Source organism: Acidobacteriota bacterium (assembly GCA_016196035.1).
Taxonomy (GTDB): domain Bacteria; phylum Acidobacteriota; class Blastocatellia; order RBC074; family RBC074; genus JACPYM01.
This window is the reverse complement of sequence record JACPYM010000068.1, coordinates 1-57,671: the sequence shown is the minus strand read 5'-3', so window position 1 is coordinate 57,671 and position 57,671 is coordinate 1. Positions and strand designations below refer to the sequence as shown.

Here is a 57,671-nt window from a genome sequence, read left to right as displayed (position 1 = left end):
AGGAGGTTCTTGCATACGCGAGTTTGGGCGCGAGTTGGGGCATAAGAATCGTAAACTCGCAAGGCGCGCTCCGTGGGGTTACATGCGGGAACATTGCAGGCTATAGATCAACAATCTCGGCTTTGATCTCGGTCAGCGCCAATTCCACCGCTTCGATTTGCGCCAATTCACGCCAGGTGCCAAAGCGATAGACCTTGGGCCGCTGCAATTCCTTTAAGCCCGAAGGCCGGGTCAGCCAACTGGCTTCCTTGGGCAATAGCTCCAAACGCCTACGCGCTTCGGTGTATTGCGTGCTCGTGCCGGCCAGAATCAAGATTACCTGCGAGGTTGCTCCATTGTTTGGTTGGTTCATCATTGTTTGAGTATAACAAACAAACCCAACGAGAGTGGAACAGAAGCGTGGCAGAAGCGGGAAAGGTTCATAAATTTGGCGCGCCGGAGTTTTTCGGCCAGTGCCGCAGATGGTGCAACATTGCGGGTCGCTTCTGTGCTATGGTGTCCGCAGTTGAAATATAACCTCTTTGGTTGCGTAAATCAGTCCGTGCCTTCCTTAACAGACCGCCACGAGCTTTTCCTTCAATCTCAAAGTTTGGTCAATTCTTCAACGCGAGCTTGCTCTGCTGGGCTTCAACGGTGATGCGTCGTCAAGCGTGACTGGCGTTATTAGGCCCAGAGGGTTGGCGAGTAGTAACGGTAAGAAGCCACTCGTTGATGCGAGTGTCGAATGTCGTGAATAGGAACCGTTTCCGCCGCGCATTCGGCCGCTTCGATTACATTGAGAGGAAAATCAAATGTCAGTGAAATTATATGTCGGGAACCTGGCCTTCAATACGACGGAGCAGGATCTGCAAGATGAATTCAGCCAATACGGCCAAGTCAGCTCCGCGAGCCTCGTCACCGATCGTGACACGGGCCGTTCACGCGGCTTCGCCTTTGTCGAACTGGATTCCAAAGAAGCCGCGCAAGCGGCGATCCAAGGTCTGAATGGCAAGGAAGTCGGCGGCCGCGCCCTCACCGTCAACGAAGCCAAGCCCCGCGAAGATCGTGGCGGCGGCGGCGGACGTGGTGGTGGCGGCGGACGCGGTGGCGGTGGCTTTGGCGGCGGCGGTGGTGGTCGCCGTTACTAAGCGCAACCAGAGATAATCGCTAAGACAACCCAGGCCGACAGGGATTTTCGTGAAGACGAAAGACTCTGTCGGCCTGTGGCTTTTATTGAGCAGTGTTTTTGGAAGAGGATTAGCCACAGAGGCACGGAACCACAGAGGTAAGTCCGGACAGTTTGCTCTGGTGTGATTTCTCTCTGTGGCTCCGTGCCTCTGTGGCCAATGCCTTAGCGAATGGGTTTATCCCACACGACTTCTTTGCGCAGTCGCGGCTTCACGATTTTGCCATTGGGATTGCGCGGCAGCGAATCACTGTAAATCTTGAGGTATTGCGGGACTTTGAAATCGGCCAGCCGCGTGCGGGCGAACGTGATGATGTCTTCCGGTTCGGCTTGCATGCCGGGCCGCAGCGAGATGACCGCGCCGACTTTTTCGCCCATCACGACGTCGGGGACGCCGATGACCGCGACTTCAAACACGGCGGGATGCGCGGCCAAGGCGTTTTCGACTTCGACGCAATAAACGTTTTCGCCGCCGCGACAGATCATGTCTTTCTTGCGGTCTACGATTTGGATGAAGCCTTCCGGGCTGATGCGCGCCATGTCGCCCGTATGTAACCAGCTATCCACAAATGTCTCCGCCGTCGCTTCCGGCTTGTTCCAATAGCCTTTGACGACGTTCGCGCCACGAATGAGTAGTTCACCGATGCCCGTTTCGGCATCCGGCTCAAACAGGTCTACCTCCGTGATGGGAATTGGGAAACCGACCGATTCGGGTCGCTCACGCGCAAAATCGTGCGGCAAGAAGGTCGCCACCGAAGACGTTTCGGTCAAGCCGAAGCCGTTGCCGACGCGGGCGTTGGGAAAGGCTTCGATGATGCGGCCCACCAGTTCAGGGGCCATCGGCGCGCCGCCATACGACAGCCAGCGGATGGCTGTCGTATCAAATTCGGCAAAGTTGGGTTGATTGAGCGCGAGCCAATAAATCGCGGGCACGGTCGTGAGTTGGTTGATGTGCTCGTCGCCGATGGCGCGCAGGAAGGCTTGGACATCGAACGCGGGCAGGATGACGACCGCGCCGCCCGTACCGAGCGTAGGCAGAAACTGCGCGTTGCAGGCCGTGACGTGAAAGAGCGGGATGCTGATGAGCGTGCGGATGCTGCCATCGCGCGGCAGCGGCACGATACGGAAACGCGATTCGACAATCGAAAGAAAGTTCTCGTGCGTGGTCAGCGCGCCTTTGGGAAAGCCGGTCGTGCCACTGGTGTAAAAGATCGCGGCTACGCCATCACGCTTTAATCCTTCGATCACAAAGGGCGCACCGTCGGGCAATGCCGCGCCGGGCAGGAATGAGAAACGCGCGCCGGAATCGGCGATAACGTAGGCGGCCTCGGCTGCGGTAAAGCGCGTGTTGACCGGCACCGCCAGCGCGCCCGCCATTTGAATGCCGATAAAAGCCAGACACCACTGCAAGCCGTTGCCGAGTTGAATCGCCACGCGGTCGCCGGGTGCGATGCCATGAGCGCGCAAACCGCCTGCGATGTGCGCGGCGGCGTCCCAAACCTGGGCGTAGGTCATGCGCGGGCCGCCGGCTTCGACGATGGCTTCGGCGTTGGGCGCGCGGTCAACGCTGCGGCGAAACATTGCGACCAGCGAATCCGGCAGGTTGTCGTAACGCAGGATGCCTTGCTCATCGCGGGTAATGCCGGTGTAGTCAAAGGGACGAATCATTGGCGGTGTTCCTCAAAAAAATGTGCCGCAGCCTGCGGGCGCTTGAACGTTGTGATTTCGGCCAGCAAGCTTGGCGTAAAGGCTCGCCGCAGGCTGGCAGCCTACGGTACAGTGTGCGCCGCTGCCCCTGCATTCTTGATACACAAGCTGGATTTTGCAAAGGAGTTTTGCCTGTCGCGCTGCGACGCACTGAAACAATAAAAAGCCCCGCCGCAGATCAACGCGCTTTTCGCTGATCCGCAAACACCTGCGTTAATCTGCGGCGAGAACTTGCTGAGGAAACAGATGACCAAACCACTCGCAGGAATTCGCGTGCTCGATTTTGGCCGCTACATCGCCGGGCCGTATTGCGCCGCCTTGCTGGCGGATATGGGCGCGGATGTCATTCGCATCGAGCGCCGCGACGGAGGCGAAGACCGCCAGCTCGCGCCGCTCAGCGAAACGGGCGATGGCGCATTGTTTATGAATATGAACCGCAACAAACGCGGTCTGACGCTCGATCCGGCCCATCCGCACAGCGGCGAAATCAAACGCCGCCTGCTGGCCAGCGCCGATGTCGTCGTCGCCAATTTGCCGGTGGACGTGTTGCAAAAGCTCGGCCTTGATTACGAGTCACTCACGGCGAGCAAGCCGGACATCATCCTGACGATGATCTCGACGTTCGGTTCGACCGGGCCTTATGCCAGGCGGGCGGGCTTCGACACGATTGCCCAGGCGATGTCGGGCGCGATGAGTTTGACGGGTTTTCCCGGCGCGCCCGTGCGCAGCGTCGTCGCGTTTGAAGATTTCGGCACCGCCTTGCACGCCGCCTTCGGCACGATGGTCGCGCTGTTTGAACGGCAACGCACCGGCCAGGGGCAAGTCGTCGAGGGCGCGCTGCTCGCAACGGGCGTCATGCTGATGCAATCCTTGCTGGCCGAACGCCACGTCACCGGCATCGTGCGCGAGCAACGCGGCAACGCGGGTTTGCACGCCGCGCCCACCGACACCTACCGCACGCGCGATGGCTGGATCGTGGTGCAGGCGATTGGCCAACCGATGTTTGAACGCTGGGCCAGGTTGGTGGGCCGCGCCGATTTGATTGCCGATCCGCGCTGTGCCGATGATCTGGCGCGTGGCGACAACTATCACTTGATTACCGCCGTGATGGCCGCCTGGACGGCGGCGCGCACGACCGCCGAAGCCTTGCAACAACTCGAAGCCGTGCGGCTGCCCGCCGGGCCGGTTTATGCCTTGCAGGAGGTGCTCAACGATCCGCAGGTGCAGGCGCGCGAGTTGTTGCAATACGTTGATTATCCGGGCAGCCCCGCTGCCGTCCCGTTGGCCAATACGCCCGTGCGACTCTCGGCGACGCCCGGCGAAATACGCCGCCGTGCGCCGTTGCTGGGCGAACACACGCACGAGGTATTGCGCGAATTGAATTTTAGCGAGGCGGAGATTGAAGCCTTTCAAACTGGCCACGTAATTTGATTTAGCCTTACCGCATACTGCCGACGTTTATGCTGGCTGGGACTTTTCCCCCAACTGCGGGCGAGAATCCGCTGACAGCTTGCCTTGCCGCTCGAGTTTCCGGGCGAATCCACGAAAACATTCGCGGCATCGGGATTGCCCCTCCTGCTGGCTGAATTTGATAACAGAGTGAGTTGGATTTCGTTTTCAGGAGTGTTACCGGGGGGAGCACTCCTGTATTAGAGCGGGTTGCAATTGCATATACGGGATGGTTGCGCCGGGACAGTACCGCGCGCGTCAGCAAGCGGAGACGACGTGTTTATGCCGCTGGGCCTGACTGGATGTGCCGCTTGCTGACGCGCGCGGTACTGTCCCAAGCCGCGCTTTTTTCCCGTACACCAAAGTGCAACCCGCTCTAAGCGACTAAGGTAATTGTCGCTGGCATGTTGGGAGGCAGTTCGGCCAATGAGATGGTTCTTCTTGTCTCCCACATTCTTTAGAGGTGTACGGATGAAGGTCTTATTGGCAATTGACGGCTCGCCGTGCAGCGAAGCCGCCGTGCAAGCTGTTGCGCAACGCCTTTGGCCCGCAGGCAGCGAAGTGCGCATCATCTCTGCCTACTCGGCGCGTTTCCCGGTGGCGGCTGAGCCTATGTTTGCTGTGCTCTCTGAGCGCCAAGCGGCGGTCGAGTATGAGCAGCGGCGTGCGCATCTGATCGTTGAGCGTGCGGCTGGTGTCTTGCGCGCGAACCTCGCGGAGAAATCATTGGCCATTACTGCGGCAGAGATCGAAGGCGCGCCGCGCCGCATGATTGTGGATGAGGCCAAACGCTGGGGTGCGGATTTAATTGTGCTTGGCTCGCATGGCTATGGAGCGTTGGGGCGGCTGTTGCTCGGCGCCGTTTCGCAAGCTGTGGCCGCGCACGCGTCATGTTCAGTACTGATTGTGCGGAACCGGCCAGCATCCCAAAAGCCAGCACCCCAAAAGGAAGAAGAGCGAAAGGAGTAGGCTATGTCTGAACAAAATCATCCGCGCGCGCGTCAGCATTTGGGGATGCTGCTGCATAAATTGACCAAAGAACTGCCCGCGCCACTGGCCGGATTTACGCAGTTGCACAAAGGTGCCATGTCCGCTGGCGCTTTGAGTAAGCAAACGAAAGAATTGATTGCGCTGGGCATTGCAATTTCTACGAACTGCGATGGCTGCATCGCCTGGCACGTCCACGATGCTTTGCGCGCTGGGGCCGCCCGTCCCGAAATTCTCGAAACCATCGGCGTAGCGCTGATGATGGGCGGCGGCCCGGCGGCAATTTATGGCTGCGAGGCGTTGGAAGCCTTGGAACAATTCGAGACCCAATTGGCTGAAGAACGAGCGGCGCAAGGTATGGAAACTTGAGCGCCTTGTCATCACCCACATTTTCCGGATTTAGCGGTCTTTGTTTTTGGCCCTGAAAGGGCCGTGGATATTAGCCGGTGGTGAAACCACTGGGAACGAGTGGCATAACATTGCACCCCAGCAGGGGTGCCGGACGTAGCGTCAGGTCACAAAATCCACTGCCGGTCATGTCTCGTCCCGCGCCCCTGCCGGGGCGCAAAGGCAATAACCACAGGCCTCCGGTGGTTTCACCACCGGCTAATATCCGCCGCGCCTCCGGCGCATAAGAGAGCAAATGTGGGTAATGACAAGCCGCGCGCCTTACCGTAGCCGCCAGTGCAAGCCGATCCGGGTTTCACCAATACAATCTTCAGCAGCAACGCAACCCTGTTGAGAATCCGCACTTCAGCCTGCCCAACTGCTCAAAAACACCAATTCTACCGCGGCACATGCATTGCCTCTTTGCCATAACAATAAACGCATCTGTTGGGTGCGCAAATAACACGAGGGTTTCAAAAAAACACTTTAGGAGAAGTGGGCCAATGGCCCGCAGGGAGACGTGTATGAAACGCATGGTCTTTGCATTGATAAGTTCATTGTTAGTCGGGATCGCCGCTTGGCTGGTTATTTGGCCCGAGGCTAGTCGGGCCGATGCGCTACAGCAAGGGCGCACGTATTCAACCAACGCAGATTTCGCGGAGGGCGTGCTGGTCGGTGTCGAATCCGCCACCGTGCCCAATCAATTGCAGCTTTCGCGCGAAGGCGGCATCCCACCTTACATTTGGGTGCCCAATCAAAACGAAGGTTCGATTTCAAAAGTGGACACGCGCACGGGCCGCGAGGCGGGCCGCTATCGCACCGGCGGCGGCACGAGTTCCAATCCCTCGCGCACGACGGTGGATTTGCAGGGCAATTGCTGGGTCGGCAATCGCAATTACGCCAGCGTGGTCGAAGTGGCGCTGGCCGAGGCCGATTGCGTAGACCGCAATGGCAATAGCGTGATCGAGACTTCGCGCGACACCAACGGCGACGGCGACATCACGGGCGCGGAATTGCTCGATTGGGGCAAGGATGAATGCGTCTTGCGCGAAGTCATCGTGGCGGCAGGCAAGGAAGGCACGTTTACGCCGGGCGCGTTCACTAACTATTCGGCGTATGGCGATGAAGGTACGCGGGCCATGGCGATTGATGCCAACGGCAACATTTGGGCGGGTGTTTATCGCGACCGCAAGTATTTCAACATCGCCAGCGCGAATGGCGCGATTGTGCGCACGATTGATGTCGCGCCGCAATCGCACTACCCATACGGCGCGGCGATTGATCGTTATGGCACGCTCTGGTCGGCGGATGTCGCCACGGGGTTCGTGCTCAGAATCAATCCGGCCACGGGCGCGCTCACCAAGATTGCCACCAACCATCAGGTTTACGGGCTGGGCATTGACAAGCTCGATCACCTCTTCGCCACCGGCTGGGAAAGCTCAAAAATCTCGCGCATCAACGTCGTGAACAATCAGGTCGAATGGACGAAAGACCTGGAATACCGTTCGCGCGGCGTGGTGGTATCAGACGACAACGACATTTGGATTGCCAACAGCAATTCCAATCGCGTGCATCGCTGGGCGAACGACGGCACGCCGAAAACCGCGATCAATACCGGCTCCGGCGAAAGCTCTGGCGTGGCGATAGATCAGAACGGCAAGATTTGGGTCGTCAATCGCAGCGACGCGACCATCCGGCGCATTGACCCGGCCACCAACACGGTTGATCTGTCGAAGACGCTGAACGGCACGAGCGGCCATTACGGTTACAGCGACATGACCGGCAAGGTCGCGCGCACCGTCACCTCGCGCACCGGCACGTGGACGGTCGTTTACGATGCGGGCGCGGCCAGCACGACGTGGGGCACGTTGCGCTGGAACGGCAGCGAACCCGCCGGGACTTCCATCAAGGCGCGTGTGCGCAGTTCAGCCAATCAACAAAGCTGGTCGAATTGGGAACAAGTCACCAACGGCGCGGCCTTCAACGCGATTCCGGCCAATCGTTACTTGCAGATCGAAGTCACGTTGCAACTCACGACGGGTGAGACCTCGCCTGTGTTATACGACCTGACCGTTTCGCCCGGCGGTGGCGGTGGCGGCACGTGCACTTACGCCGTAACGCCAACGACACAAGCCTTCAGTGTGGCGGGAGGCACAGGCACGATCAGCGTCGCCACCAGCGCCGAATGCGGCTGGACGGCGACGCGCAGTGTGGCCTGGATGAGCGTGACGGCGGGCAACAGCGGCACGGGCAGCGGGACGGTCACATACACTGTGCAAGCGAACACCAGCCCCAGCAGCCGCGTTGGCGGTTTGCTGGTCGCGGGTCATTACGTCTTGATTACCCAAGCAGGTTCACTGGGCAATTGTCCGGTGACGCCGCTGACTATTCCACAAACCGTCAACGCCACGCTCAGCACGACGGATTGCCGTTCGGTTATTGACGAGAACGCCTATGCCGATTTGTATTCCTTCAGTGGCCAGGCCGGCCAACGCATCGCCATCGCACATACCACGACGGCCTTTGACGCTTATCTGGTGTTAATCGCCGAAAACGGTTCGATCATTGGTTCCAATGATGACAGCGATAGCAGCACGACCAGTTCGCGCATTCCGGCGGGCAGCGGCTATTACGTGTTGCCGTATACGGGCACGTACATCATCGAAGCCAGTTCCTTTAACGCCAATGAAACCGGCAGCTATGTGTTGAGCCTGACCGCCGCGAGTGGCGGCCCGGCGTGTAGCTATGACGTTGCGCCCACGCTAGCCGCGTTCAATGCGGTGGGCGGGGATGGCAATGTGACGCTGACTGCGGCAACCGGTTGTGAATGGACAGCCAATTCTCTTTCTTCATGGATCAGGGTCAATAGCGGCGCGAGCAGCAGCGGCAACGGGACGGTCAATTACACCGTGAGCGGCAACACTAGCCAGGGCTTCCGCCTCGGCAGACTCGTCATCGGTGGTAAGTTTGTCACCGTCGTGCAAGGCGGCACGGGCGGCAATTGCCCAATTACGCCGGTGGGCGTGCCTTCGACAACGAATGCCGCGTGGGCCGTGGGCGATTGCGCCTCGGGCGCGGGCGGCTTCAGCGACTTGTATTCCTTCAGCGGCCAAGCCGGGCAGCAGGTGTCCATTGAAACCGTCACCCAAACTACCACGACTGGCTTGTACCTATATGGGCCGACCGGCTCGTTCGTGGTGGGATATGAAGGGAACGGCACGCAGCGCATCCCGCCGGGCACGGGCTTTTACGTGCTGCCTTACACCGGCACTTATCTGATCGAAGCCAACGCGGGGACGCCGGGCAATTACACACTGAACCTCAACGTGCCTTCCGTCACGCCGTCGTGTCCGACGGTGAGCGGCTTAACGCCGTCCAGCGGCGCGGTAGGCAGCACGGTGACGATCACAGGCAACAACTTCACGGGTGTGACGGCAGTGCGTTTCGCCAACAATGTCAGCGCGCAATTCACCGTCAACAGCAATACACAAATCACCGCGACCGTGCCCAGCGGCGCGGTGACCGGCGTTATTACGCTCAGCAAGACCGGTTGCGCCGATGTGCAAACATCTCCGTTCACCGTGACGACGGCAGGCCCCTGCATTGATGTTGTCATTGCCTCCAATCTCACCGCAGGCGCGGGCACGACGCTGACCGCGCCGATTGCGGCTTCCGATACGACCGGCAAAAGCGTCATCGCCTATGACGCGACGCTCACCTATGACCCGGCGGTCTTACGCTTGCAGAATCCGCCGACCGACAAGACAGGCACACTGAGCAGTAATTTCACCATCACGACCAACATCCCTGCCGCCGGGCAATTGCGCATTTCGGGCTTCGGCTCGACGGCGCTCACCGGTGCGGGGGTGCTACTCAACGTCAAATTCGATGTGCTGGGGGCGGCCAATGCGTGCAGCAATCTGAGCTTCACCAGTTTCCGCTTTAACGAAGGTACGCCCTGTTCGACCACGACGAATGGGCGCGCCTGTGTGACCGGCGGCGGCACGCTCAGCGGCGCGGTCAGTTATTGCATCACGCCCAAACCCGTGCCCGGCGTCGCCGTCAATGTCACAGGTTCGGCGACGACTTCGGCCACCACCAACACCAGCGGCAGTTACACGCTGCCCAATCTGAACAGCGGCAATTACACGCTGACGCCCGCCAAATCGGGCGATGTGAATGGCCTCGCCTCGTTTGATGCGGCGCTCGTGGCGCAACACGTCGTCGGTATCAACACGCTCAACACGTGCCAGCAACTCGCCGGTGACACCAGCAACAACGGCGAACTGTCTTCGTTCGACGCCGCGCTGATTGCGCAATACGTCGTCGGCATCAACAACGCGGCCAGCATTGCGGGCACCTGGAAGTTCGTGCCGCCGACGCGCGGCTACACCAATCTGAGCAGCAACCAGACGAACCAGAATTTCGATGCCGTGCTGGTCGGCGATGTGTCGGGCAACTGGGCAGCCGGGGCGACGGCTTTTGACGAACTGGCGCGCACCAGCAGTCCGGCGCAACAAGTCAGCATTGCATTGCCAAACCTCAACGCGACGACCGGCACGAGCGTGACCATCCCGATCACCGTGGGCGACCTGAGCGGCAAGGGCGTGATCGCTTACGACTTCGATTTGGTCTTCGATCAAAACGTGTTGCAGGCGCAAAGCACGCCTTACGATGCGGCCAATACGCTGAGCAGTACGTTGACGATCACCGCCAATCCGCAACCGGGGCGCTTGCGCGTCTCGGCTTTTGGCACACAACCACTGACGGGTGCGGGCACGCTGCTCAATTTGAAATTCAACGTGACCGGCGCGGGCGGCACGAGCACGGCGCTGACCTGGCAACGCTGCCTGCTCAACGAGACGGTGCAAACCAATCTAACCAATGGGCGCGTGAATGTCGGCTATGCCGTCGCGTGTGTTTCAGCGGCCAGCTTCGTCGGCACGGCCTTGGCCGGCGAATCCATCGTGGCGGGATTCGGCCAAGGTCTGGCGATCAGAACGGAAGCGGCGGCGACGGTGCCGTTGCCGACAAGTTTGGCGGGCACGACCGTGCGCGTGCGTGACAGCGCCGGGATTGAGCGTCTCGCGCCACTCTTCTTCGTTTCGTCAGGCCAAGTAAATTACCAGGTGCCGCCCGGCACGGCGGCGGGCGCGGCGACGCTCATCATCAACAGCGGTGACGGCGCGGTCTCGACGGGCACGATGCAAATCGCGCGCGTGATGCCTGGCTTGTTCGCCGCCAATTCCAACGGCATGGGCGTCGCGGCGGCGCTGGTCTTGCGCGTCAAAGCCGATGGCTCGCAGGTTTACGAATTGGTGGCGACGTATGACGCTGCGCAACAACGTTTCGTGCCGCTGCCGCTGTCGTTGGGGCCGGCAGGCGAGCAGCTTTACCTGATTCTGTTTGGCACGGGTGCGCGCAATTACAGCGGCTTGGCGAATGTGCAAGCGCGCGTGGGCGGCACCACCGCCGAGGTCGGTTATATCGGGCCGGTCGAAGGCTTGATTGGGTTGGATCAACTCAACGTCGGGCCGTTGCCGCGCAGTCTGGCTGGGCGTGGCGAGGTGAGCATTGCGGTGCAAGTGGATGGGCAGACAGCCAACGTTGTGACGGTCAGTGTGCGCTAAAAAGATTGAGGGGGAGTGCTGTGGCAAGCCGTTGCGTTTGCCCAATGCTCCTCCGGTTTGTTTAAGAGGAGGGAGTTATGAAACGCCGAGTATTTTTCAGTTTGTTCTTCAGCCTCGCCGCAGTGCTGTGGCTGGCGAAGCTGCCAATTTCACGGGCGCAGCAAAGCAATGCGCCAGACAGCCCGCAAGTGGCGGGCACGATCCTTCGCACGTTGGTTTATCACGAACTCACCACCACTCAGCGAGGCGTGGTGCGCGAATACCCGCTCATCAGCGGCGACGGCAATTCAATCCTTTACCTGACGATTGGCGATCCGGCGCGCGTTTACGTCACCAGCTTTGACGGCACGAATACGCGCGAGATTGCGTCGTTCCCTGACAGGCCGGAGAAAACGGACATCAGTTATGACGGCGCAAGCGTGCTGACGGTGCGCGGCGGCGGTACCAATTTCGGCAGCGATGTGCGTGTGTATAAAACGGGCAGCGGGCCGGTGACGGTGTGGGATAAGGCCGGTATTGAATACCCCAACATACGCCTGGCACCCGATGGCAACCGGGTCTTCTTTCAATTGCGTGGCGACGTCGGCGAATTCCGGCAGGGCCTCTATGTGGTGGACGCCACCGGCGGCACGCCACAGCGCATCGCTTCGCCGGAGCAAGTCGCGGGTGTGATCGGCCTCCCCGCTGGCGACGTTGAGTTCTTCACGTCGGGCACGCCGGGGCTGGACGTTTCGCTGGACGGCGCGCGCGTCGTCTTCGTCGTGCGGGCGCAAGGAATGTTACGGGTGATGGCGGGCCAGTATGCGGGCGGCGCGCTGCAAGGGTTGCACCAGATTCTGGAAACGATCGGCAACTATGGCGTGCAATACGTCACCATCAGCGCCGACGGCTCGAAGGTGGGCTACGACATTACGCAGCCCACCGGCGGTAATTATGAAGTGGGCGTGATCAATTTCGACAACGTCAACGGCCAGGGGAAACAGGTCATCGTCACCAGCAATCAGATCACTCCGCCGCAGGACTTCCCCAACACCGGACACGCTTCCTATCGCATCTTTCTGAATCGCGATGGCTCGACGCTGCTGCTCGGTGCCACCAGCTATTTGTATGACACGCCGACGCGGCGCGTGCTGCAATTGGGCGTCGGCCTCGGAGCCTTGAGCGGCGATCCGCCGCACGTGGTTTACGACGGCCTGTATATTCCTTCGATGAATGCCGCCGCGACACGCTTTAGCTATCTCGTAAAGGATGCGAACAACTTTGAGCAACTGGCGGCGTGCGAGATCACCACGGCGTTGGGCAGCGCGCCGAACTTGAGCAATCCCACGATTGACCCGCCGTTCCTGCTCACGAATGGCCGTTCGACCGCCACGCTGACAGTCAAAGCGACCGCCAGCACGGGCATCAACCGCGTCTCTGCCGCCATCCTGCGCAATGGTCTGGATGAATATTTGATCGGTGACGTAGGCCCGGCGAAACCCGTGCTGTTGCCGATGGGCGGCGATGTCTATTCCAACAGCAACGTCAGGGATCGAGGGAACAACACGCCGCCAGGCCCGCGCGTGGTGCGCTATCTGGCCGAGACCAAGACCGGCGACAACAAACGGCACGCCACCGCGATTGATGCCGAATCGCTGACCCTCACCGAACAAACGCCGCTGATTGATGTCGCACCCACGCTGCTGGAATTCGGCGATGTCACTGTCAATCAGAGCAAAGACCTGCCCTTGACGGTGCGCAACATCGGCGGCGTGCAACTGACCATTAATTCGCTGGCAATTGACAATGCGCGCTTCAGCACGCCTGGCACGACCACACCAATTACCATCAATGCAGGCGCGACGCAGATGATTACGGTACGTTTCTCACCCACGGCTACGGGGCAACAACGCGGCACGCTCACCATGAACAGCAGCGATCCCGCACGCCCCACCGTCACCGTGGCGCTGGCGGGCAATGGCGTCAGCACGGGCGGCACTGTGATGATTCTCGATCATACGATGACTGGCGGGCCGGTGCCCGGCGCGTGCGTCAAACCAACCGTCAAAACCAGCTTCACGACGACCGACACCGAAGCCATTCAGTGGACGTTCGCCTCCGGCGTGGCGGTCAACGATGCGATTCGCTGGGAATGGGTGCATCCCAACGGCACGATCTATCGCACGTTCAACTACACGCTGGCACAAGCGGCCCAGGGGCAAGCCTGTTTCTGGGATGCAATCCAAATCGCCGGGCAGCAAGCGGCGACCCTGCCCGGTAATTGGCTGGTGCGCGTCTTCATCAAAGGCACGCAGGTGCTGACTGAGAATTTCACCATTACCCAAGGCGGCGGCAATTGTCCGACCGTCAGCAGCATCAGTCCGACCAGCGGTGGCGTCGGCGCCAATGTCATGATTAACGGCACGAACCTGAGTGGGTTGAGCGGCGTGAAATTCGCCAACAATGTCGCTGCCTCGTTTGTTCCGATGAGCGATACCTTCATCATCGCCACCGTCCCGAATGGCGCTGTGACCGGCCCGATCACGCTCAGCAAACCCAATTGTGCGGACGTGAATACGCCGACATTCACCGTAACAGGCGGTATTGCTTGTCCAACAGTCACTGGCATCAACCCCACCAGCGGCGCGGCTGGCTCGACCGTCACGATTACCGGCACGAATTTCAGCGGCACTAACCTGGTCGTATTTGCCAATGAGGCTGTCGCTACGTTCACGGTGAACAGCGACACGCAAATCACCGCGACTGTGCCCAATAGCGCGGTGACAGGGCCGATCACCATCATCAAGTCCGGTTGCAACGAAGTGCGCACTGCGACTTTCACTGTGACACAACCGTCTGGCCGCATCGTGCGCGTCGTGTGCGGTTCGGCCTCGCTAGGCGGCACATTGACTGTGCCGGTCGAGCTGGTTGCGCAAGGCAATGAAAACGCGCTCGGTTTTTCGCTGACCTTCGATCCGGCGGTGCTTGGCAATCCGCAAGCGGCGAAAGGCAGCGATGCCGCGAGCAGTGTGCTCAATACCAACTCCAATCAAGTCGCACAAGGCCGTTATGGCATCGCGCTCGCCTTGCCGACGAGCCAGAGCTTTGCGGCAGGTGTGCGTCAAATTGCTGTTGTTACCTTCACCGTCTCGGCGACGACCTCGGCGACTTCGACGACGATTGGCTTCACCGATACGCCGATCTTGCGGCGCGTTTCCGATGCCAACGCGCAAATCCTGACGGCGACATATCAATCCGACACCTGCGCGACCATCGCGATCTTGCGCGGTTACGAAGCCGATGTGACGCCGCGTCCCAGCGGCAAAAACGACGGCACGGTTTCGATCAACGATTGGGTGATGGTCGGACGCTTTGCGGCGGCGCTCGACACACCGGCGGCGGGCAGCGAATTCCAACGCGCTGACTGTGCGCCGCGCAATGTCAAAGGCGACGGCGTCGTCGCCGTAGATGATTGGGTGCAGGCCGGTCGTTATTACGCGGCACTGGATGCCGTGCAAACCGTCGGTGGGCCGAGCGCGCCAACGTCAACGGCCAGTGGTCAGTGGTCAGTGATTAGGGCGCGCCTGCCTGTGTCTGGGCCGCTGGCCCGCGCGATACAGCAACAACAGCGCACTCTGCGCGTCGTCAATACCACCTTTGTGCGTGGACAACTCAATGCCTTGAGCGTCGAGTTGCTAGCCCAAGGCGATGAGAACGCGGCCGGCTTCAGCCTGCAATTCGACCCGAACGTGTTGAGTTACGTTTCGGCGGAAACCGGCAGCAGCGCGAGCAACGCGCTGTTGATTCTCAATACCAGCCAGACGGCGGCTGGGCGGTTGGGCATCGCGCTGGCGCTGTCAGCGGGCGAACGCTTTGCCGCCGGAACCCGCGCGCTGGTGACGGTGCGTTTCAATGCGGCCAGTACAGGGATAACCGCGAGCACGGCCATCAGCTTTGGCGATCAGCCCATTCGCCGCCAGATGGCCGATGTGAATGCCAATTCGCTGACCGGCACGTACACGAATGGAACGATCAACCTGGCGAATGCGGTGGCCTGCGTTTCGGCGGCCAGTTTTGCGGCGGAGCGACTGGCGAGCGAATCCATCATCGCCGCGTTCGGCACGGGGATGGCGACGACGACGCAATCTGCGTCCAGTGTGCCGTTGCCGACTACGCTGGCGGGCACGACGGTCAGAGTCCGCGATAGTGTGGGCGTGGAACGCCTCGCGCCGCTGTTCTTTGTCTCGGCGAATCAAATCAATTATCAACTGCCGCAGGGCACTGCGGTCGGCGCGGCAACGCTCACCATCGCCAGCGGCGACGGCACGGTCTCGACGGGTACGATGCAAATCGCGCGCATCGTGCCGGGCCTCTTCGCCGCCAATGCCAACGGACAAGGCGTTGCGGCGGCGCTGGCTTTGCGCGTCAAAACCGATGGTTCGCAAGTCTACGAACTCGTGTCGAGCTATGACACAGCATTACAGCGTTACGTGCCGCTGCCGCTCACGTTAGGGCCGGCAGGCGAACAGCTTTACTTGATCCTGTTCGGCACCGGCGCGCGCAATTTCAGCAGCCTGTCCGCTGCGTCGGCAAAAGTCGGCGGCACAGATACGCAAGTGGCGTTTATCGGCGCGGTCGAAGGACTGGTCGGTTTGGATCAACTCAACGTCGGGCCGTTGCCGCGCACGCTGGCTGGACGCGGCGAGGTAAACATTTCGTTGCAGGTGGATGGGCAAGCGGCCAACGTCGTGACGGTGAGTATGCGCTGACTCAGGCAAGGGAGTCAGGCTAGCAGGCGCGCTTGTCTGACTCCCTGTCGTTGACGGGCCGTTGGCAAACACCCTTCAGGTTTCAATCAAATCGTTCTTTCTCAGAAAGCAGGGGAGTTATGAAACGCATCACGATCTTTATCATTACTACGATCGGCTTTTGTTTCTTCTTACAAGCTGCAAATTTCAAACGCGGTTTCATGGCTGCCAGTCAACCTGTCAGCGCATCTACTACGCATTTGAATCAACCAGCGAACCCGCGCAGCCCAGGCTACCCCTGGATCAATCTGCAAGTGGCGCGCGACGGGCCGGACGATTCCGCTTGGCAGGCGCGCTTGGCGGCTGACGCGGCTCGCCCGCTGGCGTTGGCCGCTGGCGATTTTGATGAAGACGGCGTGCCTGATTTGGTCAGCGGTTACGCGGTGGCGGGTCATGGCTTGCTCAGTTTGCAACGCGGCAATGTGGATGCGCTTTGGCCGCATACGCCCGAAGCCGCGCAACGCAAGGCGGCTGGCACCTTCACCGCTGCGCCTTTTCTGGCGCCCGGGCGGGTTTTTGAATTACCGGAACAGCCGGATTTCATCGGCGCGGGCGATTTCAATGCCGATGGGCATCAGGATGTTGTCGTGGCCGCGCTTGGCAGCCAGGAGTTGCATTGGCTGGCGGGTAATGGCGCTGGTGAGTTTGCCGAGGTGCAAAGCGTGAAGCTGTCTGGCGCGGTGACAGCCTTGCTCGCGGGCGAAATCAACCGGGCGGATGGCTTGGCTGACGTGGTGGTGGGCGTCACAAGTGAGACTGGTGCGCGCGCGCTGATTTTTGAAGGCCCGCAAGGCGCGTTGCAACGCCAGCCCGAAGCGCTCGTGTTGCCCGCGCCCGCCACTGCGTTCGGTCTCGGCCAATTGGATGAAGATTATCCCTATGACTTAGCCATCGCCGCTGGGAATGAATTGCTGATTGTTCACGGACGCGACCGGCAATTACCACTCGACGGCGGAAAGGATTCTGTTGCGCCGCCTGCCCGGATTCAACACCAACGCTTCCACTACAACATCGAGGCGCTGGCGCTGGGCGATTTTGCGGGCGGCGGGGCGCAAGACATTGCCTTGCTGGATGCGGCGGGAACCGTCTCTTTGGTCACGCCGCAAGACCAGGCAGACAACCAACAGTGGGGAAGGTTGACGGGGCAAATACAAGCCGGCAGCGCTCGTGAGGCTGCTGCTGCGTTCGGGTTCGCCAAAACGCAACTCATACGCGCGCACGTGTCGAGCCGTCAGGTGGATGACTTGTTGGTGTTGCGTCCGCAACAGCCGCTTGAAATCGTGCTGGGCGAGGCGCTGAGTGGTGAAGCGCAAAAGAGAGTGGAGAGCGTTGTCCCAGCTATTCCCCAGACTCCCATTGCGTTGGAAACCGCTGGTCAACCCGTCGCGGCGTTGCCCATGCGGCTCAATGCCGATGGACTGAGTGATTTGGTGCTGCTCACGCAAGGCGGGCCGAATGCGCTCGTGTTTGCTACTTCAGCGCCGCTGCGCACCTTCACCGTGAACTCAACCTTGCTTTCATCTGACGCCAATCCTGGCGATGGCGTTTGCGCCATTGCCGCCAGCAGCGGCGGCGGTTGCACCTTGCCCGCTGCGATTGAGGAAGCCAATGCCAGCGCGGGGGCAGACCTCATCAATTTCAGCAGCAGCATCAGGCAACTCGATAAATTCAAGCTGAAAACAGTGACTGAGACCGTGACCATTGATGCGGCGGCGTCAGGCGGCGTAACGCTGGATGGTGGTGGCACGGCTGGCTCAGGAGTTATCGCGCTGGGGTCTTCGGCAACCAATTGCCTCGTGCGCGGGTTTGCTTTTTACGGCTATCACGACATTCAGAGTCTTGATGGAGTAATCAATGTGCTCGGCAATGGGCACACCATTGAAGGGAATTTTTTCGGACTGGATATAACAGGCACGCAAGCCAAACTCACGCGCGGCGGCAAATACATCCGTGTGGCGGGCAAGAACCTGACTATCGGTGGGATGACGGCGGCGGCGCGGAATTATTTTGCCGCCGGCAATAATCCTGATACCGACTCAGGACAGGCGATTGAACTTGGCGGTGGTGAAAACAAAGTGCTCGGCAATTACTTCGGCACAGACAGCAATGGTCAAAATCAGATTCCAGAACAGGGCTATCGCAATGCCATCAAGATATATTCCGCGAACAATGTCATTGGCGGGATCAATGGAACTATCGCCGGACGCTGTGCAGGCCCTTGTAATCTTCTCTCGATGAAAGGGCTGGCCGTCTGGGTTTCGGCTGGCAATGGGAATCAGATTCAAGGCAACTATGTTAATACCGACGTAACTAGCGCCAAGCTATTCTGGAGCGGAAACCGAGCTGTCTTGCTCGAGACGAGTAATAACACAATCGGCGGAACGGCGGACGGGGCTGGGAATTTGATTACAAGCGCATCGGTAAGCGGTAAATATGGTATCGGGGTAGAAATTGATACAGGCATCGGTAACAAAATACTCCGCAATTCGATTTTCTCGAATTACGATTTGGGCATTGATCTGATGCCTTTGAGCGTCACGCCGAATGATGCGGGGGACACCGATACCGGTGCAAACGAGTTACAGAACTATCCGGTCTTGAGCGCCAATCCAAACGGATCAGCCACAGGCACGCTCGATAGCAAACCGAACACGACCTACACCATCGAATTTTTCGCGAACACCGCTTGCGATCTCACCGGTTATGGCGAAGGCGAGCGGTTTTTACAGGCCATCTCAGTCACCACCGATGGACAAGGCAAAGCCACGTTCACGGTGCCTGCCGGGCAGAATGTCACCGCGACCGCCACCGATCCGGCGGGCAATACCTCGGAGTTTTCCGCCTGCCTGTCAGTCGCGGCGGGCAAGCAATTGAGCGTGAACCTGGAGTCGCTGAGCTTCAGCGGCACGGTGGGTCAAGCGAATCCGGCGGCCCAGACCTTCACGTTGAGCAACATCGGCAGCAGCACCGTCAATTGGCAAGCGACAGCCAGCACCGCCGCTGGTGGCAATTGGTTGAGCGTCAATCCGCCGTCCGGTTCGTTGAATGCCGGTCAGAGCGCCACGCTTGCGGCGGCAGTGGACATCAGCGCCTTATGGTCGGATGTGTATGACGGCACGCTCACGCTTTCGACCACTACGCCCGGCAGCAGCCCCGCGCAGGTCAGTGTGAAGCTGACGGTCGGCTGCCCATTGGAAAACAGTTTTTCTGCCGAAGTGGCGGCGCCAAGTTGCTCCGACGTGCTGACGATCACCAGCTACGAGCCGCCCATTGCCGCTTACTCGCCTGATGAACTGAAGGCCAAGTTGTTCAAAGCGAACGTGACTTACCTGCTGCAATCAAAGAAAAATGCGGAACTGGTCTTACGGCTCTTTGATCAAAACGGCAATCTCATGGGTTCGTCAGAATTCGTGCCCTTGGGTCGAGTCTTGCCGTTGCCGACTACGCCGCCCAGCATTGAATCGCGCATTCCCGGCGCGAGTCTTGCGCTGCGTTCCGACTCTTGCGCGTTGAAGCTGCAGGCCCTGCTGATTGACGAAAGCCGCAATGTCTTCAAACGCAGCCAGGAGATTGTTTATCCGGTCAATAGCGCGAACTGTAGTAACTCGGTTGAATTTCTCAATCCGCGCATTGACGGCGTCCCCGCCGATCAAGCGCAGTTGAAGCCGAACACGACGATCAAGTTTGAGTGCGACCTGCGCTATCAACTCATCAGCGATTCACATGGCGGTAACCTCACGTTGCAGGCCTTCAGCCTGGCTGACAACGGCCAAACATCGTTGGGCAATCCCACCCGCACGGCGGTCGCGCAAACCACCTCAGGGCCGCAAACCAAAACCAATTTGAGCTTGACCATCAATGTGCCAGGCAATGCCAGCGGGTTGAAGCTCGAAACGAAACTGCTCGATTCCAAAGACGCCGTGCTCGATCAAGAGGCGCTGACCTATCCGGTGGGAACGCTCAGCCTTGAGTTCGGCAAACACAATCGCAGCCCGGGCGTGTTTACGCCCTTCGGCGCCATCCCCGTGTTTTTGGCAGGGTATCCGCTGCGCGATCAAGTTGCGTTGGAGAGTTCGGAAACCTTAGCCATCAGAACCAGGCAGGAGTTAGGCGATGAATACAAGGGCGCTACAGTCGGCTTGTTTTTGCAATTGGCCCAGAAAAACGGCCAACTTGTTGGGGCCAGCAGATCACTGGTGACGGGTGAAATCAGCACGACCCCAGGCAAATTGCTGATCCCGGACATTTTCAGCGCAGTAATGCCGTTGTTGGTGAGCCGTAACGATCAAATTTTACTGACGCTGATGATCGAATTCCCCAATGGAAGGAAAGTGCTGGTTCCTCCTATTGTCATTCCAGTTGATTTGGTGCGGATCGTGCCCGATGCCAACCAATTTCCCAAACAGACTTACTACCTGCTGGTTGGGAGGAGCGAAAGGTTTCGCTTCAAACTGGCCTACAACGCCGCGCGCTCTGGCACGAACCGCATCGAAGCCCGGGTGTCGTTCAAAGTACTGGGAGCCTATGGCGGTGAAAAGCCGCTCGGGGTTCTGCGCCAATTGCAAGTTTCCGGGCTGGAAACTTTTGAATTTCCGGTTGACATCCCCTACTTAACGACAAATTTACGGCTGAGGTTTTATTTGGTGAATGATGCGCACGTGCCCGCTGAGACCTTTTCCGAGGAAGTAGAGTTCAACTTATTCAAACTGGCCGAACCCATACCCATACCGCCCGGAATTACACAACAGGTCGTCAATGACCTCGGCGTGACGATTCAAACGCAGCGCAACACCGCGCCACGCGTGATTAACGGCGCACGCGCGGCCCGCGATATTGCGGAATCAATTGAGTTCATTACCTTGGAACAAAATCCCAGCGAGGTTCGGCGGCAAACCCAAACCGCGCCGGACACTGCCGCGCTCTTCCGCGATTTCACGGGCGTCAACACGGTCTGGCTATTCGCTCCGGCCATCCCCAACGACGGCAGTTTTGTCGCCGACCTCACCTTCCAATATAGCGCCGCCGATTTGCCGGACGACCCAAACCTGATTGAAGCCAATCTCAAAGTTATCGCCTTCGACCCCGCGACCGGCCAACTCGAAGCATATCCGACCACGCTCAACACGGCGCAAAAGACCGCGACGGCGCGCGTCACGTCGCTCGCGCCAAGGTATACGCTGGGCGCGTTTGGCCCCTTCGCCAACAAAGTGCTCAACGCGCCGTTGCTGCGCGACGAGGCCAACTTCAGCGCGCCGCTGTATCTGAACAATCAAGGAACCGCGTTGGCGTCGCTGACACTGCGCGCCTTTGACGAGCAAGGGCAGCCGCTCGGCAATACGGCCACCATCACGCTGGCGGCAGGGCAAACGTTGACGCGCACACCCACGGAACTCTTCCGGCTGATGCAACCTGTCAGCAGCGGCTGGGTGCAAATCTGGTCGAATCAGAAAGCTGTCGCCGTTTGGCAAATGCCCGGCCAGGGCAATCGGCTGGATGCTTTCCGCTTGGAGGGCGCGGCTTCAGGTTCGCAGTTGTTGACCAATCTGGTTTACGACGCGACGTGGACGACGGAAATTTATCTGGCGAACACGACGAAGTTTTACAACAACCTGACGCTCGAACTGCGCAACACCGCCGGTGCGCAAGTGGGCGTGCGCGAAACGACGCTTGCGCCGAAAGCTGTTTTGACGGGCAGATTGCAAGACCTCTTCCTAGACATCAGCGCGCCGTTCAATGGCTATCTGGTCATCCGCGGCGATCACGAGATGTGCGCGACGGTGCTGCATGAATCCAGCAATGAGTTGCTCGCATTCAACGCCCGGCCGTTGTTGCCAGGCGATCCCACGCCCACAAAACTCTATGCGCCTTCAGCCGTGGAATTGCCTGGCGAAATCGCTACGACCGTGAATTTGGTCAATCCCACGGCCAGCGCTGCTACACTCCGGTTACGCCTGATCGAAGAAGAGGGCGCGAGTTTCGGCGCGCCAGTCAATCTGACGCTCACGCCGGGGCAACAATACCAGCGCACCTTGCGCCAGCTTTTCAACCTTGGGCCGAATGCTTTCTTTTTTGGAGCGCTGGTCATCGAGAGCAACCTCAGTGGCGTGTACGGCGAAATCAGTTTGAGCGATCCCACCAACGCGCAGAGCTTCCGCGCCGCGTTCCCGCTGACGAGCGAACTCGGCACTAACTTCGTCGTGGGCCACGTGGACAATCGCCTCGAATCGTTTACGCAATTCGCGCTCTTCAACCCTAACGCCCAAACCGCGCAGGTCGAAATCAAGATTTATCAGCCCGATGGCACTTTGCGTGGTAGCGGGCGCGAAAGGATTCCGGCGAACAACACCTTGCTCGCTTATGTGGATGAGATCGTCGCGGCCTCGGGCGGGCAATTCGGCGGCAGCTTTACAATCAGTTCAGACGTGCCCCTTGCTGCTGATGCCGCTTTCGGCGCGCTTTCGGGCCAGATGTTGGCAGCGCTTACGCCGCAGCGCCTGGACACTCTGGCAACGCGCGCTCTCGCGACAGTCTCTGCCGCCAACTATCGCGGCGACCCGCTCGCTGCCGAAACCATCGTCGCCGCCTTTGGAACAGGTATGGCCGTCGCCACGCAAGCCGCCGCGAGCGTGCCGCTGCCGTTCACACTGGCAGGCACAAACGTGCGCGTAAGTGACCGCCTGAGCGCGGAACGGTTCGCGCCGCTCTTTTTCGTTTCATCCCAACAGGTCAATTATCTAATCCCCGCCGGCACGGCGACCGGTGCGGCGACTGTCACGCTGACCGGCGGCGATGGCATAAGCGCGACTGGCGCCATTCAGATTGCTACCGTCGCCCCGGGCCTTTTCACCGCCAACGCCAATGGGCAAGGCGTTGCGGCGGCAGTTGCCTTGCGTGTCAGAAACGATGGTTCGCAAGTCTATGAACAAGTGGCGAGTTACGACACGGCACAGCAACGTTTTGTGCCGCTACCGCTCTCATTGGGACCGGAAGGCGAGGCGCTTTATTTGGTCTTGTTCGGCACGGGGGTGCGCAATGTCAGCGGGCTGTCTGCGGTGTCAGCCAAAGTCGGTGGCACCGAGGCGCCAGTCGTCTTTGTTGGGCCAGTCGAAGGTTTGGTCGGACTGGATCAACTTAATGTTGGGCCGTTGCCGCGCAGCCTAGCCGGACGTGGCGAAGTGAATCTCACGGTGCAAGTGGAAGGGCAGGCGGCGAATGTGGTGACAGTGGCTATGCGCTAGCGCGCCGCGTGCAGGTGATCCAGTCAAAGCAACGCAGGATCGCTGTTTGTAGCGAGTACAGTCGAAGCGATGTTGAAGCAAGTGTAAACACCGGCAGCGCTGCATGACCTTGCTCTGCTTGAGAGATTCTTCCCCGCGAACTTGTTGAAAATCCGCATTACGGTTCTTCCTGACGTAAAATTCACCGATTAACGTGCGGCACGCCCATTGCTGGATTTATCGGAGAACTCGCACTTGGCCGGGAATGAGTAACGCACGCGCGCAAACTCGAATGGTGCTTTCCACGGTGCTGTTCAAGCGCGAGATATGAACTAGGCTTTCCCACATAGGCAAAAAGCTCCCGCAAGCTGGATACCCGCTCAGCCAGCCTCAGATAGCGCAGTTTTTTGCCGCATTCCTGTTAGGAAGGAGGAATTATGAAACGCATGATTATGCTGCTGAGCTTCGTCACACTTTCCCTGGTGTTGTTACCCGCCTCACTTGGGCAGCGCGCTGCGTTCGCCCAAAGTCAGACCGGGCCGCTGCAACTCGAGGGTGAGTTGAATGGCGCACCATACGCCATCCGTGTGCCTGAGAATTGGAATGGCACGTTGGTGGTTTATGCCCACATCTATCGCATCAAAGGCGATTTCATGGGCCAGCCCGAAAACCGCGCCGCGAACGCGACGCTGACCGAACGCGATGGCGTGGGCGTGCCGGAGCTGGAGACTTACTTGTTGGAACGCGGCTACGCGCTGGCTGGCTCGGCCTTTCGTGAGAACGGCTGGGCGGTCGAACAGGGCATGGAAGATACGTTGGCGCTGACCAATTTCTTCCGTGAACAAGTTGGCGTGCCGCAACGCACGATTCTGATGGGCGCTTCGATGGGTTCGCTGATTGCGCTCGAAGGCGCAGAGCATCACCCGGACGCCTATGACGCCGCGCTTTGCATGTGCGGCCCGACGGCAGGCGCCACGCGGCTAGGCGATGTCTTGCTGAATTTTGCCGTCGCGTATGACATGGCCTTTGGTTGGCCCGAAGCGTGGGGTCGCGTCGGCGACGTTCGCGATGATCTGAATTTCGAGACCGAGGTCATGCCCGTGCTGCTGGCGCAATTGCAAGACCCGTCGAATCTGGGCCGTTGGGAATTCGTGCGGTTGGTCAACCACATGCCGCTAGAGGGATTCTATGATAGCGGCACTTTATTCAATCTGGCTTATTACGCCACCGCCGGACGAGCCGAGATCGAACGCCGCGCGGGCGGCCCGACCGGTTACAACCTGGATCACAACTACATGTTGATGGATCCGGAAAAAGCGTATCTGAGCACGATGGGAGTAGATGCTGACGTCTGGCTCGAAACCATGAACACCAGTTGCCGCACTTACGCTGCGACCGGCGCGCCGCGCCAGTATCTGGAACGGAACTTCGAGCCGGATGGCGTGCTGTTGCGTCCGGTACTCACGTTGAAATCTGTCCGCGATGCGGTCGCACCTAGCAATGAATGGGTGTTGCGCGAGACCGTGAACGCAATGGGGAAGAATTACAACCTGGCGTCGGCCTGGACGGACAATCCCAGCGGCCATTGCAATTTTAGCCAGGCGCAAGTGCTGACAGCGCTTCAAACGGTGGAACGTTGGCTTAGCAATGGGGTGTCGCCGGTCGAAGACGATTTCCCCCTTGAGCAAGGCTTCTTGCGGGGCTATGAACCGCCACGTCCGGATTTTCCGGTGACGATTCACCCGCGCCGCTGGTACCGTTGAATCGCGTTGAGCAATGAAACGTCCAGCACGCATGAATCACGTTGATGTTTACCGGATCGCGTAAACGATGATGGGCAGCGGCACATACCCAGGGCGCTGAACTGAAGTTTTGCGGCGCTGCCTCTCAGCACAACGTGAGGCTGCCCGTGAGTGTCACATCGGGCTTGCATCCGATGACGGTGACACGCGGCGGGATGACGAGTAACTCGACAACGCTGGCGATTCGCTAAAAGGGTGGCGCGCGTGAATAACGCGCGCCACCCAATACATAAGTGCCAGATTTTCAGCGCACGACTTCCACCGAACAATGCGCGCGCGCTGTCACGGCGGCTGAAACGCTGCCGAGCCGCAAGCGTTCCAACCGGCCCAGGCTGCGGGCGCCGACAAAGATACAATCGGCATCCCACTTCTCAGCTTCGGTGAGCAGCACGTGTTTAGGGTCGCCTTTGACCAAGTGCGGCGAGACGTCCAGGCCAGCCGCCAACAAGGTTTGCTCAGCCGCTTGTAACGTGTCCTGCAACCACGACCAGCCTTGGTGTTGTACGGCGTCCAAGTAATCAATGACTTCTTCGATGACTTCGTTGATCGCAGCCACCAGGCGCACCTCGGTGCCTGCCAGCCAAGTGCGTGCGGCCACCGCGCGCACCGCAGCCTCAGCGCCAGGCGAACCATCCAGGCCGATGAGCAGGCGCAGGGGCAGGGCCGGATCAACGCTGCGTCCGCGCGCCACACGCACTGCGCAGGGAGCGTTCGTGACCAGCTTTTGCGAGACGCTGCCCAAAACGAAACGTCCCAGCGCCGAACGGCCGTGCGAACCCACGACGAGCAAATCGGCAGGCCATTCTGCGGCGCGCTTTAACAGGGCCGGAGCGACTGCGCCCATTTCCGCTTCAGCACTGACTTGCCACGCAGGAAAATCCTGTTGCAAGCGCTTGGCAGCGGCTTGGGCCAAATTCAACCGCTCCTTTACAAACCCCGCCGCCAGCGGCGCCGGCGCTACGGCCAGTACGCCGGGGGGTGGTAAGCGCGGCTCGAACTCTTCGATGGACAGTACCAACACTTCAGCCTGATGCGGCAAACCAGCCCGCTGTAAATCCTGTAGCGCGGCTTCCGCACAACGCGAACCATCATACGCAATCAGAATTTTCATCATGCCCCCTCGATAAGATTAGCTGCTCTGACAAATTACATCGTCACAACAAAGCAGGATTGCTACATACAGAGCAAAGTCTATAGATGTACCGGCAACACTTCTACCTTGCTGCAAAGTGCAACCGCTATGCCGGATGGTTGGCGGCTGGCGGTGGGGGTTTCTCCGTATCAGGCGGGGCTATTTGCGCAGGCCAAGCCAAGTGGTGGCGATGCCGCATGGCGGCGCTGCCTGATGATCAGGAATTTGGAGAAGTGTGGGCAGTGCTGGGGGCTGGCAATTGGGCCGCACGTTCTAACAGGGAACGCACTTCATCATCGGTCATTTGTGGAAAAGATTCATACCAGAGGCCCACGGCATGAAAAGATACAGGCGCGAGCAGGCAGAGAAAGCTGGTGTGATTCTGCATTTGCGCAAACTCCGCGCAAGTCTCAGCCGCCGCGACGGGGACGGCGATAACCAGGTGAGCAGGCTGCTGCGTTTGCAGCGCTTTGACCGCCGCGTGCATAGTTGCGCCAGTGGCCATCCCGTCATCCACCAGAATGACGGTGCGGCCGCGCAGTTCGGGGAATGGGCGCTGGCCGCGATACGCGCGCTCGCGACGTTCCAGTTCCGACTGTTCGCGCGCAATGAGCGCCTTGATCTCTGGTGTGGCGAGCGAACTCCCGGCCAATAAACTTTGGTTGAACACACAGGCGCCGCCGCTGGCCAGCGCCCCGATGGCGAATTCCGGTTGCTGCGGCAGCCCCAATTCGCGCACGATCAATACATCCAGCGGAGCGTCGAGCGCGCGCGCAATTTCAAACCCCACCGGCACACCACCGCGCGGCAATGCCAAGACCAGCACATCGTCGCGTTGCGCATAAGCCTTGAGTTTTTCGGCTAACAGGCGCCCGGCTTCCGAGCGATCGCGAAAACGCAAGTTCATTGTCTTCTCCCCCTCTCCAATGCGCGCGGCGACCCATAGCTTACATAGCAGGTGCTGTGCCATTTGGTTTGATTGGCAGGGTGCGCGGTTTTTCGCGCAGTGAATACGCTGGGCAGGCGCAGGCGCTAGTCGCTACTGCAAGCGTAGTTGCGTACCGCGTTGGGCGAAATGGCCCATACCGCAAGCTCTTTTTCACCGGCGTTGGCGGCACGATGATTGCCACAGAGGCTGTTGAGAAAGCGAGGTACTTATGCGAAGCAATAAACCATACACCAATCAGACCTTTACCAAACGTGTTGACCACGAGGCAGGTCAACACCAGACGCCCCGCGCGCCGCAAGAGCCGGCAGTTTGCGGCGTATGCGGCAACGTTTATGCCGACCGGCGTTGGAGCAAACCCGACCCGGAACGTGACAGCGCCAAACATCCAAAGGTGCGGCCCGCGCAAACCACGCTCTGCCCGGCCTGCAAAGTGATTCAAGCGGAACTGCCGAGCGGCTACGTACATTTGGCCGGTCATTTTTTGAGTGCGCATCGCCAGGAACTGGAGACCTTGTTGACCCGCGAGGCAGAGCGCGCCGCCGAAGACAATCCACTGGCGCGGATTATGGGTTGGGATGAAAGTGAAGCCGGTAAGCTAACCGTCAAGACTACGACCGAGCATCTGGCACAACGCTTAGGGCACGCGTTAGAGAAGGCCTATGACGGCGACGTGCGCTATGACTTTTCGCACGAAAACAAGCTGGCGCACGTTTGGTGGCAACGTGACTAAGTGCAGAACAAAATGATTGAACCAACCGATAAATGCGGAAATCCAACTTGTCACTGCCCGGCGGATTTGAGCACCGGCTTCTGTTCTGAAGCTTGCGAAATGGCCGAGCCTAACCCTGAGCGAGGCTGTCATTGCGGGCATCCGGAGTGCGCCGAGGGCACAGCTTGGCAAGCCAGTCAGCAATGAGGCCGGTCAGCAATGGGATTGAAGGCAACCGGCAAGGGAGGAAGTTATGAAAACCCAGGTACTCGGCAAAACCAGAGCGGTTCATTGGTGGATTATTTTGGGCGCCGTGCTTTTCGGCATCGCGCTTTTCTTTGCCTATCACCTGCACGTTTATTAGAGCGGTTGGCCCTTGAGTATACGAGGTAGCCGGTCGGGCGCGCTGCGCGTGTGGGACGATTTGCCAAATTGTCCCTCCCGTTTCCCATACACCGCTCAGTGTCATTTTGAGTAGCCATTCGATGATGCGAAGGGAATGAAAACACATGGCGCAGAGTTGGAATAACTGTGCATACTTCGTCGAGACAGGCGTCTGATAACCGATCTACTGATTGTGTGTTCTTGCCGACTAAATGTGCAGCAGGGAACCCACCCCGGATAAGCAGGGAACCCACCCCGGATAAACTATGCATCGCAATTTGTTGTTGCCCGTATGGCTTTCAACGAGCGGTGACCCGTATACTGGCCGCGACATTCCGCAGTTCAGAAGAACAATTACCTGACAGTTGCCGCCACATTTTTCGTTGGCCGGAGCGTTGCATATCGAGTGGGATGCGGGGTTGGTTCCGTGACAGAAGCCCTAGCTGACGCGCGGGTTTCTGTCGCACCCCACCGGATTTCGAGTTGTGTCCTATGCCTGTGCTGCTGCCTAAAACAAGATGTTTTCCCACGAAGCCACACGAAGAAAACACGAAGAACGCCAAGCATCTTCGTGTTTTCTTCGTGTGGCTTCGTGGGAAAACATCTTGCACTCGCTGGCAACACAACTTTAGGACACTACCGGATTTCGCCACTACCTGCGATTGTTCAGTGACTGCCATCCTCTCTTTTCGAAAGGCACAATTTCAATGCAAACAAGTACAACCCCATCCGTTATCCGAGGTGGCAGCTTTCTTTACGAAGATCGCACACCTGCCGAAGTTTTCACCCGCGAAGACATCAGCGAAGAGCAGCAAATGTTCGCGGGGGTGGCCGAAGAATTCATGCGCAAGGAAGTGCTTACGCGCGCCGAGCAGATCTATGCCAAAGACTGGGCCGTCACGCGCGCGTTGTTGCTCAAAGCCGGCGAACTCGATCTGTTGCGCATAGACATTCCCGAAGCGTATGGGGGCCTCGGTTTGGACAAAGTCAGCTCGGCCTATGTCGGCGAGGCCATCGCGCTGCTGCCCTCATTCGGCGCAAGCCTGGGCGCGCATACGACGATTGGCACGCTGCCGATTGTTTATTTCGGCACGGCGGCCCAGCGCGAGAAATATCTGCCGAAGCTGGCGACCGGTGAATTGATCGCGGCGTATTGTCTGACCGAACCCTCCGCCGGTTCAGACGCGCTCTCGGCCAAAACCAAAGCAACGCTCAGCGCCGACGGCACGCACTACATTCTCAATGGGCAGAAGATGTGGATCACCAACGGGGGCTTTGCCGATGTGTTCATCGTTTTTGCCAAAGTGGATGGCGACAAATTCACCGCCTTCATTGTCGAACGCGGTCACGGCGTCGTCAGCGGTCACGAAGAAAAAAAGCTGGGCCTGGATGGCAGTTCAACCACGGCGTTGATGCTGGAAGATTGCCGCGTGCCCGTCGAAAACGTGCTGAGCGAAATCGGGAAGGGGCACGTCGTCGCCTTCAATATCCTGAACCTGGGCCGCTTGAAACTGGGTGGTCGCAATCTGGGCCAGTCGAAATTGGCCTTGAACAACGCGCTTGCCTACAGCAAAGAACGCGAACAATTCGGCAGACCGATTGCGAGCTTTGGCTTGATCAAACGCAAGCTGGCTGAAATGGCCGTGCGCTGTTATGTCGGCGATGCGCTGGTCTGGCGCACCCTGGGCATGGTGGATCAGGCGCTGGAAACGGTGGATGCCAACGATCCCTTGCAGGCACTCAAGGCCATCGAACAATACGCGGTCGAATGTTCGATCAACAAAATCTGGACGAGCGAGGCGTTGGGTTACGTCGTTGACGAAACGGTGCAGGTGTTTGGCGGCTATGGTTATTCCAAAGACTACCCCGCCGAGCGCGCGTACCGTGATGCCCGCATCACGCGCATCTATGAAGGCACCAACGAGATCAACCGCGTCATCATTGCCACGCGGCTGTTGAAAGCCCGCGGCCAGTGGCCGTTGCGCGAGCGGGCCGCCCAAATCCTGACTGGCCAAATCCTGGCGGGCGCGACTGAACCAGCCGCCGCCTGTGCGGGCTTGGTGTATGTGCAACAAGTGCTGACGCAGGCCAAGCGCACATCGCTGTTGGTGCTGGACGCGGTGGCGCGCGCCTTTGGCGATCAATTAGCTGAAGAGCAGGAAGTGCTGGGCTTGGTGGCGGACATCGTGGCCGAGACCTACGCGCTGGAAAGCGCCTGCCTGCGCACGCAGAAATTTGCCGAAGACCGGCGGGAGTTCCCGTTGGAGTTGACGTGCATTTACGCCAATGACGCCGCCGAACGCATCGCGCTGAATGCGCGGAGCTTGGCAGCCACATTGGAAGGCGCGGTCGAATTGTCTGAGGTGTTGGCGCGCCTGGCGGCGGTACGTCCGCTCAATACGATTGCCGCCCGGCGGCGTGTGGCCGCGTCTTTGTTAGCGTCAGGGCGTTATCGTTGGTAGCGCGGCGGACGCTCCGCTGACCCCTGACTCCTGGTAGCTCGAAAATCAGCCAGGATTTTCGAGCTACCAGGAGTCAGGAATCAGGAATCAGAATCCAGCCAATCCATTCAAATGCTCTTGCTGACGACCTTGCAAGAGCCCAGGTGCGTCTGCGCCAGCTTGACGAAATCCGTGTTTAGGTTTATTTCTACCGACCGGTCGGGATGTTTCGACCGTCCGGTAGAAACGAAAACTTAGATCGGTTTGCAAATGAATGTATGGGCGGCGTCGGTGGGGACAGTACCGCGCGCGTCAGCAAGCGGAGGCTTGATCTGTAGCTCATCCCGCCAACGCTGATGCACCGCTTGCTGACGCGCGCGGTACTGTCCCGCCGCACGCTTTTCCCCGTACACCGATCTGCAATCCGGTCTAAACCGCCTTACCAAAAATCTCCGGCGCAATGAGGTAAAACTTGCAAGGAACCAAATTAGCCATAGACGCAAAAGTGCCCATCAAACTATCCCGGCTGGGAGAAGATGAGCGTTTGCTGTTGATCTATCGAACGGCGGCGCGGGTGATTCATGAAAAGGGGTATGACGCGACCTCGCTGAACGAAATTGCGGATGCTGTCGGCATTACCAAAGGCGGCTTGTATCACTACATTGACGGCAAAAAGAGTTTGCTCTTCAAAGTCATGAGCTATGCGCTGGATATGCTGGAACTGGAAGTGCAGCAACCGGCAGAGTCCTTGGCGGATGCGGAGCAGCAGTTGCGCGCGGTGCTCAAGCTGCACACCCAGCTCATCATTGATAAAGGCATCGAGATGACGATTCTGCTGGATGAAAGCGCCGGGCTGACCGTGGCTGATCGCCAGCTCATCGCCGCCCGCCGCACGCGCTATTACAAATTCGTGCGGGCCATCGTCGAACGGCTCAAGCACGAGGGCAAGCTGCACGATTTGGATGTCACCGTCGCCACGCACAATCTGATCGGGCAATTGCAATGGCTGGCCCGCTGGTACAGTTCGGCGGGCCGTTTGACGCGCGCACAAGTGATCGAAGAATTCACCAAAGCCGCGCTGACGGGGCTTTTGCGCCCCAAGACGCGCGCGCCCTTGCGCACCGTCGCGCCACCCGCAACCACGGCGCGGCGCGGCAACAGTCATCCGGTGAAAGCTGCGCAACGCAGCCGGAAATAGCTTTCAGGAGGTTTCATCAACATGCCTAAACTGAATAGATTGGCCCGCCTTACGGCATTCTGGCTGATGGTCTTGAGCGGCGCGGCGCTGGCGCAAACTGCCACGGCCACGCTGCGGGGGACGGTGGTGGACGGCGGCGGGAACGTCACGCCGGGCGCGACCGTGACGTTGACACAGGCGGCGACCGGGCTGAAACGAACCTTCGCGGTCAGAGGTGATGGGCAATATACCTTCACCTTCCTCGAACCCGGCGCCTATTCGCTGGAGGCGCAGGCGCAGGGCTTCAAAGGCTACAAGCTGGAACGCCTGGAGCTGGCCGTCGCGCAAAACGCCGAACTCAACATCGCGCTGGAACCCGGCAACATCAGCGAAACCATCACCGTCGCGGCCAGCCAAAACCTGCTGCAACTCGACACGGCCAGCGGTTCACTGGGCGGCGTCGTGGGGCGCACCCAAATTGACGATTTGCCGCTCAATGGCCGCAACGTCTTTCAACTGGCGCAACTCGAAGCCGGCGTCAGCAGTTCGCCCGGCTCGCGCAGTGCCACGCCCGCCTTGAGCGCGGGCGGCGTGGGCGAACTTTCCATCAATGGCGGGCGCACCCTGACCAACGAGATCGTGGTGGATGGCGTGCCCATCACCAACAAAGCCGACAATCTGCCCTCGTTCCGCCCGTCGCCCGAAGCGATTCAGGAATTCCGCATCATCACCAACTCATACGCGGCGGAATACGGGCGCACAGGCGGCGGTTCGCTCAACTTCTCCGTGCGCTCCGGCAGCACGAAGCTGCGCGGGACGTTGTTTGAATTTTTGCGCAACGACGCGCTGGATGCGGCCAACTTCTTCGTCAATCAGACGGGTTCGCAAAAAGAGAAGTTCCGCTTCAACCAGTTCGGCGGCAACCTGGGCGGGCCGGTGTACCTGCCGCGTTTCGGCACGGGCGGGCCGTCGGTGAAGAAGCTCGACAAGTTGTTTTTCTTTTTCAACTACGAAGGGTTGCGCGTGCGGCAAGCGCGGTTGCGCCAGTCGAATGTGGCGACCTTGAAACAACGCGAAGGTGATTTCTCTGAATTGCTGGGCGCGGCCATTCCGAATGTGACGGTGCGCGACACCGCGGGTGTGTTACTGCCGGCGCGGGTGGGCATGATTTATGTGCCGGGCGCGCTGGTGGCCGCCGGGCAGCCGGGCGCTGGTTCACGCATCGTCTTTGCCAATAATGTGATTCCAGCGGCGCGTCAGAACAGCGTCGGACGCAACGTGATCGCCGCTTATCCGTTGCCGAACCGGGCCGGCTTCACCAGCAACTATGTCGTCAATTCGCCGGTCACGAGCAATGAAAATCAGGTCGTCGCGCGGCTGGATTACAACCTCTCACAGAATCATCTGGTTTATGTGCGCGTCATCAAAGACATGTCTTCTTCCTTCAACGCCGGGCCGTTTCCCGGCAGTCTGGCGGGCACGCAGGCCAGTCCCGTGCTCAGATCGAGGCCGAGTTCCGCCGTGGTGGATTATGTCTGGACGGTTTCGCCGCGCGTCGTGGTGCATAGCAATGCGGGCGTGACCGAATCGGTGGCGACCAGCACCACCTATTCCGATGGTTTCGATCCGGCCTCGCTGGGCTTCCCGGCTTATCTGGCCAACGCCTCGGGCGATGCCCATGTCTTTCCGTCGTTCACGGTCAATGGGTATAGCGCGCTCGGCCCGACGCGCAATTTCGGCAACACGCGCAACATTCAAGACACCTTCAGTTTGAACCAGGATGTCAGCCTGTTGCTGGGCGCGCATGCCTGGAAGTTCGGCGCGAATCAACGCGCCTATCGCATTTACAACACGCGGCCTGACGATCCGGCGGGCAACTTCACGTTCACGCGCGCGTTCACGGCGCGCACGGCGAACGATACGCAATCGGGCGATGCCGTGGCGTCGTTGCTGCTGGGCAATCCGAACGTCGGGCGGCTGGCGATTGTGCCGCAACCGGCGGTGCAGAGCCTCTATTACGCGTTCTTTGCGCAAGACGATTGGAAGGTCAACAGCCGTTTGACGCTCAATCTGGGGCTGCGCTGGGAAGTTGACCTGGGCAACACCGAACGTTTTAACCGGCTGACCAACCTTGATCTGAGCGGACAATTTCCGGTCAGCAATCTGATGGTCAATTTCCCGGCGACGACCAATTTGGGCACGCGGACGCTACCACTGCGCGGCATCGTGACGCCGGTCGGACGCAACGGCGTCAGCGACCGCGAACAATATGACCGCGATTTGAACAACTGGGGGCCGCGCGTGGGGCTGGCCTTCAAACTGGATGACCGAACCGTGTTGCGGGCGGGTGGCGGCATTTTCTATTCGTCCAATTCAGGCGGCGGCTTTGCGACGCAAACCTACGCGCTTTCCGACATTGCCGAAACGCCCTTCATTGCGACGCTCGACAATGTGACGCCCACGCCCGGCACCAGTCTGAGCAATCCTTTCCCGAACGGTATCGTGCAGGTTCCGGCGGCGTTTCCGGGCGCGTTGTACGGCTACGGCCAGCAGACGTTGCCGGTGAAGGTGCGCAACATCTATCAGCCGAAAATCGGGCAATGGAATTTGAGCCTGCAACGCGAACTGCCCTGGCATTTGAAAGCGCAAGCCGCTTACGCGGGCAGCGCCAGCATCGGCCTGCTCTCCGGCCCGACGGACATCAATCAATTGACGCCCGAAGTGCAGGCGCTGGGCGCGACCATTCTCAACACGACGGTTGCCAATCCCTTCCTGACTTTGCCGGTCGAACAACGCCCGGCGGCAACTTCGATTTTGGGCCGCGCGACGGTGACGGTGGGGCAATTGCTGCGGCCTTATCCGCAGTTCGGCAACGTCGTGTCCTACAACATGAATGAAGCGCATGCGACCTACCACGCTTTGCAATTGCGGCTGGAGCGGCGTTTCAGCGATGGGCTGCTTTTCACGGCGGGCTACACCTTTGCGAAGACGATTGACGACATCTCCGGCGTTTCCGCCGGCGCGACGATTCAGGTGCCGAACTATCAGGATTACTACAACCGCCGCGCGAACAAGGCGCTTTCGACCTTCGATGTGCGGCAGCGCTTGATCGGCAACGTGACCTGGAAGCTGCCGTTTGGCTATGACGGGCGCGTGCTGAAAAACGGCGTTGTCGGTCAGCTTGTTGGTGGTTGGGGCGTCAATGGCATCGTACAGGCACAGACGGGACTGCCGCTGAGCATCTCGGCGGTCAACGCCGGCCTGCAAGGGCTGTCTTTCATTGGCTTGCGTCCGAATCTGGTGGCTGACCCGGTGATTGCCGACGCGGCGCAACGCAAGGAAACGTTGCAGTGGTTCAACGCCGCCGCCTTTCAGACCCCGCCGCAATACACCTTCGGCAATGCGCCGCGCACCTTCGCGAATCTGCGCGGACCGGGTTATCTCAGCACGAATCTGTCGTTGCAGCGTAATTTCAAATTCGCCGAAACCATGCGGCTGCAATTCCGCGTCGAGGCGTTCAACCTTTTCAACCGGGCGAATTTCACGGCCCCGGTGACCATTCTGGGCGCGGCGAACTTTGGGCGGCTGCTGGCGGCGGAAGATGCGCGGCAAATGCAGTTCGCCTTGAAGCTCTATTTTTGAAAGCGAGCAATGCGTCCGTGCCAACGCACGAACGCCAGAGAGGAACCGATGCAACAACGTCTATTCGTGCGCTTAAGCGTTTATCTGTTGTTCTGTGGCTGGCTTGCGCCTGCCGTAATGGCCAGTCAATTGGTCGAAGGCAAACTGGAAAGCAAGCTGCTGCCGCAGCCAGTCGAATACAACGTGCTGTTGCCAGATGGTTACGACGCAGCCAAAGAGCCGTTGCCGCTGCTGTTGTTTTTGCACGGTGGTGGTGGCGACCGCAACTTTCTGACGCGCTCCCGCTCCATTTTTGACGAACTCTGGAAAGCAGGCACGTTGCCGCCAATGGTTGTCGTGACGCCCAGCGCGGGGCGGTCGTTTTATATGGATTACAAGGACGGCTCGCAGCGCTGGGAAACCTTTGTCGTCACGGACTTCCTCAATCATCTGCGCGAGAAATTCAAAGTCACCAAGGCGCGACAAGGCACACTGGTAATGGGCATTTCGATGGGCGGGATGGGCGCGTTGCGCTTTGGCTTCAAGTACCCGGAGAAATTCGCGGCGTTGGCGGCGCTTGAACCGGGCATTGATCCGGCGCTGAAGTGGAAAGACGTCAAACCGCGCAACCGTTTCTATCGCGGACAGGATTTGATGGAGATGATTTTCGGCAAACCGTTCGACGAAGCTTGGTGGGAGGCGAACAATCCAGCTTCGATTGTCAGCGCCAAAGCGGACAAGCTGCGCGCCGCCAACCTCGGAATTTATCTGGAGGTCGGCGATGAAGACAGCTTAAACCTGCACGAAGCGGCGGAGTTTTTGCATCGCGTTTTGTGGGATCAGCAGCTCAAACACGAATATCATCTCGTGCGCGGGGCCGATCACGTCGGGCGCACGATGCGGGGCCGCATTATGGAAGGGCTGGAGTTTCTGTCGCGCACGCTCAATCCGCCGCCGCCCGATCCTGAAGTGGAAAATTTGAAGCAACGCATCGCGCCGCTCAAGAAACAATGGGGCGTGCCCGAACGCTAAACGGAACAAAGCCTGATGCACAAAGAAGACGGATTCTCCCTCGCGCAAACGCAACAACACGCAACCAGGGGCGAACGCCTTTCGCGTCGTGCTTGGCTCAAAGCCGCCCACGCCGCCGTGCTCGGCGCAGGTGTAGCAAAGACAGCTTGGGCACAGACACAGAACGCATCAAGCGTGACCACCGTGTGGGCCGACGCGATCGCCAACGCGCGTTACGAAGACCTTTCCGCCGAAGTCCTTCAACGAACGAAACTTTGCATCCTCGATAACCTGGGCGTCATCGTGCACACCTCCACCTTGCCGGAACTGCGCAGCTACCTCGACCGCCAATTCCGCAACGCAGGCCCGGCGGAAGCGACCGTGTGGGGCTATGGGCGTAAGTTGCCGCTGGAAACTGCCGCCGCCTGCAACGCTTTTTTGATTCACGGCAACGAGATTGATGACAGCGATTTTCGCAGCAACTATCGCCCTTCGTGCGTGTCGTTGCCCGCGCCGTTGAGTGTGGCCGAATACACCCAAGCCACGGGCCGCGATTTGTTGCTGGCGACGGCGCTTGCCTACACGGTCAATGGCCGCCTGGCCGCGCAGCTTGATCGGTTGCAGGGGCTGGGTTTTATGCCTTCGTCGGTGGTGGGCGGCGGCGGGACGGCAGCCGCCACGGCGAAGCTGATGAAACTGAATGCGCAACAGACGCTGTGGGCGCTGGGTTTGGGCATCGCAGGTGGCGGCGGACTGTTTCAGTATTACTTCGATCAGACCGAAGAGAAGAAACTGCACGTTGCGCGCACCGTGCGCATGGGCGTCGAGTCGGCGCAACTGGCCGCCAAAGGCTATGAAGGGCCGCGCCACATTGTCGAAGGCGCGAGCGGGTTGTTGCCGAGTTATCTGCGCGAGACGGGGCGCAAGCCTGATTACGCCGCGCTGAAACGCGACCTGCGGCAATTTGAAGGGCCGCTTTACGTCTATCCGAAATTCACTTCGACGTCGTCTTCGATTGGCCCGTTTCTGGATGCGCTCGCGCCCGTTTACCAACGCGAAAAACTCCAACCCGCCGACATCGAACGCTTCGTGATTGTCCGCGAATGGCCGCTGGATTCGCCGTTCGTGCAAAAGATTCTGCATTTCGAGCCGCCGCCCACCATCGTCGGCGCGCAGTTGAATATGAACTATTCGATTGCGCTGTTTCTGCAACGCGGCTCGGCCTCGGTTTACGACTTCACGCCCGCCGCTCTACAGGACAAGGCGGTTTTGGCGTTGGCGGCTAAAACTGGCTACGAATTGGTCGCGCCCACCGATGACTTCGCCGTCAAGCTGGTGCTGCGCGCTGGTCGCACCCTTAGCGCGCCCTTCAAATATAGCCACGGCGAGAAGCCGGAACCGGTGATGCAGGAAATGCGGATGGCGAAATTTGCGGCGCTGACGCGCGAGCGGCTGACGGTGAGCACGCGCCAACAAGTCATCGAGATGGTTGAGCGGTTGGATACCGTCAAGAACGTGGCGGAGTGGACAGCCGCTCTGCACAAATTGCTTCAGCCTTTGCCCCGTAAAACACAATGAAAAACACAATGAGAAACTTGCTTTTGTTTTGCAGCTTGTTGTTGTGCGGCGCGCCCTTTGGCGTGCGGGCGCAACAAGCAAAAAACAGCGACACCGGCAGCGAACAATTTAAGGCGCGCGAGCAATTGGCGTATGCGCTGGGCGTGTTGGCGTACATTTACGGGTTTCCACTGGTCAAAATGGAGCAGGTGCGCCAGCAATCCATGCAGCAATCGAATGTCAGTCCGAATGAGTTTCGTCATCGCCGCCGCTTGCAAACGCAGCAAGACCGCGTCGTCGTTTCGCCCAACAATGACACGGTGTATTCCAGCGCCTGGCTCGACTTGGCGCAGGAACCGCTGGTGTTGCACACGCCCGTGACCAAAGGGCGGTATTGCAGCTATGCGTTTTATGACGCCTGGACGAACAATTTCCACGTGCTCAGCAAACGCAACACGCGCGACGCGGCAGCGGATTACCTGCTCACCGGGCCGAACTGGAAAGGCACAATTCCCAAAGGCCTCACGCGCATTCCCGCGCCGACCAATTCGGTTTGGCTGCTCGTGCGCGCCTTAATCGCCGACGAAAAAGATTGGCCGGGCGTGATCGCGTTGCAGGAAGGCATCAAGCTGCAAACACTCAGCCAGTGGCAGAGCAAAACGCCTAGCCAGACGCCGCCTGCAAAATCATCCGCACCCGCCGCGCAGGCGCGCGCGCCGCTGGCCTTCTTTGAGCAGCTCGGCGCGTTGCTGCAACGCAATCCGCCGCCCGCCACCGATGCCGCCTTGCTCGATCAATTCGCGCTGATTGGCTTGAGCGTTAAAGACGGGTTTGTCCCGGCACAACTCGACGAAGCGACGAAGGCGGGTTTGCAACGGGCCATTCCAGCGGCGCGGCAAATCATCACTGCCTCGCGCGCCGATCAAGCGTTGAAGCGGGTAAATGGCTGGCTGGTCGTGACCAAAGGCGGCACCTTCGGCGATGAATATCTGTTCCGCGCCTTTGTGACGGAAAAAGGCATTGGGCAACTCATCCCGGCAGAGGCCGCCTACCTGACGACCGATGTGGATGGCGCAGGGCAGCCGCTCAACGGCGCGCACGAATACGTGTTGCGCTTTGCCAAAGGCCAGTTGCCGCCCGCGCACGAATTCTGGTCGTTGACGCTCTATGCGGCGGATTTCTTCTTCATCGAAAACCCCCTCAACCGTTTTGCCATTGGCGACCGCACGCGCGGGTTGCAATACGACGCGGATGGCGGGCTGACGATTTATTTGCAGAACGAAGCGCCCGCCGGACACGAAACCAATTGGCTGCCCGCGCCCAAAGGCGATTTCAACCTGAGTTTGCGCGCCTATCTGCCGAAACCTGAGTTGCTCAACAATAGTTACCAACCGCCTGCGGTGCAGCGCGTGAACTGAGGTCATCCCATGCGATTGCTCAAACTGTTTTTTCTCGCTGTCTTAACGCTCACGCTCGCAGCGCCCGTCGCGCCGCGCCAAGCGGGCAGGCCAGCGCCACGCAAACCGAACATCGTGTTTATCCTGGGCGATGATCTGGGCTATTGCGATGTGAGCATGTACGGCTGCCGCGACATCCCGACGCCGAACATTGATTCGGTTGCAAAGGCAGGCGTGAAGTTTACGAATGGGTACGTCAGTTCGCCCGTGTGCAGCCCGTCGCGCGCGGGCTTGCTGACGGGCCGCTATCAGCAACGCTTTGGCTTTGAGTTTAACACCGGGCCGTTGCAACGCGCGCTGGCTGAGCCGGAGATGGGCCTGCCGACTTCTGAAATCACGTTGGCGCAAGTGTTGAAGCAGGCGGGCTATGCGACCGGGATGGTCGGCAAATGGCACCTGGGAATGCACGAAAAGTTTCATCCACAGAAGCGCGGCTTTGATGAATACTTCGGCTTTCTCTTCGGCGCGAATATGTACATTGACCCCGATCAGCCGGGCGTGAAATCTGCCGACCCAGAAGGCGTCGGCGTCAAAATTCGCACCGCGCGCAACCCCATCGTGCGCGGCCAAACGGTGGTCGAAGAAAAAGAATATCTGACCGAAGCCTTTGCGCGTGAATCCGTCGCCTTTATCGAACGGCATCGCAATGAACCGTTTTTTTTGTACGCGCCGTTCAATGCGCCGCACACGCCCTTGCAGGCGACGCAAAAATACCTCGACCGCTTCCCGCACGTGAAAGACGAAAAGCGCCGCATTTACATGGCGATGGTCAGCGCCTTGGATGATGCCGTCGGCGCCATCCTCAACAAGCTGCGCGAAACCGGTTTGGAGAAAGACACGCTGGTCGTCTTTCTGAGCGACAACGGCTGCGCGACGTACACGGGCGCTTGTACGAACGATCCGTTGCGACTGGGCAAGCTCACGCATTTTGAAGGCGGCTTCCGCGTGCCGTTTGCCATCCGCTTTCCGGGCCGAATCAAAGCGGGCAGCGTTTACGACAAGCCGATCAGTTCGCTCGATCTGTTTCCCACCGCCGTGGCCCTGGCAGGCGCGAAAATGCCTGCTGACCGCGCATACGACGGCTTGGACTTGTTGCCCTATTTGACCGGCAAAAAGAAAACCGCACCGCACGATGTGCTCTGCTGGCGCAATGGCGACAACGCGGCAGTGCGCAAAGGGAACTGGAAGCTGTTCAAGGGCGGCGATCATTTCTGGCTATACGATTTGTCGAAAGATGTTGGTGAACAACAAAACGTCGCTGAGAAATACCCCGCCGTCGTCACCGCACTGAAGCAGGAACTCGCCGCTTGGAACGCGCGCATGAAACAACCGCTGTGGCCCTGCCGCCCCACCGGCGAAGTATTTGAAGTCGTGCTGGACGGCGTCAAATTGAAGCTTTGCATTTGAGAGGAGCAAGATCGAATGAAGCGCAAAGTTAATGACAATCCCTTGCAGCCAGCGCGTCGTGCGCTGCTCGGACTGGCGGGCGGGGCGCTGGGCTTCCATTTGTTGCCTGCTAAGTTGCGGGCGCAAACATCATCAGCTATCACCGCGAACCCCAAGCTAGCGGAACCCAAACAAACGTTGCCGCGCACGGTCGCCCTGCTCGAAAAATTGCAGCAGGACAAAGTGCAAATCGGCAGCCAGCTTTATCTCTCGCGGCACGGCCAACCGCTGGCCGATTTTGCGCTGGGGCAGTCGCGCGCCGATGTGCCGATGGCGACGGACACGATGATGATCTGGTTTTCTTCAACCAAAGCCATCACCGCCGTCGCCGTCGCGCAGCAATGGGAGCGCAGCAAATTCGAGTTGGATGATCCCGTCGCCAAATACATTCCCGAATTCGGCAATCGCGGCAAAGAAGCCATCACGATTCGCCATGTCCTGACGCATCGCGGTGGCTTTCGGCTGGCCGATGGCGGCAATCAATCGTTGGGGCGCTCGATGGCCGACAACCTGAAGCAGATTTATCAGGCCGAACTCGAAGCGGGCTGGGTGCCGGGCAAAAAGGCTGGCTACCACCCGACGTCGGGCTGGTTCATCTTGGGCGAATTGGTGCAGCGCGTGAGCGGCAAGAAGTTTTCGGATTACGTGCGCGAAGAGATTTTTCTGCCGCTTGGCATGAACGATTGCTGGATCGGCATGCCCGTCGAACGTTTCAAAGCGTATGGCAACCGCATCGGCTGGATGCACGCCACGCCACGCGGTGCGGAAATGCGTGCGACGCCGGTTCCCAACGGCGAGGCCTTTAACACTGATTGCAGCCCCGGCGCGGGCGGACGCGGCCCGATGCGCGAGTTGGGGCGCTTTTACGAAATGCTGCTCAAGCGCGGCACGCTCAATGGCAAGCGCATTCTGTCGCCGCAAACGGTCGAAGCCATCACTGCGCGTCACCGCACCGGCATGCTCGATCAAACCTTCAACATCGTGATTGACTGGGGGCTGGGTTTCATCGTGGATGCCTTTCTGTACGGCAATCATTGCTCGCCGCGCGCGTTCGGCCACGCAGGCGCGCAATCCTCGGTGGGCTTCTGCGATCCTGAATACGGCTTGGTCGCGGCGTATGTCTTGAATGGCATGCCAGGTTCGCTGCCGCATAATCAACGGATGCTCGACCTCGCCAATGCGATCTATTTCGATTTGGGGTTGGCGAAAGAAGGCGAGCCGGGCAAGCCGCGCGAATTGCCGAAAGCGGGATAACAACGACCAGCGAGAGGCGTGTTTATGCAACGTTCAGAACATTGGCGAAGCAGATTGAGTATGGTGCTGAGCGTGATGCTAGCGGGTGCGGCGTTGGTCGCGGCGCAATCCAAAACCAGCCAAGCCAAGCCCGAAGAATGGCCCGCGTATGGCGGCGACAACCGTGCCGCCAAGTATTCACCGCTGGCCCAAATCAATGCCGCGAACGTCAACAAGCTGCGCATCGCGTGGCGTTGGGAATCGCCCGACGGCGCAATCCTCAAACGCGACAGCTCCTTGCAACCCGGCGAATTTCAAGTCACGCCGCTGATGGTCGGCGGCGTGCTTTACACCAGTACCGCGATGTCGCAGGTCGCGGCCATTGACGCAGCGACGGGCAAGACGCTGTGGGTGCATGATCCTGAAGCGTGGCGCGTGAAATGGCCGACGATCAAAGGCTTTCAGACGCGCGGCGTGGCGTATTGGCGCGCCGGGCAGGACGAACGGATTTTCTTTGCCACTGGTGACAGCCGCTTGCTGGCGCTTGACGCCAAGACCGGCAAGCCGCTCGCGCAGTTTGGCGAGAACGGCGCAGTTGATCTGCGCACGGTGGGGCTGGCGCGCGCCGTCAAAGGTTCGGCGGATTTGTATAGCTGCACTTCGCCGCCGCTGGTGGTGCGCGATGTCGTCATCGTCGGCAGCTACATCAAAGACCGCAGCACGACGCGCGCGATGCCGCCGGGCGATGTGCGTGGCTTCGATGCGCGCACGGGCAAGCTGCTCTGGACGTTTCACACCGTGCCGCAGGCGGGCGAATTCGGCGTCGAAACCTGGCTCAACGATTCGTGGCAGTACACGGGCAATGCCAACGTCTGGGCGCCGATGAGCGCCGATGATGAACTCGGTTATGTCTATCTGCCCGTCAGCACGCCGACCAATAATTTTTATGGCGGCGAACGTCCGGGCAATGGGTTGTTTGGCGAAAGCCTGGTGTGCCTCGACGCCAAAACGGGCAAACGCATCTGGCATTATCAACTGGTGCATCACGGCATCTGGGATTACGACTTGCCTGCCGCGCCGAATTTGCTCGACCTCAAAGTTAATGGCCGCCGCCTGAAGGCCGTCGCGCAAGTCACGAAACACGGCTTGCTTTTCGTCTTTGATCGCGTCACCGGCAAACCCGTCTGGCCGATTGAAGAGCGTCCGGTACCGCAATCGAAATTGCCGACCGAAAAGACTGCGGCGACCCAGCCCTTTCAAACCAAACTGCCAGCCTTCGAGCGACAAGGCGCGACCGCAGACGATTTGATTGACTACACGCCTGAATTGCGCGCCGAGGCGTTGGAGACCTTCAGGAAGTTTGAGTCCGGGCCACTCTTCACGCCGATTGCCGACAAGCCCACGATCATGATGCCCGGCGTCGTCGGGGGTGCGAATTGGGGCGGAGCAGCCGTAGACCCGGAAACGGGCTGGCTTTACGTGCCTTCGATCACGCACCCGACGCCGCTGACGCTGGGCAAACGAAAGCGCGAATCTGATTTCGAATATGAGCTGACCAGCGGCGATGTGCCACTCGTAGGGCCGCGCGGGTTGCCGCTGGTCAAACCGCCCTATGGACGCATCACGGCGTATAACCTGAACAAAGGCGCTATCATCTGGATGACGCCCAACGGCGATGGGGCGCGGCAACAAGTGAACGAGAAGTTGCGCGCGATGGGAGTGGCGAATATGGATGTCGGCCCGCTCGGCACGGTTGGCAGAGCCGGGCCGCTGTTGACCAAGACCTTGCTCTTTGTCGGCGAAGGGCCGCACGACCCGCGCGCGCAACCTCTCTTCCGCGCCTTTGATAAAGCCACTGGCAAAGTGGTCTGGGAATTCAAACTGGCCGCGCACGTGATGGGCGTGCCGATGACGTATCAAGTGGGCGGGAAGCAATACATTGTCGTCGCCTGCGGTTACCGCGAATGGCCGCACGAACTAATCGCGTTAAGCCTGCCTTGAAACGCGGTGCCTGTCTCAACGAGAGGAGAAATCAACTATGCGAAAGGCTCTTCATTGTCTTGTCTATGTTGCGCTGTTTTGCCTGCTGCTCACCAGCCACCAGCCTGGGCGAGTGGCCGCGCTAACACCTCCGCAAACCCAACCAACGCCCGCGCCGCAACAACCCGCGCTTGATCCCGAAAAGACCGGCCCGATCAGGCACTACATCATGATTGACCTCTTGAACGGCGCCGACCTGCTGCTGCTGGATCGCTGGTACATCACTTATCACGCGCCGGAAACGCTCCAGCGCACACAGAGCCGCCAGACCAGGTACGCGACGTTTCGCACCTACGCCTTGCCGCCTGAAGAAGCCAAAGCCATGAATATGTGGCAAGGGCGTCTGACCGAAATCGGCTTCGCCAGCCTCGCCGATTTCAACAAAGGCTGGGTGAACATCGAAGAAGAGCGGAAGAAGATCACCCTGCCCAAGGGCGAATTGCGCGGCGGCTTTCGCAACGAGACAGTGACGATCCCGCTGAAGCCCAACGAGGTTTTTGTGGAGCAGCCGACGCCCGCCAAAGACAATCCGTATTTCCGCTGGATTTTCTTCTATGCCTACCCGGACGGCGTCAGCGAAACGGTGGGCGAGCAATGGTTTCACGCAGTCCTGGCGAAAGAGTTGGCCGCGCGCGCCGGCGTCAAACGCTTCGTCACCTACCGCTCCGTCCGCAGCACGGGCAAATGGAACCGCGTGGCCGAACTCTGGTTCGATTCGCGCAACGAATGGAAAAAAGCTGTTTACGACGCGCGCGGCGCCTTCACAAAACCCGCCTGGGGCGGCGAGTTCCCGTTCCTGAAATTTCAGTCAACCTTTATCGGCGAGAATCCAGACCTGGACTTCCTGACGGGGAAGCAAGCGATCCCTTAACGAATCTGCTAAGACGGCTTATGTTGCACTCAATAGATTTGTGGCGGTGGGAAATATTGAGAAATTTGCGTTTTGGCGCTCACCACCAACTGCTTAACCGCCATTCCCCATTCTGCCTTCTCCATTCCCGAGCAGCGGTATGCCTCAATCAAGACGGCCTCTGCAAGAGAATGGAGAAGGCAGAATAGAGAATGGCGGTCGCGCGCCGGATTTCAGTCTCCCTGTCGCCAATTTGCCTGAGTTGTTATTTCCAAAGGTCGCAACAACTCTACTAAACATCCTACTAACAACGCTTGAAAGTAATTACGCAGCCCTGGTGCGGGGCGCGCCAGAGGTTGCGATTGCTGGTGGGTTAGGCGGGCTTCTTCGGGCTTCTGGCAAAGGCTGTCCCCTTGGCTTCGCGCACTTGAAAATAGTCTTCCAGGCGGCTCAAGGTATTTTTCAACGCATTCTGAATATGCTTGCGCATCGCTTCCGCCGCGGCTTTCGGACTTTCATTGTTCAAGGTTGCGATGAGGTCTTGATGGCGGCGCGGCGGTTCTGCCGCCGTTTTGGGGCGCGGCACGCAGAGCCAGGTCGAAGCCAGTACCTGGTTTTTCTCAATCGCCGCGCAGAGCGGTTGGCAATGCGCGCCCTCGGCGATGCGACGATGCAACTTTTCGTGACATGTCAGATAGAGAAAACGGTCGTTCCCCGCTTTGGTCGAAAGGGCGTCCACGCGGGCGGCCAGCCGTTGCAACTCGGCGCGTTCCAAGGGCGTGGCGACCGTGGCGAAAAGTTTGGCGGCCTGTACTTCCAAGGCCTCGCGCACGACGTAATGCCCGCGCACTTCATCCTCGGTCGGAATCTTCACGCGCGTACCGGCGCGCGGGCGGCTTTCGAGCAAGCCTTCAAGTTCTAGCCGCTGGAGAGCTTCTGACACAGGCACCATGCTCATCCCCAGTTCCGCCGCGACCTGGCGGCGCGAGACGACCTGACCGATCGGCAACTCGCCGCGCAAAATCCTTTCGCGCAAAATCAAATACGCTTCGGCAGATAGACTGGCAGTGGTTGTTGTTTGCTGCATGGCGTCCCCCCTCCTTTGGGATGAACTATGTTTGCCGTGCCGGAGTATGCCGAGCGGGTCAAGGCGTGTCAAGAAATTGAAGGAGCGTGCGTCAAGGGAATCTGTTATATCAGATTCCCTTGACGCACTGACCGGGCGGCAGCATAATGCGTCCATTCATTGCTTGCGATTGTTTGGGTGAAGCTGTTCATGGAGCTCAGCCTTCACCTTCATTTCACCATAAAAATAAGGAAACCAGATGAGCGAACATGCGAATGACGCAGTCACGCCGGTGACCGAGGCGGCCTGGGAAGCTTTGCAAGGCGCGTATGACTTGCAAATCCATGTCGCGCCCGATGTGATTGAACGACGCATTGACGACGTAGACCTGGCCAAAGAATTTCGCGCGCGCGGCCTGAACGGCTTCGTGTTGAAATCGCATTACATCCCGACCGCCGAACGCGCGCAGGTCGTGACCAAATGCGTGCCGGGCATCGAGGCCTACGGGGCCATCGCGCTCAACCACAGCATTGGCGGGCTGAATCCCGTGGCCGTTGAAATCGCCGGACGCTCGGGCAACAAGATCGTCTGGTTTCCCACGGTGGACGCGGCGAACGAAACGGCGGGACGGCTCGACGGCCCCAACGTCAAGCTGCCGTTCTGGGCGAAGATTCAACGCGAGATCGCGGCGGCGGGCATTACGCGCCCGCCCATAACTGTGTTGGACGCGGCTGGCAAAATCAATGAGGACACCCGCCAATGTCTGGAACTGATCGCCAAGCACGATATGATTTTGGCGACGGGGCATCTGGGGCGGCATGAAATCTTTCCGCTAGTGAAAGAAGCGCGCGCCCTTGGCGTCAAGCGCATCATCGTCACGCACGCCGAATTCCCTTCGCAAAATTTGAGCGGCGCGGAACAGTCCGACCTCGCCGATTTGGGCGCGATCATCGAGCACTGCTTCACCACATATCACACCAACAAAGCGCCGTGGGAGGCGGTCTTCGCCAACATTCGCGCGACGGGCGTCGAGCGTTCGATGCTGGCGACCGATTTGGGGCAGAAGACCAATCCGCCCGTGGCCGAGGGCTTTGCGATGTTTGCGCAAAAGTTGCTGGATGCGGGTTTCACTGTAGCGGAAATTCATTTGATGGCGGCGGCGCTGCCCGCTGGCCTGATTCACTAAAGAAGATTCATTGAAGAATTTGATATTTCAGATTTGAGATGGGGTAAGCGATGAGTTGGGAGCAAGAACGTTTGCTGGTGGTCAGCGCGCACGCGGCTGATTTTGTCTGGCGCGCGGGCGGCGCGCTGGCGCTGTATGCCTCACGCGGGGCGCGGGTGCGCGTGTTGTGTTTGTCTTACGGCGAGCGCGGCGAGTCGCAAGGGCTGTGGAAGAAAGAAGGCATGACGCTCGAGCGCGTCAAAGAGATTCGTCACACCGAAGCGGTGCGCGCCGCTGAAACGTTGGGCGCGGAGATTCGCTGTTTCAATGCGGGCGATTATCCGCTGGGCGTGACGCCGCAATTGACCGAAGAACTGGTGCAGGAATTTCGCGGCTTTCAGCCGACCTGCGTGCTGACGCACACGCCGGTTGACCCGTACAACGGCGACCACGTCGAGACTTCCAAACTCACGCTGAATGCGCGCGTTTATGCCCAGGCCATGGGCTATCCGAGCGAACACAAACACCTGGGCGCGCCGCCGGTGTTTTATTTCGAGCCGCATCAGACTGAGATGTGCGAGTTCAAGCCCGATGTGATTCTGGACATCACGCCCGTGTTTGAAACGAAGGTCAAAGCGATGCATTGCATGGATGCGCAGGTGCATCTCTGGAATTACTACACCGACGTGGCGAAGCGGCGCGGCACACAGGGCGGGCGCAATTCGGGCAATCCCGCGATTGTCTATGCCGAAGCCTTTCAGCGCGTTTATCCGCAAGTCACGCTGGAGCCGCTCGCATGAAGCACGTCATCGTCAAAAACATTCAGCGCGCCGCCGCCGAAATCATCGCGACGCTGGGCGCGCAAGGCGTCGCCACCATTCACGAAGCGCAAGGCCGCACAGGCTTGCTCAATCCGTACATGCGCCCCATCTACACCGCGGCGCGTGTTGCAGGTTCTGCTATCACAGTTTCATGCCAGCCCGGCGACAACCTGATGATTCACGCGGCGCTTGAAGTTTGTCGGTCCGGCGATGTGCTGGTGGTGACCACGACCTCGGCATCCACCGACGGCATGTTCGGTGAACTGCTGGCGACTTCGTGTCAGGCGCGCGGCATTCGCGGCTTGGTGATCGAGGCGGGCGTGCGCGATGTGGCTGACCTGACCGCGCTAAATTTCCCGGTTTGGTCAAAAGCGATTTCGGCGCAAGGCACGGTCAAGGCGACAGCGGGTTCGGTAAACGTCGAAGTCGTGTGCGCGGGCGCCATCATCCATCCGGGCGATGTCGTTGTCGGCGATGTTGACGGCGTGGTTGTGATCAAACGCGAACAGGCCGCCGCTGTCGCGCAACTTGGGCAAAAGCGTTTGGAAAAAGAAGCGCAATCCCGCGCGCGCCTCAAAGCCGGCGAGCTCGGGGTGGATTTTTACGGCTTGCGCGCGAAGCTGAAAGAGCTGGGCGTCGAATACATTGAAGGAGAAATTCAAAATGGGTGAGATCGTTGCCGCAATGGCGACCTGTCACGCGCCGCAGTTGTTTACCTATCCGCCGGACGAAGACCCGGCGCAACTCGACGCCAGCATCGCGGGCATGCGCGAACTGGGCACATTGCTGGATGAAACCAAGCCGGACGTGATCGTCTTCCTGGGCAGCGATCACCTCGAAACCTTTTCCCTCAACTGTGTGCCGACCTTTGCGATTGTGGCGGGCAATCGTGCCATCGCCGAATTCGCCGGGCGCAAATTCGACTTGCCGATTCACCGTGAGATGGCGGAAGACCTGCTCTACAAACTGGTCGAGGCCGGTTTCGATCTGGCCTATTCGGAAGACGCGGTGCTGGGTCACACGTTCGCCGTGCCGTTTGAGTTTGTCATTGGCGGACGCGCCATCCCGGTCGTGCCGATGCATACGAATGTGTATATGCCGCCGCTGCCAACGCTGGTACGGTGCGCGGCGTTGGGGCGCGAACTTGCCAAAATCATTGCCTCACGTTCGGAACGCGTAGCCATCATTGCCAGCGGCGGGATGTCGCATTACCCCGGCACCTGGAAGTATCCGCAGCCGGAATTTGAATTTGATCGCTGGGTGATTCAAGAACTGGAAAAAGGCAATGCCGCTGCCGTACTCGACCTGACGACCGAACAGCTTGATGCCGCAGGCAACACAGAGTTGTTGCCGTGGGCGGTGATGCTGGGCGCCATCGGCAACATGCCGGGCGAGTTGGTGCAATACACGCCGACATGGCATCACGGCCACGCGATGATGCGGTTTTTGCCCACGCGCGCCAAGGCGGCAGTTGCGGGCCATTTGCCGAAATATGGCGGACTGGAATTCAAGCAAGGCGGGTTTGCGTTTTACGCGCACCCGCCCGCCGCCGCTTACAGCTTGAACAAACTGCTGTTCGATATGCGCCATGATGGCGCGTTGCGCCGCCGTTTGCTGACAGACCTCGACAGCGTCACGCAAGAATATCAACTGCCCGCAGCTTGCTTCGACGCGGCCCGCGCGCTGGCCGAAGTCGGCGCGACCGCCAAGATCAGCGACAACGCCGGACGCCTGGTCGCGGCGGGCGCGCACCCTTTGCACGCGCTGATGACGCTGCACGCCGTGCACGGCGAGATGAAACGCTTGCAGCGCGAATTGACGAATCAATAACACCGCAACGCTTTGTTTTGGGAAGAAAGCGTGCCTGCAAGGTCAGGCGCATTGATCTGCAACGAGCGCGGCCCTTGTGGCAGCCGGTCGTTGTGATGGTTCCCAACTGCACACCTGCTTTCCCCCCGCAGGCGTTTCCAACCGGAAGAGGTACTATGAAAAACTCCTTTGATAAACGACAAACCGGCAGGCTGAGGACGGCGGTCTGCGCCTTGCTGCTCAGTTGCGTGTTCAGCGTTATCCAGGCCACGGCGCAAGTCACGACCGCTGACATCGTCGGCACCGTCACCGACAACTCAGGCGCGGTGCTGCCCAATGCCAAAGTCACCGTCACCAATCTGGGGACGAATAGCGCGCGCAACGTCACGACCGATGAATCGGGCGCGTATACATTCAACTTGCTGCCCATCGGCGTTTACTCGGTCAAGGTCGAGGCGGCGGGCTTCAAGAGCTTTGCGGTCGCCAACGTTACGCTGGTGGCCGGTGACCGCACGCGCGTGGACGCCAAAATGGAAGTCGGCGCGACCTCTGAAACTGTGAGTGTCACGGCGGACGCTTCGGTGTTGCAGACCGATACTTCGACCGTCGGCACGGCCATCACCGGCAAGCTGGTGCAGGACTTGCCGCTCAACGGACGCAATTACATCGCGCTGGCGCTGCTCGCGCCGGGCGTGAGCGCGGGGCCGCCGAATGGCTTGGCGACGGGTACGCGGCCTGATGAGCGCCGGTTGAATTCGTCGTTTTCCGTCAACGGGCAAGACCCGATTCTGAACAACAACATGATTGACGGGATGGACAACAACGAACGCATCATCGGCACGATTGGCGTGCGGCCTTCGATTGACGCGATTCAGGAATTCAAAGTCCAGACCAACTTGTATAGCGCCGAAATCTCGCGCACGTCGGGCGGCGTCGTGAACATCCTGACCAAGTCGGGCACCAATAGTTTTCACGGCTCGCTGTTTGAATTCGTGCGCAACGACAAATTCGATGCGAACGGCAATTACAACTTCACGGGCAATGCCGCTGCGCAATTGCCGAAACAGAAGTTTCGCCAGAATCAATACGGCGGCAGCATTGGCGGCCCGATCATCAAAGACCGCACATTTTTCTTTGGCGATTATGAAAAGTTGAGCATTCGGCAAGGCATTGCGATTGTCGCCACCGTGCCGACGGCCAAACAACGCATCGGCGATTTTTCAGAAAACTGCACGGCGGGTTTCAATGCGCAAGGCATTTGCGCGAACGCGGCGCAGCAAATCAATCTGGTCAATGCGTTAGGAACGGCACCGCTCGGCGCCGTGCCGTTCAATCGGCTTGACGTAGCGCCTTATGCGGCGTTGCGCGATCCGCTGGCGTTGAAACTGGCGGCGCTTTATCCGCTGCCGACCAGCGGTGGACTGAACGTGGCGAATTACGCCTCGTCGCCGGTGCGTCCGCAAGACGCTACGACCTTTGATGGCCGCGTAGACCATCGTTTCAACGACAAAACCAATTTCTTTGGCCGCTATTCGTTCAACGACATCACGACCGTGCAACCGACGGGGTTCCCCGACGCGGGCGGCATCAATCCGGGCGGGCTGTTCGCCTTTGCCGGACCGAATGAAACGCGCGCGCAAAACATCCAACTCAACCTGGTGCGCACGATTCGCCCGAACCTGTTGTTTGAAGGCAAGGTCGGTTATTTGCGGCTGGCGATTCAATCCAAGACGATCAATGACGGCAAGAACACGGCGAATGATTTGGGCTTCCCGTGCAACGCCGTGAGTTGCGTGAACATTGGCGACAATCAAACGTTCGGCTTGCCGCGCGTGCTCATTCAGGGCTTTCAGGAATTGGGCGACGCGATCTTTGTGCCGCTGCTGCAATTCGACAACACCTACCAATACAACGGCGCGTTGACGTGGACAAAAGGCGCGCACAACCTCAAATTCGGCGCGAGTCTGATTCGCCGTCAATTCTCGCTGGTGCAAAGCGCGCGTCCGCGCGGCGAATTCACTTTCAACGCAACGGCGGGCAATGCGCCCGCGCCGCTCAATTTCGGGCTGGCGAATTTCATCGCGGGCGCACCCGTCACCATCATTCGCCAAGCCAGTCTTTACAAGCCGGGCTATCGCGCCTGGGAAGTCGGCGCTTACGTGCAGGACGATTGGCGTCTGAACAAATGGCTGACGCTCAATGTGGGCGCGCGTTATGACATTTACACCGCAAAGACCGAGCAATATAACCGGCTGTCGAATTTCGATCCGGCGACTTCGACGATTTTGGTCGCGGGTCAGAACGGCGTGGGCAACACGGCGGGCATTGCGACTGATTACGGCAGTCTCGCGCCGCGTTTCGGTTTCGCCGCCACGTTGGGCCACGGCATGGTGTTGCGCGGCGGCCTGGGACTGAGCTTCTTCCAGAACGATACGACTTCGGCGGCGGCGCTCAAGAACATTCCGCTGACCAGCGCGCTGACCTGTGGAACTTCGACGACCGGCAATTACGCCAATAACAATTGCCCGGCGGGCATCGGTACGTTGTCGCAAGGCGTACCGCGTCCGTTGGCGGCGAGCGGTTTCCCGACCGTCAACGGCGTGTTGAATCTGGCGGCGGTTCCGCCCTCGACGCTGGCCGCCATAGATTTGAAATTCCAGACCAGTTACAACCTGCAATACAACGTGGTGCTCGAAAAACAATTCGGCAACAACGTGATGAGCGTCGGTTATGTCGGCACGCGCGGTTACGATCTGGCGATGAATCTGCCTGACATCAATCGTGCGTTGCCGAGCGGTTCGGCGACGGCGAATCCGCGTCCGTTTGCGGCGACCGCGCCGCGCGTGACGACGATTGGCTATTTCACGGCGAGCGGCACTTCCACTTACCACGCGTTGCAACTGAGCTTCAATCGCCGTTTCGGCAAAGGGCTCAGCCTGACTTCGGGCTATAACTTCGGCAACAGCCACGACAACGTCACCGGCCTCGGCACCAGCACGGGCGGTTACGGCAACTTGATCGGGCCGCTGGCGGGCGCGATTGAGAACGTGAGGAAATATGACTGGGCCGTCAGCGATTTCAATGTGCGGCATCGTTTCTCGTTCGGCGCGAACTATGAACTGCCTTTCGGCAAATCGCTCAAAGGCGCGACAGGCGCGGTGTTGGGCGGTTGGCAAACCAATGGCAGCCTGACCTGGCAAACCGGCTTGCCGTTCACCGTCACCGATCAAACGGCGGTCAGCGGCATCATCGGCGGCGGCGGTGAACGTCCCAATCTGGTCAGCAGCAACATTCGCGTGTCGAACCCGACCGTCGGCACGGGCGGACAGTTCCTCGATGTGGCGGCCTTCGCTTTGCCGGCGGCTTTCACGCTGGGCAATGCGCCGCGCAACGTCGGTGTCGGCCCGCGCCAGAGCATCATCAATGCGTCGCTGTTCAAGACCTTCAAGCTGTATGAAGGCTGGAACCTGCAATTCCGCACGGAGGTGTTCAACCTGCCGAATCATCCGGTCTTCGGGCAACCGAATACGGCGTTCGGCAACGCAGCCTTCGGCAAGATCACGACGACGGCGGGCGTGTATGCGCCGCGCCAGATTCAGTTCGCGCTGAAGCTGTTGTTCTAAGCGGGAGTTGTCAACTAGCTCCGTAGGAGCGGCCGGTTTATAGCTGAGGCAGTCCGTTTTCCCCTAGCTCCGTAGGAGCGGCATGTGTCAGATGCCGCTCCTACGGAGCTAGGGAGACTGACCGCGCACGGTTCTATAAACAGGCCGCTCCTACGGAGCTAAAAACCGCACACCACATTTCCCTATGAAAATCTGTCGCTTCGGAGCAAATCGCCTCGGCTTGGTCGAAGGCGCGCAGGTACGTGATGTGAGCGCGGCGCTTGAGGTGTTGCCCAGCTATCAATATCCCTGGCCGCAAGGCGACCCGCTGCTGCTTCATTGGGAAGCTGTCGTGGCGCGCGCGCGCGCATTGGCTGCGGCTGCGCCGGTATTGCCGCTGGCCGGATTGCCGCTGCTCAGCCCGGTCGCCAATCCCGGCAAGATCGTCGCCGCGCCCGTGAATTATCAAAAGCATCTGAATGAGGTGAAAGATGACGCGGGCGTGCATCATGGCAACGTGGCGCACACGATCACCATTCATAGCGCGGGTTTGTTTCTCAAGGCCACCAGCGCGCTCGTCGGCGCGGGCGCAGGCATTCAGTTGCGCCACCTCGACCGCCGCAACGATCACGAAGTCGAATTGGTCGCCATCATCGGCAAGCAGGCCAACCACGTTGCCGCGCATGAAGCGTTGGATTACGTCGCGGGTTATGCGATTGGCCTCGACATCACGCTGCGCGGTTCGGAAGACCGCAGCTTCCGCAAATCGGTGGACTCCTATGCCGTGCTGGGGCCGTGGCTGGTGACTGCCGATGAGATTGCCGAGCCGGGGAATTTAGACCTGACGCTTGCCGTGAACGGCGCAATGCGGCAAGCCTCGAACACGAAACACCTGATTCTGAATGTGCCGGAATTGATTGCGCTGGCGTCGTCGTTTTACACGCTCTACCCCGGCGATCTGCTTTACACCGGCACGCCCGAAGGCATCGGGCCCATCGCGCCCGGCGATCAACTGGTCGCTACGATTGAACGCATCGGCACCATGAACGTTGCTGTGCGCGCGGCTTGAGGCGAGGGAAGGGATTGATGACCAAACCATTTTATGCCGCGCCGGATGCCTCGGCAGCGATGCGCGAATTCTATGCGCGGCTCGCTCAGAAAAACGCTGCGCCACTGTGGGAAGCGCTGGCGCAACTGGTTACACCCGAACCCGTCACGCTGACGCAGCCCGCGCATTGGTCTTATAGCGAATTGCGCCCGCTGTTGCTGGAGGCGGGCCAGCGCATCAGCGCGGAGCAGGCCGAACGCCGCGTCCTCGTTTTAGAAAATCCCGGCTTGCGCGGCTCCGTGCGGATTACCGAAAGTTTGTACGCCGGTTTGCAATTGGTGCTGCCCGGTGAAATCGCGCGCAGCCATCGGCATCAAGCTTCGGCCTTGCGATTTGTGTTGGAATCGAATGGCGGCTTTACGGCGGTGGAGGGCGAACGGGCGGCGATGCAGGCGGGCGATTTTATTTTGACGCCGTCGTGGGCGTGGCACGATCACGGCAATCTACCAGCTAGCGAGGACGGCGCCGGGCCAGCCATTTGGCTGGACGGATTGGATATTCCGTTGGTGAATTCCTTAAGCGGGAGTTTTGCCGAACACTATCCGGCGGAGCAACAACCGTTGGCGCGTCCCGAAGGCGATGCGCAGGCGTGTTACGCGGCGAATATGTTGCCGCTCGAATACCGCGCGCCGCGTCTGTCGTCGCCGGTCTTTGCCTATCCGTATGCGCGCAGCCGCGCGGCCTTGCAGCAGCTTTATCAAAACGGCCCGTTGGATGCGACGCACGGCATCAAGTTGCAATACGTCAACCCGGCGACAGGCGGCGCGCCGCTGCCGACCATCGGCGCGTTTCTGCAACTGCTGCCGGCAGGCTTTTCAGGCGCGGCGTATCGTTCGAGCGACGCCACGATTTATTGCGTGGCGGAAGGCTCCGGCAGCAGTCGCGTTGGCGCGCAAACCTTTGCGTGGCAGGAACACGATGTTTTCGTTGTACCGAACTGGCAGCCCGTCGCGCATAGTGCAACGAGTGAAGCCGTATTGTTCAGCTTCTCGGATCGTCCGGTGCAAAAGGCGCTGGGGCTTTGGCGCGAGCAGGCGCTCTAAGCCGGAACAACAGAGCCGGAACCACCGAGTTTGAAGCAATGATTGAAAAGTACCGCGTGGCGCAGGGGCGTTTAGAGTTCCGCCTTTAGGCGGTGGCGCGCCGCAGGCGCATAAACACGGCGCTACGCGCCGCCGACCGCCTAAAGGCGGAACTCTAAACGCCCCTGCGCCACGGCTTACCGTGCAAGCAATGTTCCAAGTCCGGCTGTCGCTTTCGCTTTACGTTTTCATGCAAACAGACGCGCGCATCAACATCACACAGGCGCTTGACGAGGCTGAATTGGGTGTCTATCAACTCGGCATCTTCATTCTCTGCGGCGTCTGCCTGATCGTAGACGGCTTCGATGTGCAGGCGATGGGGTACATCGCGCCCGCGCTTATCCAGGCTTGGAAGCTGCAAAACGCGCAGATGGCGCCGGTGTTCAGCGCGACGCTGTTGGGCGTGTTGTTAGGTTCGCTGGGTTTTTCGATGCTGGCCGACAAGCTCGGTCGCCGCCCCGTGATGATCGGCGCGACGTTGTTCTTTGCCGTGTTGACGATGGCGACGGCGCAGGCTGAAACGGTCGAGCAACTGCGCTGGCTGCGGTTCAGCGCCGGACTCGGACTCGGCGGCATTATGCCCAATGCCGTGGCCTTGTGCGGCGAGTTCAGCCCCAAATCCTCGCGCGTCTTTGTGATGATGCTCGTCGGCAACGGCTTCACGGCGGGCGCGGCGCTGGGCGGCTTCATCGCGGCGTGGCTGATTCCGCATTACGGCTGGCGGGCGGTGTTTTATGTCGGCGGCGCGATCCCGCTGGTGATTGCGCTGGCGATGCTCGCCTGGCTGCCGGAGTCGCTGCAATTTCTCGCCGTGAAAGGCCAAGCCCAGGCCCAGGCCCAAGCCCAGGCCCGAGTACAGGCGAAGCTTGCACAGGCGTTGCGCCGCCTCAATCCCGCGCAACGTTATGCCGAGGCGGCAGAGTTTTTCGTGCCGGAACAAGCCCAAGGTGGCGCGCCGTTGTGGCAGTTGTTTCGCGCGGGTCGCGCGCGCGGCACGGCGTTGTTGTGGACGGCGAATTTCATGAATCTGCTGAATCTTTATTTCCTCTCAAGCTGGTTGCCGACCGTGGTGCGCGATGCGGGGTATGCCGACACGACCGGAGTTTATGTGGGGACGACGCTGCAAATCGGCGGCACGCTCGGCGCGATTTTGCTGGGTTGGCTGGTGAAACGCTTCGGTTTCGTCGCCGTGCTGACGCCGTGTTTCGCGCTGGCCGCGCTGAACATTGCGTTTATCGGCTGGTCCGGCCTTTCGCTCGCCCTGCTGTTTGTCGTGGTTTTCATTGCGGGCGTCGGCGTGATGGGTGGGCAGGTCGGCATCAATGCGTTGGCGGCGACTTTTTATCCGACCGAGTTGCGCGCGACCGGCATCGGCGCGGGTCTTGGTGTAGGCCGCCTGGGTGCCATCGCCGGCCCGCTGGTCGGCGGACAATTGATGGCGTGGCACTGGAGTTCGCGCGCCTTGTTTTTGGCCGCCGCCATTCCGGCGCTGGTTTCCGCGTGTGTATTGTTCGCTATGCGCTGGGTAACAAAATGAAAGCGCCGTGTCTTCCTAGGCCGCGCCTGAGCAAGCGCAGTCTGGGCAAAGCGCCTAATGGCTTGAACAAGTGTAGTTCCGAGGCTGCGCTTGCTCAGGCGCGGCCTAGGGACACCGTACAAGCAATTGCAACCCAATCTAAGTGAGTTGCCAAAACTATTTTGAGGAAAAGCAGCGAGCAAAGGAATGGCGGCCAAGGGATCACCCTACTGGTCAAGGCTCTCATTCTCTTGCCTTGATTCTCTTGGCAATTCACTTAGATCGGTTTGCACTTCGGTGTATGGCAAAAAGCCGCGCAGCGGGACAGTACCGCGCGCGTGAGCAAGCGGCGCTTCGGCGTTGC

General features: G+C 59.6%; 33 protein-coding genes (1 of these 33 running past the window's edge). 27 read left to right on the top strand and 6 right to left on the bottom strand.

Annotated features, from left to right (window positions below; genetic code table 11):
- Both HY011_21235 and HY011_21230 read right to left on the bottom strand, forming a co-directional pair.
- Positions 1-15 carry the 5' portion of a hypothetical protein gene (locus HY011_21235; GenBank protein MBI3425455.1) on the bottom strand. 2,172 nt of this gene lie to the left of the window's left edge, so the window shows 15 of its 2,187 coding nt (coding positions 1-15); it begins with the start codon at positions 13-15; the stop codon falls past the left edge of the window.
- A gap of 85 nt (positions 16-100) precedes the next feature.
- Complete coding sequence (locus tag HY011_21230; protein ID MBI3425454.1) at positions 101-355, bottom strand: hypothetical protein; 255 nt, start codon at positions 353-355, stop codon at positions 101-103.
- Between the two features lie 436 nt (positions 356-791).
- On the opposite strand from HY011_21230, the gene HY011_21225 reads away from it, so the two are divergent.
- Positions 792-1,127 carry an RNA-binding protein gene (locus HY011_21225; protein MBI3425453.1) on the top strand — a complete coding sequence of 112 codons (336 nt, stop codon included), beginning with the start codon at positions 792-794 and terminating at the stop codon, positions 1,125-1,127.
- Positions 1,128-1,330: 203 nt separating this feature from the next.
- Here the strand turns inward: HY011_21225 and HY011_21220 are convergent, their stop codons facing one another.
- Positions 1,331-2,833, bottom strand: coding sequence for an AMP-binding protein (locus tag HY011_21220; protein MBI3425452.1), 1,503 nt, complete (start codon positions 2,831-2,833; stop codon positions 1,331-1,333).
- Positions 2,834-3,118: 285 nt separating this feature from the next.
- Between HY011_21220 and HY011_21215 the strand changes: the two genes are divergently transcribed.
- The 7 genes from HY011_21215 to HY011_21185 all read left to right on the top strand — a co-directional run bounded on the left by HY011_21215 (position 3,119) and on the right by HY011_21185 (position 25,092).
- A complete protein-coding gene (locus HY011_21215) occupies positions 3,119-4,303 on the top strand; it encodes a CoA transferase (protein ID MBI3425451.1) in 1,185 nt (394 codons plus the stop codon).
- A 489-nt stretch (positions 4,304-4,792) separates the two neighbouring features.
- Entirely contained in the window at positions 4,793-5,290 is a 498-nt protein-coding gene (locus HY011_21210) for a universal stress protein (protein MBI3425450.1), read from the top strand.
- A gap of 3 nt (positions 5,291-5,293) precedes the next feature.
- Positions 5,294-5,677 (top strand): carboxymuconolactone decarboxylase family protein, encoded by a 384-nt coding sequence (locus HY011_21205; protein ID MBI3425449.1) that lies wholly within the window; start codon positions 5,294-5,296, stop codon positions 5,675-5,677.
- Between the two features lie 542 nt (positions 5,678-6,219).
- On the top strand, positions 6,220-11,325 hold the full coding sequence (locus tag HY011_21200) for a hypothetical protein (protein MBI3425448.1): 5,106 nt from the start codon (positions 6,220-6,222) through the stop codon (positions 11,323-11,325).
- A gap of 77 nt (positions 11,326-11,402) precedes the next feature.
- Positions 11,403-16,073, top strand: coding sequence for a choice-of-anchor D domain-containing protein (locus HY011_21195; GenBank protein MBI3425447.1), 4,671 nt, complete (start codon positions 11,403-11,405; stop codon positions 16,071-16,073).
- A 119-nt stretch (positions 16,074-16,192) separates the two neighbouring features.
- Positions 16,193-23,350, top strand: coding sequence for a hypothetical protein (locus HY011_21190; protein MBI3425446.1), 7,158 nt, complete (start codon positions 16,193-16,195; stop codon positions 23,348-23,350).
- Positions 23,351-23,766: 416 nt separating this feature from the next.
- Entirely contained in the window at positions 23,767-25,092 is a 1,326-nt protein-coding gene (locus HY011_21185; protein ID MBI3425445.1) for a hypothetical protein, read from the top strand.
- Between the two features lie 283 nt (positions 25,093-25,375).
- Here HY011_21185 and HY011_21180 read toward each other — a convergent pair whose 3' ends face one another.
- Positions 25,376-26,245, bottom strand: coding sequence for a universal stress protein (locus HY011_21180; GenBank protein ID MBI3425444.1), 870 nt, complete (start codon positions 26,243-26,245; stop codon positions 25,376-25,378).
- A gap of 235 nt (positions 26,246-26,480) precedes the next feature.
- On the bottom strand, positions 26,481-27,164 hold the full coding sequence (locus HY011_21175) for a phosphoribosyltransferase (GenBank protein ID MBI3425443.1): 684 nt from the start codon (positions 27,162-27,164) through the stop codon (positions 26,481-26,483).
- A 256-nt stretch (positions 27,165-27,420) separates the two neighbouring features.
- Between HY011_21175 and HY011_21170 the strand changes: the two genes are divergently transcribed.
- The 11 genes from HY011_21170 to HY011_21120 all read left to right on the top strand — a co-directional run bounded on the left by HY011_21170 (position 27,421) and on the right by HY011_21120 (position 45,159).
- Positions 27,421-27,942, top strand: a complete 522-nt coding sequence (locus tag HY011_21170) for an ATPase (protein MBI3425442.1) — start codon at positions 27,421-27,423, stop codon at positions 27,940-27,942.
- Positions 27,943-29,012: 1,070 nt separating this feature from the next.
- A complete protein-coding gene (locus HY011_21165; protein ID MBI3425441.1) occupies positions 29,013-30,767 on the top strand; it encodes an acyl-CoA dehydrogenase family protein in 1,755 nt (584 codons plus the stop codon).
- A gap of 451 nt (positions 30,768-31,218) precedes the next feature.
- Positions 31,219-31,944: a TetR/AcrR family transcriptional regulator gene (locus HY011_21160; protein ID MBI3425440.1), complete on the top strand. Its 726-nt coding sequence runs from the start codon at positions 31,219-31,221 to the stop codon at positions 31,942-31,944.
- Between the two features lie 21 nt (positions 31,945-31,965).
- Positions 31,966-35,565: a TonB-dependent receptor gene (locus HY011_21155; protein ID MBI3425439.1), complete on the top strand. Its 3,600-nt coding sequence runs from the start codon at positions 31,966-31,968 to the stop codon at positions 35,563-35,565.
- Between the two features lie 48 nt (positions 35,566-35,613).
- Positions 35,614-36,576: an alpha/beta hydrolase gene (locus tag HY011_21150; protein MBI3425438.1), complete on the top strand. Its 963-nt coding sequence runs from the start codon at positions 35,614-35,616 to the stop codon at positions 36,574-36,576.
- 15 nt (positions 36,577-36,591) lie between these two features.
- Complete coding sequence (locus HY011_21145) at positions 36,592-38,133, top strand: MmgE/PrpD family protein (GenBank protein ID MBI3425437.1); 1,542 nt, start codon at positions 36,592-36,594, stop codon at positions 38,131-38,133.
- Between the two features lie 8 nt (positions 38,134-38,141).
- Positions 38,142-39,530: a DUF1254 domain-containing protein gene (locus HY011_21140; GenBank protein MBI3425436.1), complete on the top strand. Its 1,389-nt coding sequence runs from the start codon at positions 38,142-38,144 to the stop codon at positions 39,528-39,530.
- Positions 39,531-39,539: 9 nt separating this feature from the next.
- Positions 39,540-40,976, top strand: coding sequence for a sulfatase-like hydrolase/transferase (locus tag HY011_21135; GenBank protein ID MBI3425435.1), 1,437 nt, complete (start codon positions 39,540-39,542; stop codon positions 40,974-40,976).
- Positions 40,977-40,991: 15 nt separating this feature from the next.
- Positions 40,992-42,269, top strand: a complete 1,278-nt coding sequence (locus HY011_21130) for a beta-lactamase family protein (GenBank protein ID MBI3425434.1) — start codon at positions 40,992-40,994, stop codon at positions 42,267-42,269.
- A gap of 24 nt (positions 42,270-42,293) precedes the next feature.
- Positions 42,294-44,249: a pyrroloquinoline quinone-dependent dehydrogenase gene (locus HY011_21125; GenBank protein ID MBI3425433.1), complete on the top strand. Its 1,956-nt coding sequence runs from the start codon at positions 42,294-42,296 to the stop codon at positions 44,247-44,249.
- Between the two features lie 37 nt (positions 44,250-44,286).
- The gene (locus HY011_21120) at positions 44,287-45,159 is read left to right on the top strand and encodes a hypothetical protein (protein ID MBI3425432.1); all 873 of its coding nucleotides are present in this window, start codon (positions 44,287-44,289) and stop codon (positions 45,157-45,159) included.
- 352 nt (positions 45,160-45,511) lie between these two features.
- Here HY011_21120 and HY011_21115 read toward each other — a convergent pair whose 3' ends face one another.
- The gene (locus HY011_21115; GenBank protein MBI3425431.1) at positions 45,512-46,225 is read right to left on the bottom strand and encodes a GntR family transcriptional regulator; all 714 of its coding nucleotides are present in this window, start codon (positions 46,223-46,225) and stop codon (positions 45,512-45,514) included.
- 238 nt (positions 46,226-46,463) lie between these two features.
- Here HY011_21115 and HY011_21110 point away from each other — a divergent pair, with 238 nt between their 5' ends.
- From HY011_21110 to HY011_21075, 8 genes are all read left to right on the top strand, one after another.
- Positions 46,464-47,390, top strand: a complete 927-nt coding sequence (locus tag HY011_21110; protein ID MBI3425430.1) for a cytosolic protein — start codon at positions 46,464-46,466, stop codon at positions 47,388-47,390.
- A 50-nt stretch (positions 47,391-47,440) separates the two neighbouring features.
- A complete protein-coding gene (locus tag HY011_21105) occupies positions 47,441-48,169 on the top strand; it encodes a PIG-L family deacetylase (protein MBI3425429.1) in 729 nt (242 codons plus the stop codon).
- Complete coding sequence (locus tag HY011_21100; GenBank protein ID MBI3425428.1) at positions 48,166-48,861, top strand: 4-carboxy-4-hydroxy-2-oxoadipate aldolase/oxaloacetate decarboxylase; 696 nt, start codon at positions 48,166-48,168, stop codon at positions 48,859-48,861. The genes HY011_21105 and HY011_21100 overlap by 4 nt, the downstream gene beginning before the upstream one ends.
- Positions 48,854-50,020, top strand: a complete 1,167-nt coding sequence (locus tag HY011_21095; protein MBI3425427.1) for a hypothetical protein — start codon at positions 48,854-48,856, stop codon at positions 50,018-50,020. Before HY011_21100 ends, HY011_21095 begins: the two co-directional genes overlap by 8 nt.
- Positions 50,021-50,175: 155 nt before the next feature.
- On the top strand, positions 50,176-53,622 hold the full coding sequence (locus HY011_21090) for a carboxypeptidase regulatory-like domain-containing protein (protein MBI3425426.1): 3,447 nt from the start codon (positions 50,176-50,178) through the stop codon (positions 53,620-53,622).
- A 184-nt stretch (positions 53,623-53,806) separates the two neighbouring features.
- A complete protein-coding gene (locus tag HY011_21085) occupies positions 53,807-54,670 on the top strand; it encodes a fumarylacetoacetate hydrolase family protein (GenBank protein MBI3425425.1) in 864 nt (287 codons plus the stop codon).
- Between the two features lie 17 nt (positions 54,671-54,687).
- Positions 54,688-55,752 (top strand): gentisate 1,2-dioxygenase, encoded by a 1,065-nt coding sequence (gene gtdA, locus HY011_21080; GenBank protein MBI3425424.1) that lies wholly within the window; start codon positions 54,688-54,690, stop codon positions 55,750-55,752.
- Positions 55,753-55,981: 229 nt separating this feature from the next.
- Positions 55,982-57,328 (top strand): MFS transporter, encoded by a 1,347-nt coding sequence (locus HY011_21075; GenBank protein MBI3425423.1) that lies wholly within the window; start codon positions 55,982-55,984, stop codon positions 57,326-57,328.
- The last annotated feature ends 343 nt before the right edge of the window (positions 57,329-57,671 follow it).

Coding starts and splice junctions, on each gene's coding strand:
- HY011_21230 (MBI3425454.1), bottom strand. CDS start 355: ATGATGAACCAACCAAACAATGGAGCAACCTCGCAGGTAATCTTGATT.
- HY011_21225 (MBI3425453.1), top strand. CDS start 792: ATGTCAGTGAAATTATATGTCGGGAACCTGGCCTTCAATACGACGGAG.
- HY011_21220 (MBI3425452.1), bottom strand. CDS start 2,833: ATGATTCGTCCCTTTGACTACACCGGCATTACCCGCGATGAGCAAGGC.
- HY011_21215 (MBI3425451.1), top strand. CDS start 3,119: ATGACCAAACCACTCGCAGGAATTCGCGTGCTCGATTTTGGCCGCTAC.
- HY011_21210 (MBI3425450.1), top strand. CDS start 4,793: ATGAAGGTCTTATTGGCAATTGACGGCTCGCCGTGCAGCGAAGCCGCC.
- HY011_21205 (MBI3425449.1), top strand. CDS start 5,294: ATGTCTGAACAAAATCATCCGCGCGCGCGTCAGCATTTGGGGATGCTG.
- HY011_21200 (MBI3425448.1), top strand. CDS start 6,220: ATGAAACGCATGGTCTTTGCATTGATAAGTTCATTGTTAGTCGGGATC.
- HY011_21195 (MBI3425447.1), top strand. CDS start 11,403: ATGAAACGCCGAGTATTTTTCAGTTTGTTCTTCAGCCTCGCCGCAGTG.
- HY011_21190 (MBI3425446.1), top strand. CDS start 16,193: ATGAAACGCATCACGATCTTTATCATTACTACGATCGGCTTTTGTTTC.
- HY011_21185 (MBI3425445.1), top strand. CDS start 23,767: ATGAAACGCATGATTATGCTGCTGAGCTTCGTCACACTTTCCCTGGTG.
- HY011_21180 (MBI3425444.1), bottom strand. CDS start 26,245: ATGATGAAAATTCTGATTGCGTATGATGGTTCGCGTTGTGCGGAAGCC.
- HY011_21170 (MBI3425442.1), top strand. CDS start 27,421: ATGCGAAGCAATAAACCATACACCAATCAGACCTTTACCAAACGTGTT.
- HY011_21165 (MBI3425441.1), top strand. CDS start 29,013: ATGCAAACAAGTACAACCCCATCCGTTATCCGAGGTGGCAGCTTTCTT.
- HY011_21155 (MBI3425439.1), top strand. CDS start 31,966: ATGCCTAAACTGAATAGATTGGCCCGCCTTACGGCATTCTGGCTGATG.
- HY011_21150 (MBI3425438.1), top strand. CDS start 35,614: ATGCAACAACGTCTATTCGTGCGCTTAAGCGTTTATCTGTTGTTCTGT.
- HY011_21145 (MBI3425437.1), top strand. CDS start 36,592: ATGCACAAAGAAGACGGATTCTCCCTCGCGCAAACGCAACAACACGCA.
- HY011_21140 (MBI3425436.1), top strand. CDS start 38,142: ATGAGAAACTTGCTTTTGTTTTGCAGCTTGTTGTTGTGCGGCGCGCCC.
- HY011_21135 (MBI3425435.1), top strand. CDS start 39,540: ATGCGATTGCTCAAACTGTTTTTTCTCGCTGTCTTAACGCTCACGCTC.
- HY011_21130 (MBI3425434.1), top strand. CDS start 40,992: ATGAAGCGCAAAGTTAATGACAATCCCTTGCAGCCAGCGCGTCGTGCG.
- HY011_21125 (MBI3425433.1), top strand. CDS start 42,294: ATGCAACGTTCAGAACATTGGCGAAGCAGATTGAGTATGGTGCTGAGC.
- HY011_21120 (MBI3425432.1), top strand. CDS start 44,287: ATGCGAAAGGCTCTTCATTGTCTTGTCTATGTTGCGCTGTTTTGCCTG.
- HY011_21115 (MBI3425431.1), bottom strand. CDS start 46,225: ATGCAGCAAACAACAACCACTGCCAGTCTATCTGCCGAAGCGTATTTG.
- HY011_21110 (MBI3425430.1), top strand. CDS start 46,464: ATGAGCGAACATGCGAATGACGCAGTCACGCCGGTGACCGAGGCGGCC.
- HY011_21105 (MBI3425429.1), top strand. CDS start 47,441: ATGAGTTGGGAGCAAGAACGTTTGCTGGTGGTCAGCGCGCACGCGGCT.
- HY011_21100 (MBI3425428.1), top strand. CDS start 48,166: ATGAAGCACGTCATCGTCAAAAACATTCAGCGCGCCGCCGCCGAAATC.
- HY011_21095 (MBI3425427.1), top strand. CDS start 48,854: ATGGGTGAGATCGTTGCCGCAATGGCGACCTGTCACGCGCCGCAGTTG.
- HY011_21090 (MBI3425426.1), top strand. CDS start 50,176: ATGAAAAACTCCTTTGATAAACGACAAACCGGCAGGCTGAGGACGGCG.
- HY011_21085 (MBI3425425.1), top strand. CDS start 53,807: ATGAAAATCTGTCGCTTCGGAGCAAATCGCCTCGGCTTGGTCGAAGGC.
- gtdA (MBI3425424.1), top strand. CDS start 54,688: ATGACCAAACCATTTTATGCCGCGCCGGATGCCTCGGCAGCGATGCGC.
- HY011_21075 (MBI3425423.1), top strand. CDS start 55,982: ATGCAAACAGACGCGCGCATCAACATCACACAGGCGCTTGACGAGGCT.